The organism is Taishania pollutisoli, assembly GCF_014518315.1.
GTDB classification, from domain to species: Bacteria; Bacteroidota; Bacteroidia; order Flavobacteriales_D; family Crocinitomicaceae; genus Taishania; species Taishania pollutisoli.
Map to the genome: position 1 here is coordinate 115,343 of NZ_JACVEL010000005.1, position 57,671 is coordinate 173,013.

46 protein-coding genes, 1 tRNA gene and 1 other RNA gene (1 of these 48 cut by a window edge) are annotated in these 57,671 nt (G+C 42.1%); 18 read left to right on the forward strand and 30 right to left on the reverse strand.

Annotated features, from left to right (window positions below):
* Positions 1-103: 103 nt before the first annotated feature.
* Genes H9Y05_RS09240 through H9Y05_RS09255 form a run of 4 tightly spaced genes read right to left on the reverse strand, consistent with a single transcriptional unit; the run spans position 104 to position 4,753 of the window.
* Positions 104-922: a hypothetical protein gene (locus H9Y05_RS09240; RefSeq protein WP_163491424.1), complete on the reverse strand. Its 819-nt coding sequence runs from the start codon at positions 920-922 to the stop codon at positions 104-106.
* Between the two features lie 5 nt (positions 923-927).
* Positions 928-3,114 (reverse strand): M48 family metallopeptidase, encoded by a 2,187-nt coding sequence (locus H9Y05_RS09245; RefSeq protein WP_216714113.1) that lies wholly within the window; start codon positions 3,112-3,114, stop codon positions 928-930.
* A gap of 18 nt (positions 3,115-3,132) precedes the next feature.
* Positions 3,133-3,906 (reverse strand): NAD(+) synthase, encoded by a 774-nt coding sequence (gene nadE / locus H9Y05_RS09250; protein WP_216714114.1) that lies wholly within the window; start codon positions 3,904-3,906, stop codon positions 3,133-3,135.
* A 28-nt stretch (positions 3,907-3,934) separates the two neighbouring features.
* Complete coding sequence (locus tag H9Y05_RS09255; protein WP_163491427.1) at positions 3,935-4,753, reverse strand: outer membrane beta-barrel protein; 819 nt, start codon at positions 4,751-4,753, stop codon at positions 3,935-3,937.
* An 81-nt stretch (positions 4,754-4,834) separates the two neighbouring features.
* On the opposite strand from H9Y05_RS09255, the gene gldB reads away from it, so the two are divergent.
* From gldB to H9Y05_RS09270, 3 genes are read left to right on the forward strand one after another with little or no spacing between them, the layout of a single operon-like run.
* Positions 4,835-5,842: a gliding motility lipoprotein GldB gene (gldB, locus tag H9Y05_RS09260; protein WP_216714115.1), complete on the forward strand. Its 1,008-nt coding sequence runs from the start codon at positions 4,835-4,837 to the stop codon at positions 5,840-5,842.
* Positions 5,843-5,852: 10 nt separating this feature from the next.
* Positions 5,853-6,206 (forward strand): gliding motility protein GldC, encoded by a 354-nt coding sequence (gldC, locus tag H9Y05_RS09265; RefSeq protein ID WP_163491429.1) that lies wholly within the window; start codon positions 5,853-5,855, stop codon positions 6,204-6,206.
* A gap of 20 nt (positions 6,207-6,226) precedes the next feature.
* Positions 6,227-7,003: a DUF2797 domain-containing protein gene (locus tag H9Y05_RS09270; RefSeq protein ID WP_216714116.1), complete on the forward strand. Its 777-nt coding sequence runs from the start codon at positions 6,227-6,229 to the stop codon at positions 7,001-7,003.
* A 40-nt stretch (positions 7,004-7,043) separates the two neighbouring features.
* Here H9Y05_RS09270 and H9Y05_RS09275 read toward each other — a convergent pair whose 3' ends face one another.
* A complete protein-coding gene (locus H9Y05_RS09275) occupies positions 7,044-8,174 on the reverse strand; it encodes an NAD(P)/FAD-dependent oxidoreductase (RefSeq protein ID WP_216714117.1) in 1,131 nt (376 codons plus the stop codon).
* Between the two features lie 110 nt (positions 8,175-8,284).
* On the opposite strand from H9Y05_RS09275, the gene H9Y05_RS09280 reads away from it, so the two are divergent.
* The 3 genes from H9Y05_RS09280 to H9Y05_RS09290 all read left to right on the forward strand — a co-directional run bounded on the left by H9Y05_RS09280 (position 8,285) and on the right by H9Y05_RS09290 (position 16,169).
* Positions 8,285-14,869: a tetratricopeptide repeat protein gene (locus H9Y05_RS09280; protein WP_216714118.1), complete on the forward strand. Its 6,585-nt coding sequence runs from the start codon at positions 8,285-8,287 to the stop codon at positions 14,867-14,869.
* Positions 14,844-15,875: an FAD:protein FMN transferase gene (locus tag H9Y05_RS09285; RefSeq protein ID WP_216714119.1), complete on the forward strand. Its 1,032-nt coding sequence runs from the start codon at positions 14,844-14,846 to the stop codon at positions 15,873-15,875. Before H9Y05_RS09280 ends, H9Y05_RS09285 begins: the two co-directional genes overlap by 26 nt.
* Before the next feature lie 75 nt (positions 15,876-15,950).
* Complete coding sequence (locus tag H9Y05_RS09290) at positions 15,951-16,169, forward strand: hypothetical protein (RefSeq protein ID WP_216714120.1); 219 nt, start codon at positions 15,951-15,953, stop codon at positions 16,167-16,169.
* On the opposite strand, the gene H9Y05_RS09295 is transcribed toward H9Y05_RS09290, so the two are convergent.
* From H9Y05_RS09295 to H9Y05_RS09340, 10 genes are all read right to left on the reverse strand, one after another.
* Positions 16,166-17,152, reverse strand: a complete 987-nt coding sequence (locus H9Y05_RS09295; RefSeq protein ID WP_216714121.1) for a chorismate-binding protein — start codon at positions 17,150-17,152, stop codon at positions 16,166-16,168. The two genes, H9Y05_RS09290 and H9Y05_RS09295, sit on opposite strands and share 4 nt — an antisense overlap.
* Entirely contained in the window at positions 17,113-17,532 is a 420-nt protein-coding gene (locus H9Y05_RS09300) for a PaaI family thioesterase (RefSeq protein ID WP_163491436.1), read from the reverse strand. The genes H9Y05_RS09295 and H9Y05_RS09300 overlap by 40 nt, the downstream gene beginning before the upstream one ends.
* Before the next feature lie 95 nt (positions 17,533-17,627).
* Entirely contained in the window at positions 17,628-18,215 is a 588-nt protein-coding gene (locus H9Y05_RS09305) for a WbqC family protein (protein ID WP_216714122.1), read from the reverse strand.
* Positions 18,215-20,080, reverse strand: coding sequence for a signal peptidase I (lepB, locus tag H9Y05_RS09310; RefSeq protein WP_216714123.1), 1,866 nt, complete (start codon positions 20,078-20,080; stop codon positions 18,215-18,217). Before lepB ends, H9Y05_RS09305 begins: the two co-directional genes overlap by 1 nt.
* A 72-nt stretch (positions 20,081-20,152) precedes the next feature.
* On the reverse strand, positions 20,153-20,884 hold the full coding sequence (gene dapB, locus H9Y05_RS09315; RefSeq protein WP_216714124.1) for a 4-hydroxy-tetrahydrodipicolinate reductase: 732 nt from the start codon (positions 20,882-20,884) through the stop codon (positions 20,153-20,155).
* Positions 20,885-20,892: 8 nt separating this feature from the next.
* Positions 20,893-21,483, reverse strand: coding sequence for a DUF5683 domain-containing protein (locus H9Y05_RS09320; protein WP_216714125.1), 591 nt, complete (start codon positions 21,481-21,483; stop codon positions 20,893-20,895).
* 30 nt (positions 21,484-21,513) lie between these two features.
* Positions 21,514-22,413, reverse strand: a complete 900-nt coding sequence (locus H9Y05_RS09325) for a ParB/RepB/Spo0J family partition protein (RefSeq protein WP_216714126.1) — start codon at positions 22,411-22,413, stop codon at positions 21,514-21,516.
* Complete coding sequence (locus tag H9Y05_RS09330) at positions 22,406-23,212, reverse strand: ParA family protein (protein WP_163491442.1); 807 nt, start codon at positions 23,210-23,212, stop codon at positions 22,406-22,408. Before H9Y05_RS09330 ends, H9Y05_RS09325 begins: the two co-directional genes overlap by 8 nt.
* A gap of 203 nt (positions 23,213-23,415) precedes the next feature.
* Positions 23,416-24,762 (reverse strand): signal recognition particle protein, encoded by a 1,347-nt coding sequence (ffh, locus tag H9Y05_RS09335; RefSeq protein WP_163491443.1) that lies wholly within the window; start codon positions 24,760-24,762, stop codon positions 23,416-23,418.
* 178 nt (positions 24,763-24,940) lie between these two features.
* Positions 24,941-25,852, reverse strand: a complete 912-nt coding sequence (locus H9Y05_RS09340; RefSeq protein ID WP_163491444.1) for a hypothetical protein — start codon at positions 25,850-25,852, stop codon at positions 24,941-24,943.
* Between the two features lie 64 nt (positions 25,853-25,916).
* Here H9Y05_RS09340 and H9Y05_RS09345 point away from each other — a divergent pair, with 64 nt between their 5' ends.
* The 3 genes from H9Y05_RS09345 to H9Y05_RS09355 are packed head-to-tail and all read left to right on the forward strand — an operon-like array spanning position 25,917 to position 28,216.
* Positions 25,917-26,345: a hypothetical protein gene (locus H9Y05_RS09345; RefSeq protein WP_163491445.1), complete on the forward strand. Its 429-nt coding sequence runs from the start codon at positions 25,917-25,919 to the stop codon at positions 26,343-26,345.
* 10 nt (positions 26,346-26,355) lie between these two features.
* Complete coding sequence (locus H9Y05_RS09350; RefSeq protein WP_216714127.1) at positions 26,356-27,288, forward strand: ABC transporter ATP-binding protein; 933 nt, start codon at positions 26,356-26,358, stop codon at positions 27,286-27,288.
* On the forward strand, positions 27,251-28,216 hold the full coding sequence (locus tag H9Y05_RS09355) for a YihY/virulence factor BrkB family protein (RefSeq protein WP_163491447.1): 966 nt from the start codon (positions 27,251-27,253) through the stop codon (positions 28,214-28,216). The genes H9Y05_RS09350 and H9Y05_RS09355 overlap by 38 nt, the downstream gene beginning before the upstream one ends.
* A gap of 177 nt (positions 28,217-28,393) precedes the next feature.
* Here H9Y05_RS09355 and H9Y05_RS09360 read toward each other — a convergent pair whose 3' ends face one another.
* Genes H9Y05_RS09360 through H9Y05_RS09370 form a run of 3 tightly spaced genes read right to left on the reverse strand, consistent with a single transcriptional unit; the run spans position 28,394 to position 31,451 of the window.
* Complete coding sequence (locus H9Y05_RS09360) at positions 28,394-29,614, reverse strand: 3-deoxy-D-manno-octulosonic acid transferase (RefSeq protein ID WP_216714128.1); 1,221 nt, start codon at positions 29,612-29,614, stop codon at positions 28,394-28,396.
* Positions 29,614-30,378: a hypothetical protein gene (locus tag H9Y05_RS09365; RefSeq protein ID WP_216714129.1), complete on the reverse strand. Its 765-nt coding sequence runs from the start codon at positions 30,376-30,378 to the stop codon at positions 29,614-29,616. The genes H9Y05_RS09360 and H9Y05_RS09365 overlap by 1 nt, the downstream gene beginning before the upstream one ends.
* A gap of 59 nt (positions 30,379-30,437) precedes the next feature.
* On the reverse strand, positions 30,438-31,451 hold the full coding sequence (locus H9Y05_RS09370; protein ID WP_235992173.1) for a glycosyltransferase: 1,014 nt from the start codon (positions 31,449-31,451) through the stop codon (positions 30,438-30,440).
* Between the two features lie 145 nt (positions 31,452-31,596).
* Here H9Y05_RS09370 and H9Y05_RS09375 point away from each other — a divergent pair.
* Positions 31,597-31,670: transfer RNA gene (locus H9Y05_RS09375), tRNA-Met, on the forward strand.
* 220 nt (positions 31,671-31,890) lie between these two features.
* Here H9Y05_RS09375 and gcvP read toward each other — a convergent pair.
* The 3 genes from gcvP to fumC form a co-directional block, all read right to left on the reverse strand.
* Positions 31,891-34,749 (reverse strand): aminomethyl-transferring glycine dehydrogenase, encoded by a 2,859-nt coding sequence (gene gcvP, locus H9Y05_RS09380; protein ID WP_216714130.1) that lies wholly within the window; start codon positions 34,747-34,749, stop codon positions 31,891-31,893.
* A 170-nt stretch (positions 34,750-34,919) separates the two neighbouring features.
* A complete protein-coding gene (locus H9Y05_RS09385; RefSeq protein ID WP_163491452.1) occupies positions 34,920-35,612 on the reverse strand; it encodes a class I SAM-dependent methyltransferase in 693 nt (230 codons plus the stop codon).
* 393 nt (positions 35,613-36,005) lie between these two features.
* Positions 36,006-37,394: a class II fumarate hydratase gene (fumC, locus tag H9Y05_RS09390; protein ID WP_163491453.1), complete on the reverse strand. Its 1,389-nt coding sequence runs from the start codon at positions 37,392-37,394 to the stop codon at positions 36,006-36,008.
* Positions 37,395-37,594: 200 nt separating this feature from the next.
* On the opposite strand from fumC, the gene H9Y05_RS09395 reads away from it, so the two are divergent.
* A complete protein-coding gene (locus H9Y05_RS09395; RefSeq protein ID WP_163491454.1) occupies positions 37,595-37,939 on the forward strand; it encodes a tRNA-binding protein in 345 nt (114 codons plus the stop codon).
* A gap of 78 nt (positions 37,940-38,017) precedes the next feature.
* Positions 38,018-39,922: an asparagine synthase (glutamine-hydrolyzing) gene (gene asnB, locus H9Y05_RS09400; RefSeq protein WP_216714131.1), complete on the forward strand. Its 1,905-nt coding sequence runs from the start codon at positions 38,018-38,020 to the stop codon at positions 39,920-39,922.
* Positions 39,923-39,968: 46 nt separating this feature from the next.
* On the opposite strand, the gene H9Y05_RS09405 is transcribed toward asnB, so the two are convergent.
* On the reverse strand, positions 39,969-42,245 hold the full coding sequence (locus tag H9Y05_RS09405; RefSeq protein ID WP_216714132.1) for a T9SS type A sorting domain-containing protein: 2,277 nt from the start codon (positions 42,243-42,245) through the stop codon (positions 39,969-39,971).
* Between the two features lie 158 nt (positions 42,246-42,403).
* Here H9Y05_RS09405 and H9Y05_RS09410 point away from each other — a divergent pair, with 158 nt between their 5' ends.
* The 3 genes from H9Y05_RS09410 to H9Y05_RS09420 all read left to right on the forward strand — a co-directional run bounded on the left by H9Y05_RS09410 (position 42,404) and on the right by H9Y05_RS09420 (position 46,614).
* The gene (locus tag H9Y05_RS09410; protein ID WP_216714133.1) at positions 42,404-43,624 is read left to right on the forward strand and encodes a glycosyltransferase; all 1,221 of its coding nucleotides are present in this window, start codon (positions 42,404-42,406) and stop codon (positions 43,622-43,624) included.
* Positions 43,625-43,812: 188 nt separating this feature from the next.
* Positions 43,813-45,708, forward strand: coding sequence for a molecular chaperone DnaK (gene dnaK, locus H9Y05_RS09415; protein WP_216714134.1), 1,896 nt, complete (start codon positions 43,813-43,815; stop codon positions 45,706-45,708).
* A gap of 252 nt (positions 45,709-45,960) precedes the next feature.
* On the forward strand, positions 45,961-46,614 hold the full coding sequence (locus tag H9Y05_RS09420; protein WP_163491459.1) for a sterol desaturase family protein: 654 nt from the start codon (positions 45,961-45,963) through the stop codon (positions 46,612-46,614).
* Positions 46,615-46,821: 207 nt separating this feature from the next.
* Here H9Y05_RS09420 and H9Y05_RS09425 read toward each other — a convergent pair whose 3' ends face one another.
* From H9Y05_RS09425 to H9Y05_RS09460, 8 genes are all read right to left on the reverse strand, one after another.
* Entirely contained in the window at positions 46,822-48,441 is a 1,620-nt protein-coding gene (locus tag H9Y05_RS09425; protein ID WP_216714135.1) for a tetratricopeptide repeat protein, read from the reverse strand.
* Positions 48,442-48,541: 100 nt separating this feature from the next.
* Positions 48,542-49,477, reverse strand: a complete 936-nt coding sequence (locus H9Y05_RS09430) for a PstS family phosphate ABC transporter substrate-binding protein (RefSeq protein WP_163491461.1) — start codon at positions 49,475-49,477, stop codon at positions 48,542-48,544.
* 312 nt (positions 49,478-49,789) lie between these two features.
* An RNA gene (gene rnpB / locus H9Y05_RS09435) (RNase P RNA component class A) lies at positions 49,790-50,188 on the reverse strand.
* A gap of 17 nt (positions 50,189-50,205) precedes the next feature.
* On the reverse strand, positions 50,206-51,285 hold the full coding sequence (locus H9Y05_RS09440; RefSeq protein ID WP_216714136.1) for a T9SS type A sorting domain-containing protein: 1,080 nt from the start codon (positions 51,283-51,285) through the stop codon (positions 50,206-50,208).
* A 13-nt stretch (positions 51,286-51,298) separates the two neighbouring features.
* The gene (locus H9Y05_RS09445; protein WP_216714137.1) at positions 51,299-52,372 is read right to left on the reverse strand and encodes a hypothetical protein; all 1,074 of its coding nucleotides are present in this window, start codon (positions 52,370-52,372) and stop codon (positions 51,299-51,301) included.
* Positions 52,373-52,375: 3 nt separating this feature from the next.
* A complete protein-coding gene (locus H9Y05_RS09450; RefSeq protein WP_216714138.1) occupies positions 52,376-53,686 on the reverse strand; it encodes a hypothetical protein in 1,311 nt (436 codons plus the stop codon).
* A gap of 2 nt (positions 53,687-53,688) precedes the next feature.
* Positions 53,689-54,279, reverse strand: coding sequence for an RNA polymerase sigma factor (locus tag H9Y05_RS09455; RefSeq protein ID WP_163491465.1), 591 nt, complete (start codon positions 54,277-54,279; stop codon positions 53,689-53,691).
* 117 nt (positions 54,280-54,396) lie between these two features.
* Entirely contained in the window at positions 54,397-55,122 is a 726-nt protein-coding gene (locus tag H9Y05_RS09460) for a 3'-5' exonuclease (protein WP_216714139.1), read from the reverse strand.
* A 171-nt stretch (positions 55,123-55,293) separates the two neighbouring features.
* Here H9Y05_RS09460 and galE point away from each other — a divergent pair, with 171 nt between their 5' ends.
* The 3 genes in view from galE to H9Y05_RS09475 are tightly spaced (at most 59 nt apart) and all read left to right on the forward strand, a layout consistent with a single transcriptional unit that may run on beyond the window.
* Entirely contained in the window at positions 55,294-56,310 is a 1,017-nt protein-coding gene (gene galE, locus H9Y05_RS09465) for a UDP-glucose 4-epimerase GalE (protein ID WP_216714140.1), read from the forward strand.
* Between the two features lie 59 nt (positions 56,311-56,369).
* On the forward strand, positions 56,370-57,110 hold the full coding sequence (locus tag H9Y05_RS09470) for a hypothetical protein (RefSeq protein WP_163491468.1): 741 nt from the start codon (positions 56,370-56,372) through the stop codon (positions 57,108-57,110).
* A gap of 15 nt (positions 57,111-57,125) precedes the next feature.
* A protein-coding gene (locus H9Y05_RS09475; protein WP_216714141.1) for a TatD family hydrolase crosses the window boundary here: on the forward strand, positions 57,126-57,671 show its 5' portion. The gene runs 228 nt beyond the window's last position; 546 of the gene's 774 nt are visible here — the first part of the coding sequence; the start codon lies at positions 57,126-57,128; its stop codon lies off the right edge, out of view.

Genomic DNA, 57,671 nt, shown 5'->3' on the forward strand with positions numbered 1-57,671 from the left:
TTATGGGGCCATTGTTATTTATAAACCAGATCAATGATTCGTCAATCTCAAACAATGAGACAGAACACTCAGCAATGGAGTTTCCACCAACGTAATCCAACTGTTAAAACAGGATAAACGACAACCCGGCGCGGATGTCCATGATATTTGAACCACGACTGGTGCGCATAGACCTGCGGACATCTTCCTCCCAATCAATGTATTCACTATCTCCTCCCATCGTAAGGTTTTGAAGATGTGGCATGTGAAACCGCAGATTGGAAGCTACATTCACCGCCATAAATGAAGTGACCGGAAGACGTAATTTCACACCATATTCTAACACAACACCATGCAACGTGCGCTGTGTAGAGGTACTTTCCTTGTATTCCATACTCGGGATAAGGTTCCCGTTATTATCGTACAGGTTGCGTACCAGGATTCGGTAATTATCGTTTGTTAGTACAGAATTCGCATAACCGATTCCGATGCTATGACAAATTCCGATTGGTAAATTTCCACGCGATGCCCATTCAAATTTCGGGATGATATAATAGGTGCGCATGTTCATTTTTTCAATCGTAGCAGTTGAGTTATAATCGATATAATATCCCTGGTTATAATCAGGGAGATAAGACAGTTGTTTTGCATATGGCATTTTCAGTTGATTGAATGTCATACTGAAATCAATGCCAATTCCTACATTTTTTGTAAAATAATGCGATAAAGAAGCCGTAAAACCACCGGCAATAACCGGATTAGACGACTCACCTGTCAGTGTTCCCGTGTTGTACCTGTAATTGCTCAACATGCTCTGATAAATTAAGGTTGCACGAAGTGATCCATCAACAGAAACAACTGTTTTTTTTCCGAAATATCCTCCTTGAGACGACGCCGAAAAACTAAAAAGCAAACAAAAACTATAGCTGATAAATTGTTTCATTGCGCTTATTTTTTTGCGTTAAATAAGTTGTGAACTTCGCTCTTCAACACCAGGTTTCCTCCCGAAGTTTTCATTTTATTTGATTGAACATAACTTACATTTCCTTCTTCCATATCAAAAACGATAAACGCAATTTCACATAACTTATACTTTGAAACTCCTGTGAGCAACATCGCAGGAAAAAGAGGTGGAATAATCGCTCCTGTAATAACAGATGCAACTGCACCTCTCGCATTGGTATAATATTCCGTCCAGGAAAACAACACCCTGCTTGTTCCGCATTTTTGCTGGATGTGCTGAATCAATTCAAAATCTACCGGAACAAAGTGCGTCGCTTCAGGCAATGCCGCGTACTGAAGCAGGTAATTCATCATTGTATTTCGTTGATTGAAGACATCTGTCCCCCCCTGGTTGAGCGATTTGGTACTGTAATCAAACAATTTCACTCCTTCTTTTTCAGCCGTGTAATTAATGGCCTCTACTAATTTCGTTTGATAAGCATCTGTTTTTTCGAAATCATAATTTTGCCGGGTAATGTATACCGTGCTTGGCTCTACAACAATCAGACGTTCCCCGACAACAGAAGATGTCTTTGCTGTTTTGCCTCCCGCTTTCTTTTTAGCTGATCGCTCAGCGCTCAGTTTATCTGCTTCTTCCTGATAACCTTTAAACTCGTTCAAAAAAGACGGGTCGGAAATCAGGTCGGAAATTCCGAACAAATAGTACCTGGATGAATCACTGATAGCTGTTGCTGATGTACTTTTCCCTGCACCGGTACCTTTAATCCGATCGTATTTCGTCAAGGGTTCATTTGCCTGTGTACTCGTCGAATCTATTGTCCCTGAAACAAGTAAATCGTTCTCTTCTACCTTGGGCTCAAACGCTTTTTCAAACGGAATATCACTGTATTTCGTCCAGGACCAGCTTCCGGAAGCAGCGATGATCTTCATCATTGATGAACGGATCTTTTTTAATTCTTCACTATCGGGATAAACGGATAACGCGTCTGTTATCGTTCTAAGTGCATGGGAACTGACTGCGTATTTATCCAGTTTTTTAATGTATTGATACAAAACAGCACTTTCTCCTTCCAGTTTTTGTTTCGGTACCGTTACATCTGTCCAGTGTCCGTTTAATTTAGCATTCAATAGTCCTAACCAGGTATGTGCTTTCCACCTGGTTAATGCGTAATTGTCCGGAAATTCCTTTTCAAGCAGGAAAAGCTGGTACAACGCTTTGGATAATTCCAGGTCAATAATACTGGTGCGCACAGATTCAAAACGGGCATAATTCCGGATTGTTGTAAACTCATCCGTACTTCCGACAAACGCATTTCCCGTTCCGAATTGATTTTCCAGGTGCGGACGGATGGTTTCTTTTCGCTTTTCCACATTCGGGTGCGTACTGTTTGCATCATCGTAGGCTTCATCAATTTTGATCGGGAACACTTCCGTTGTGAATTCTTTTTCGGGAACAAAAAATAATGGCGTATTGTAATAATCTGACGGGAATTTTATCTCGTCAAACGGCAAATGACAAAACATCAGTACATCGAAAGAATTGTATATCTCCGTAGCAGAGTACCCTGCTTTCAGACACATATCGACGGCTTTGCTATCTGCTTCAAATTCTTTTTCTTTCGAATAATTATTAAACTGCCCGATATTTTCCCGGTTGTACTCATGCTGTAATTTCCATTCAAACGTCTGAACGACGTGTTCTTCCCGGTAGTGGACAATTTCATGTGCCAGAACATAGGCCAACTGCGTTTCATTGGCAAACTGAGAAATCAATCCTGTTGTAAAAACAATGATCCCCTGATGCGTTGAAAACGCGTTGCTGACATTGGATTTAAGGGTATAAAACCGAAGTTTTGAATACAGTTCTTTGTCGTCTTTCAATAACCGTTGCGCGATTTTATCCACATAAACAGAAATCGGATCACCGTATACACATTGTCCGGAGTGAATGATCTGATCGATCGAATAATGAATGTTTTGTTTAAATTCTTCATCCGACTTTTCCGTCAGGTTGGTATTCCGTTGGTTATCACCCGCGACTTTTTCATGGGTTAAGGCAGAGAAATCGGAAGGAATCTTCCCGGATGACTGTAGTGTAGTAAACTTATTCAGATCAATTTGCCCGGTAGTGATGAACACAGAAAAGGCAAACAAAAAGCATATTTTCTTCATCTAAAAACTCTTTGGACCCTAAAGATACGCTTTTGGAATGAAACAAACCGGAATCGGTTGCATTTTGTGCTGATTAATACGGTTTAAACGTCGATAGATAGCTAAAACTTCCTTTTCACGCTCTCTCAGACCGGATTCTTCTCCTGAAAAATCCATCGCCCACTCCAATTCGGGATAGGTAGCTCCGATCTGGTCTTCGTCACTCCTGCCATCTTCAAACAAACCATCTGTCGGTTTTGCCTCCAGGATAGCTGTAATCACTCCTGAATGGCGCGCCAACTCAAACACCTGTGTTTTATTCAAATCCGCAATCGGGGAAATATCCACTCCTCCGTCACCGTATTTTGTATAGAATCCCACACCAAAATCTTCTACTTTGTTCCCCGTTCCGACAACCAGACAGCCATTTGCCTGTGCAACAGCATACAAGGTAGTCATTCGCAAACGGGAACGGGAATTTGCCATTGCCAGGTGATTGACATTCAGATCAAACGGCATGGTACGTTCAAATGTCTCAAACGTATCTGTAAGGTTAACTTCCAAAGAAACAACGTTAGGGTAACGCTCTTTCAGTTGATCCATGTGTTGAACCGCCCTGTCATATTCGGCTTTTGTCTGACGGATCGGCATTGTCAACAGAATCGTCTGTGCTCCTGTCTGTGCGCAAAGTACAGAAACCAACGCGGAATCAATGCCTCCTGAAATTCCTACGACAAAACCGGACAACCTTGTCGACTGCAGGTAATCTGTCAACCATTCCCGAATGTGCCTGGAAACCTCTTCTGCCTTCAAAATATATGAAAAAAGTGTGGAAGTGTTCTTAGAACAAGATTGATATTTTCAATTGTAACTGTCCCTGTGTCGCTTTGTTGGAAACAGGTCGCTGTACCATCGCTCCGTTGTTATCCGCTTCGTATGTAAACATGTACGCGTTGTTTCTGTTATAATACAACGGGGTAATTCCATAATAATACCCGATTTCAGCCATCAGGCATGTACTTCCGGTAAAGTTCCATTCAGCACCTCCGGCTACACCAACCGATCCTTTGTAGAAGAGTACTTCGTTAGAAGCTTTCATGTTTTTTTGCTCCACAGTAGCTCCGAAATTCGCAGGTAAACTTCCCAAATCGGTAAATGCGAAAGAATTTCCGGTATCATTTGATTTTTGTCCTAACAAAAAGCTGTGACGCATCCCGAACTTACCGAAATAACGCACATAACCGATAAACTTTGTTCGGAACAATAACATCGTAGGAACTGTAAGATATGTTGATTTTTGCTTGCGTTCCTGTAAGAGGAATATACCATTTGCCTCTGCCGCATCTTCAATTCCGATGATTTTTGTATCGTTGAAATAATAGAACAAAGGATTGGGACCAGTTTTAAATTTCGTTGTAGAAAACTCAAATTCAATTCCGGTCGTCAAACCGATCGTTTCATTGAACATGATGTTCATATTTCCACCAATCAGCAGGTCATTTCCAACACCGTTTTTTTCGATGTTCTTTGTTCCCATGTTCTGGAAATTCAATCCAACTCCCGCTACTAATCCTCCCTGGAATTTTTTATCTGCAGCATCCTGCCCCATGGATAAGTATGTAACTGCAAGAACACTAACTGAAAGTAAAACCTTTTTCATCTTAATATTTTAGTTGTTCAACAAAAGTGGTCGATTATTCAACCCAAATTAACTAATTTTGATGCGAAATTAAACAAAATAATGACACTCAAAAAGTTTTTCTGTTTCATCCTGTTGTTTTTAGCCCTCGCAGCTTGTAAACACGATCCGTTGGATATTGATATCAGCACTACAAACGTTCAGATCGGTTTTACCAACCTGGATTCCCTGTTGTACAACACCCCTGCGGAACAATTACCGGAACTCAGAAAAGAGCTTTCCTCCTCCATTTCCGATATCTTTGACTATCAGATCGGTTATTGTATGCGGATCGGACGTGTTCACGACACAGCGTTTGTCAATAGTATTCTACAGTACCGCGCAGACACGAACATCATCCGGCTGGAAAAAGAAATCGCCGGTCAATTCCGCGATCTTAGCTCCTATAAAAAGAAGTTAATCCTCGCTTTCCGACATTTGAAGACACACCTGCCGGATGCAAAAATCCCGCAGCAGATTGTGTTTCAAAACTCGCTATTCAACAGTAGCGCGTTTTGTACGGAACATGAAATAGGAATCGGGCTGGATCAATACCTTGGCGCAGAATCACCAACCATCAAACAATTGCCTTCCGAACCTTTCTACGACTGGATGAAAAAAGGATTTGACCGCAGCTACATGGAAAGGGATGCCGTACTTTCATGGACGCTCACGCATATTCTTCCCGAAGTAAAGGGAAACCTGGCTGAAGAAATTATTTATCACGGGAAGGCTTTGTATCTTACAGAAGCAGCTATGCCTTCCGCAGCAAAACACATCATTACACGGTATTCCGAAAAGGACTTGAAATGGGCCAATGACAATGAGTATAGCTTCTGGAAATACCTTGTCGATGAGAACATGTTGTTCAAAACGGATGAAAGAAACGCGCGCAATATGTTACAGGAAGGACCTTTTACTTCCGGTCTTCCGGAGAAAGGGCCGGACAGACTGGGACAATTCCTGGGATGGAAAATCGTGAAGAATTACATGGAAACAAGCAAAATAACTGTTGAAGAATTAATCAATACACCTTACAACGAAATTTTACAGGCATACGAACCGGAATAATAGTAAGAATATGGAAGCAGAAGATAAAATTGTAAAAACATCTGAAATTAAATTATCCGTTGGATTAAACGAAAACAACCTGCCATTGGGAATCCAATGGAGCGCATCAGACGGTGGAGTAGACAATGCGCAGGCACGTGCGCTGATGCTTTCACTTTGGGATCCGAACGCCAGCAATACGATGAAGATTGACCTGTGGACAAAAGACATGTCCGTTGAGGAAATGAAACAATTTTTTCACCAGACGTTGCTAACAATGGCGGATACCTTTGAAAAAGCGACAGGAGAAAAAAACATCTGTGAAGACCTCCGCGACTATTGTTACCACTTTGCAGATAAAATGAATATTTTACCTGAACAATAGTGAAAGGAATACTGCATAAAATGAAAACTGTATTCAATGATCCCATTGAGTACAGTTTATTATTGGATGGTGAAAACCTGTCAGTCAATTCACTGATCGGGAAACAGATTCAACTCCAGCACACAGGAGCAATCTTCTGCTCATCCTGTGGTACTAAAATAAAAAAAACGTTCCAGGACGGTCTATGCTTCAAGTGCTTTCAATCAGCGCCAGAAGCTTCGGAGTGCATTTTACGTCCGGAATTGTGTCGTGCCCACTTAGGAGAAGGAAGGGATATTGAGTGGGAACAAGCTAATCACAATCAACCACACGTCGTGTACCTCGCGGCATCAGATACGGTGAAAGTCGGAGTAACCCGTGCAACGCAAGTACCGTTCCGATGGATGGATCAGGGAGCTGCATCAGCCATACGGCTGGCAGAAACTCCGAATCGTTATGAAGCAGGAAAACTGGAGGTTGCTCTGAAAAGTTTTTTCACAGACAAAACCAACTGGCAGCGAATGCTGAAAAATGAAATTGACGAAAGCATTGATCTGGAAGAAGAAAAATGGTCACTGCACGATCAATTACCATCTGATCTGACTGAATTTTTCTCAGAAAACGATGAAATTATTCAGTTACACTACCCGGTTGAACAATATCCTGAAAAAATAAAAAGCCTCTCGCTGGATAAAACACCATTGATTGAAGGAAAACTGAGTGGAATCAAAGGACAATACCTGTTATTTGAAGACGGATCGGTGATCAATATCCGAAAACATACGGGATACGAAGTTGTTATTTTAGTGGTGAATTGAAAGTTGGCATCATTCTCCACTTTCAACTTTCCACTCGCAACTAAATCAATTCAGCAAGTTTTTTACCGACATTCGTTCCCAACGCCACACCGATTCCCCCGAGTCTGGCTCCGACAGCAACATTATCGTTTACCCGTTTGATAATCGGATATTTCGATGCCCCCATCCCCATGATTCCACTCCATTGGTAATCGATCGTATACGACGCTCCGGGAGCAATCATTTCATGAAGCAACTGCTGCAAACGATCCTGAATCAGCGAAGTTGTAGTCATTTCGTAGGTTGTCTCACCTTCAATATCCAGGTTTCTTGCTCCTCCCAACAGAATGCGATTCTCAAAATTTCTGAAATAATAATACCCGAAATCGTAGTGAAATGTTCCTTTCAGGGAAAGATCGGGAATGGGAGACGTCACTAACACCTGAGCACGCGCAGGAATAACATCCTCATCTTTTAGCAATTGTTGTGTGAACCCGTTGACAGTAACTGCTATTTTTGACGCAGAAACAGCACCGATGGAAGTTTCAGCAATTCCCTGCTGTTCATCAATGGAGTGAACGGTAATTCCATACAGAATATGAATCCCGGCACCTACAATCAATTGATGGTATCGTTTCATCATTTTCCCTGTATCAATTTGCCCTTCCAACGCAATATTGAAACACGTCTCTATTCCTGACAACCCGAATCGACCGGCGGCTGTTTGATCCTCTGAAAACAGCACCTTGTTCCCCGTCATTCTGAAAAACTCCTGGTTCATTGCTGACAAGCCGTCACGCACTTCTTCCGATAATCCGGTTTGATCGGGAGTAATGAGGTCCCATCCTCCGTTTTGCTGAAAATCCATTGCTTTGTCACCAATCAACTCGCGCAAGTACACCAATCCTTCATACCTTGCCTGTATGGTATCCCAAACAAGTGATGCATCTTGTTTTTTCAGATCATCCAATAATTCTACAGGTCCGCCGAAGCTTGCAAACCCTGCATTTTTTGTACTTGCACCACACGGAAGAACTCCCCTCTCCAACACTAAAATCCGGGCAGACGGATATTTTTTACGCAGATGAAACGCTGTAGAACATCCGACGATACCGGCTCCGATAATCAGGAAATCGATTTGCTCAAAAAATTCTTTCCGTTCCCAAAAACTTAATTGTTCAATGTTTAGCATGATTTTTGAACTCTTTTCTCAGAGATTTTTACGATATTTGTATTATTTTTTGATCAAATTTAAACCAAATCTGTAACTGGTTGTACAGGTAGTACGTTTAAGTAATAACTATGAAGAATTTTTTCCTTATTCTGCTTCTTACCATTCCGTTTTTTGGAACCGGTCAATCCATGCTGGACGTAAAGTTCGAAGGGAGTGTATCCAACCTGGATCTTGCCAAAAAAGAAGCGGGAGTAACCATTGCCATCATGCAAGGATCACAGACCGTTGCTTCGGGAACATCCGGATCGAACGGAAGGTACTCTGTCAAAGGAAAAGTTGACTACAACAAACCATTTGATGTGGTCTTTACGAAAGGAGGCTTCGTCAGTAAACGAATTAATTTCAATTTCCAGGGATTGAACCTGGAAGACCTACCTCCCGGAGACTACAAGCCAATCGAGTCCCTGGATATGGAAGTGTTTTCGGAGAGACCCGGAGTAGACTTTTCATTCCTCAACACACAGCCCGTCGGTAAATTTACATGGAGTCAGCAAGGATACCCGGCAGTGGACGAGGCCGGAAAAAAGATAATGGCTGATAAAATTGATAAGCTGTTAAAAGATTCAGAACAAAAGGCGCAGCAGAACGAGGTCGCCTACAATGCAGCAATACAGGCAGCGGATAAAGCGTATGCAGCAAAAGATTATAAAACAGCACTGACAAAATACGAAGAAGCGACCAAATACAAACCGAAAGAACAGTATCCGATTACAAAAATCGATGAGATCGATGCACTCATTCAGAAACAAAAAGAAGACAATCTGAAATTTCAGCAGGAAAATGCCGCTTATGTTAACCTCATCACAGCAGCAGATAATTTATTCAAAGCCGGAGATTATGAAAAGGCAAAAGAAAAATACTACGAGGCTTCCGATATCAGCGATGAGCAATACCCCCTGGACCAAATAAAAGAGATCGGGCGAAGACTCAAAGCAAAGGAGGATGAAGCAAAGTACAAGCAATTAATTGAAGCAGCAGATATCATGGTCAAACAAAAAAGTTTCCGGTCTGCGCGCGATAATTATGCTGAAGCATTGAAATTAAAGCCGAATGAAGTATACCCGCAACAGAAACTAAAAGAACTGGATGCCAGCATTAAATCGGAAGAAGATGCCGCTGCGAAAAAAGCAGCCTATGAAAAATTGGTGGCTGAAGGGGAACAGTTGGTTAAAGAAGAAAAGTGGGAAGAGGCAAAAGCGAAATTTGAAGAAGCTCTTAAAATCGAAACGGCATCTACCTATGTAAAAGGGCAGTTGGATGTCATCAACAAAAAACTGGCAGACTTAAAAGCTGAAAAAGAAAAGGCAGAGAAAATCGCTAAGTTATTGCAAGAAGGAGAACAGGCATCTACGGCTAAAACATATGATATTGCGTTGGGTAAATTCAAGGAAGTGCTCACGCTTGATAGCAAGAATACCGTTGCTCCTGCTAAAATAGCCGAAATAGAAAAGATTATTGCCGATGAAGCGAAAAACAAAGAACTGAATGACAAGTTCAATGCATTGGTAAAACAAGGTGATGATGCTGTCACAACAAAAAAATATGCCGATGCCGTTACAAAATATACGGAAGCAATTACACTCAAGGATGATGCCGCGGTAAAGATCAAATTGCAGGACGCGCAGAAAGCAGTGGCAGATGCTGAACAGGCCGCTCAGAAAGAAGCTGAGTTTGCCAAACTGATCGCAGAAGGAAGTGCCGCCTATACCTCAAAAGACTATACCACATCGTTGGCAAAATATGAGGCAGCACTGCAAATCAAACCAACAGATGATCCGACACTTAAGAAAATCAGTGAAATCAAGAAACTGGTAGCAGATCAACAATCGGCCGCTGAGAAACAACAAAAGATTGAACAGTTGTTACAAGAGGGAATCTCCCTGATGGAAGGAGGTGTGATGGACGGCATTCAACTGGAACCGGCACGTGAAAAGTTCACAGAAGTACTGACACTGGATGCGAATAACGCAACGGCAAAAACAAAAATCGGTGAAATTGATAAGTTGCTGAAAGCACAAAAGGACCAAGCAGATAAAGAAGCCAAATTCAAAGAAAATGTTGCAAAAGGTGATGCCGAAATGGTCAACCAGGCATGGGAAAAGGCTATCGGATTCTACAATGTTGCTGTAGGAATTGTCGATGACCCGACAGTGCGTCAAAAAATTGCAGAAGCTCAAGGAAAGTTGGGTGAGTTAGCAGCCTCCAAACAATTGGAAGCGGATTATCAGAAGGCGATAACCGAAGCCAATACATTGAGAGATGGTAAGAAATATACGGAAGCAATTGTAAAATACGAACTGGCAAAATCGCTGAAACCGGCAGAAACATTCCCGCAGGAGGAAATCAACAAAATCAATCAAATTCTCGCTGAGCAGAAATCAGCAGCAGAAAAACAACAACAGATTACAGCTTTACTAGCGGAAGGAGAAACCGCTTTCGGGAAGAAAGAATATACAGATGCAAAATCGAAATTTGAGCAAGTACTGGTACTCGATCCTGCTAATGCAACCGCAAAAAAACGCATTGCAGATAGTGAGGCAGAATTAGCTAAATTGGCAGGAGAAGCAGAAAAGCAACAACAAATTGCCCAATTGATCCAGGAAGGAGAAACCTTATTCTCCGGAGCTCAATACCAAGCATCTGAGGAGAAATTCAAGCAAGTTCTGACGCTGGATGCCACAAATGCAACCGCAAAAAAGTACATCGCCGACATTGCGGCAAAACTTTCCGAACTGAAACAACAGGCGGACGCAGAACAAAAATTCAATACACTGGTGAGTAAGGGAGACGCTGCTGTTTCAGCTGAAAAATGGCAGGAAGCGATTACAGCATACACCGATGCGTTGAAAATTAAGGCAGATGCCGGAGTTGAACAAAAAAGAACTGCCGCACAGCAGAAGCTGGGAGAACTTTCGCAAGAGCAGGAAATCAATGCGAAATATACTGCTGCCATTACTGCTGCCAATACATTCCGGGATGGTGGAAAGTATCCGGAAGCGATTGCCAAATACCAGGAAGCAAAATCCATTAAACCTACAGAAACATATCCGCAGGCTGAAATTGATAAACTCAACCAGCTGATCGCGTCCAATTCAAGTAAAGAAAAAGTAACTGCTTTACTGGCAGAAGGACAAACGGCTCTGACAGCCAAAGACTATACAACAGCTCAAAGCAAATACCAGGAGGTACTCACCATTGATAATACAAACGAAACAGCCAAAACAAAACTGGCAGAAATTGCTGCTCAATTGAGCGCACTGGCTTCCGAACAAGCGAAAGAAGAAACCTTTAAGCAATTAAAAAATCAAGGATTCCAGGCGGCTTCAAACCAGGATTACAACAACGCGATGCTCAATTTTGAAAAGGCACTTGCGATCAAGGATGATGCTGAAATTAAAAATAAAATAAATGAGATTACAGCCATGAGGTCGGCTGAGAATCAAAAGAACGTGCAGATAGAAGCTTTACTTGGAAAAGGTAAGCTTGCATTTGATCAGAAAAACTGGGAAAGCGCAACTGCCGCGTATACGGATGTACTGGCACTTGATCCGGGAAATACAACCGCGAAATCACAGTTGGCACTCATAGAGTCAGAAATTGCCAAGACACAGAACGAAGCAAAAAACCTGGCTGAATTTAATCGTTTGAAATCACAGGGATTTGCAGAAGCGCAGGCAGGTGAATGGGCGAGCGCCAAACATTCCCTGGAAGAAGCACTTAAACTGAAGCAAGACGCGGAAGTGACCAAGAAATTAGAGGAAGTCAAACAACAGATTTCCGACAAGCTACAAGCAGAAAAACTGGAGCAGGAGTACAAATCGGCTATGAACAAGGCCGAAATTGCTGAGGCTGTGGCCGATTATGAAGGAGCATTGCAAAACTATAAAACAGCCAGCTCATTAAAACCGAATGAACAGCTCCCTAAAAGTAAAATAGATGCCTTGTCAAAACTATTGGCCGATCAAAAAGCATTGTCCTCGCTTGACAAGCAATACAACGACCTGATTACGAAAGGAGATGAACTCGTCGGAGTACAGGATTATTCAGGAGCAATTAAAAAGTATAATGAAGCACTGGCGTTGAAGCCGAACGAAGAATTGCCGGTAGTAAAAGCAAATCTCGCTGAAAAGTTAGCTGCGGAACAGCAAAAAGCAGAACAGGATGCCGCATTTGAAAAAATTATTACTGCCATCAATACTAAGATCACCGAAAATGATTTCAAAAAAGCACGTGAATATATTACATCTGCTGCTTCGCTGAAACCAACGGATCCAAGACCTTCCATGCTGTTGGCAAAAATTGAATCACTGGAAAAAGAAAATGCTGCATACACAGACTTTATGCAAAAAGCAGCGAAAGAAGAAACAGCGAAAAATTACGCAGAGGCTATCAATTTGTATGAAAAAGCAAAATCGGTGAAGCCAGGAAATCCTGAACCAATTGCAAAAATCGAGCAATTGCGCCAACTGCTTGCTGAAGCATCGAATGCCGCAGATAAAGAAAATATCTATCAACAATATTTTGATGCCGGTGTGGCAAAGCAAGCTGCGCAGGAGTATGAACTGGCCATCAACAATTACAAAAATGCACTCAACGCAAAACCTAACGATACAAAGGCTGTGAATAAAATTGCCGAAGTAGAAGCGTTGATCGCTAAACGGGATGCTGCCAATCAATTAAAACAGGAGTCGGAAGCAGCTTTCAATAAACTGGTTTCGGAAGCAGACGACTATTTCAACAGCAAGAATTATCAAAAAGCAGCGGAAACCTACCGGCAAGCACTGGCCGTGAGACCTGAACATCAATATACGAAAAAACAGCTGAATGAAGCCGAGCGACTCAACAAGCGGGAATCAGATGCATTGGCGAACCAGCAGTATCAAAAAATTCTGGATGTTGCTGACAATAATTTTAAGAACAGTAATTACGAAAAAGCATTGGAGTACTACAAACGGGCACTGAGTATCAAATCAAGTGACCCGTATCCGAAAAGAAGAATTGAAGAGATCAATGGTCTGCTCAATCCTGTCAGTGAGTCCAGTGCTGAATTGCAGGCATTGGGAGAACCATTCGACGGCTCTATCCTTGATGGCGAAGTTGCCTTGAAAAAAGCAGAAGAAACCCGTAAAGACGCAAAAAGAAACAAGGTTAAAAAAGTAGAAGAGCAAGCGTTGATTTCGCATTCGCAGATGACTGATAACAAAAAGGCAGAGCAAGCTCAAACAATCAGCACCATTTATAACTTATACCTTAAAGTAATTGGAGATGAACAAGACAGGGGAGTTGACAAAGTAGAAATCGCTTCGAAAGTGCATGTCGTGGAAGCCCGTAAAACACAAGTAGAATCAGAAAATCATCTGTATGAGCAACACTCGATTGCCCAAACAAAAGGAATTCTTGACGGACAGATTGCAAAAGTGAACCAGGACACCGAAATCAGCACAAAACTGCAACAGGAAAATCATGTTGACGTGGAACGGGTGCGTGTTGAAGAGCAAAATCTAACGAATTCAAAGTCGGTAAATAATCACAACGAAAGTATCCTGGTAGATGAAACCATTACCGGTATTGCAAACAAAATAGAAGCGGATAAAATAAAAAGTACAGAGGAACAAGTTGAAATTGCATTGCATGTAGATAAAAAACGTGTCGAATCGGAAGATATTATCACCCGTAAAGATGCAAGCAAATACAACGAGTCGATCGGTAATAAACAGCACGTAGACAACGTTTATACCAGTGTAAGTGAAAAGGCAACATCCAGTGAACGCGAATTAGCAGAACACAACAAAAAAATTGCGGTAATTGATCAGAAAATCACAGAAAGAAATGTAGCTGATTCTAAAAATAAACACCATGAATCCATCGGTGTAAAAGAAGGTGTTACCACAATTACAGAACAAGTATCTGAAGATGAAGCGAAACAGGAAATCAAACGCATTGAGAGCAATGAAAAGCTCAAAACAAGGGCGAACGAGTTAGTTCAGGCCGAGCAAATAAAGACCAGTGAGAATGCACTAAAAAACAATGAAACAAAGACACTGGTCGAAGCACAGGAAGTAAGAAGTCAGGCAACAACTGAGTTGGCAGGAATTGCACACCGGGATAAGGTAAATGATATGAATCGTGTGGAAGCGGCAACCAGCAATTCCAATGCATCTATGAGTTTATCGGATGATCAGCTTCGCCTCAACACACAACGGGATATAGACATCAAAAAAGATGAATCAAGACAGCGGGAAGTACTCGAAAGTGATCGACTGAAAGAAAAAGGGGAGCAAGTCAAAGAAACATCTAAAACATTGTCAACCGGTAGTACTTCTATCAGTAACGAGAAAAATCAGAGTATTTTGGACGCGAAGAAGGAAATTGACAAAATCAGCAATGTTCCTGTTGAAAAACCAATTATTCCAAACGCACTTGGGGAGAAGTACCCGGAAGGAGTATCTCAGGAAATGTTTCAGCGAAAAGATGATGCGGGAATCCTTTCTGCAATTATAACAAGAAGAATTGTCGTAATCGAAGGAAGAGGTTCCGAATACGTGCGGACACAAACCAATCATGCAACGACTTATACTAAAAACGGAAAACCGATTACGGAATATGTTTGGCAAAAAGAAACACAGGATGCGAAATTACAGCGTCATTATTAGTGGATTGCTTTTCCTCCTTTCGTGTGCTCCGCAAAACAGCAGTCCTGAGAAAGGATTCAAATTTTCAGGACATACACAGGGTACAACATATACCATTATCGTAGCAGAAGACAGCATTCATTTCCAACAAAGCGAAATTGATGAATTACTGGCAGCGTTTGACACCATTCTATCGACGTATATTCCCGAATCTGAAATCAGTAAATTGAATGCTTCTGAAGCCAATTATGCATTCAAAGATACCCACTCTTTTTTTAAAAATTGCTATACCATTTCACAGGAAGTTTACACCAATTCGAATGGCTTATTTGATCCGTCGGTCTATCCATTGGTAAAGGAATGGGGATTTTTTGACAAAAGTGAACACATTCCCGATCAACAGGTAATCGATTCGATTCTTTCGTTCACCGGGTTTGAACATACAAAACATCACAGTGTTTTGTTTGATGCGGACAGTGTCAAATTCACGAAGAAAGATCCTCGTTTTAAACTGGATTTTAACGGCATTGCACAAGGGTATTCTGTAGATGTTATTGCCGGTTTCATTGAAAACAGAGGGCATCACAATTACTACGTGGAAATAGGTGGTGAACTGCGGGTAAAAGGAGTAAACAGGGAAGGAAAAAAATGGTTTGTCGGGATTGATACGCCAAGTGAAGAGAACGAAGCACATAGCATCATCACAACTGTTTCAATTACTGACTGCGGGATGGCAACCAGTGGAAATTACCGTAATTTCTTTGAAAAGGACGGAAAAAAATACGGTCATACCTTACATCCTGCGACGGGAAAACCAATTGCAACGGATGTATTGTCAGCGACCGTAGTAGCCGAAAATGCAGCACTCGCCGATGCCTATGCTACCGTTTTCTTAATTCTCGGGAAAGAGCGGGGAATACAGTTCCTGGAGAACAATAAAAACCTGAAGGTATTGTTAATCTACGTAGACAGTGACGATCAACTGAAAATTTATACAACGATTGATCAGACAGAACAACCTGCTTGATCTTAAAAATGAATGGAATCAGCACATCCGTGATTTAATTTCACTACTTTTAGACTGTTCAACCAAACGATTAAAATGATGAAGAAGAAAATCAGTCTCCTGTTCGCATGTACATTATTGGTGTGCATTTCCTGTAAAAAAGACTGGACGTGCTCATGTACCTACACCCTCGACGGAACGGCTTCCGGAAGCTACGAAATCAATGATAAAAGTAAAGACGATGCCAGATCGATGTGTGAAGCGACAGCTATCTCAGAAACGGGAGATACCCTGGTGTGTAAAATAGCTGACTAATCAATTAGATTCAACAATGTCTTTGCTTTATTTTCGGTTTCGTCCCATTCAGCTATGGGATCTGATTGTTGTGTAAACCCTCCTCCCACATAAAGATACAATTGATCCTGTAGTAATTGAGCAGAGCGAAGATTGACAAACAAACGGGTTGAGTTTAACCCCGTCAGCCCGATAATCCCTGCATAGAACTTTCGGTCGTGCGCTTCAAATCCGGCAATACACTCCAATGCTTTTTCTCTTGGAAATCCACTGACTGCAGGAGTCGGGTGTAGTTTCCTGATAAGTTCCCACCGAACGGATGCAGTAATTTCAAATGTAAAATAATGAACCAGGTGTTTCACGGGACCTGCTATCAGCTCTTCCCGCTCCGATTCGTGAACATGTTTACAGGTTTCAATCAATTGTCTACGGATAAAATCCGTTACCAACTGTTGTTCATGCATTTCTTTCACTCCCCAGTCAGTTGTATCAGCAACCGGTTTTGTTCCAGCCAGAGACATCGTTGCTCCCCTTCCCGCTTCTATTTTTACGAGCGTTTCGGGTGTCGCACCTATCCAGGTCCCCAATGAAGGGCTCTCGAAATAATAACAAAAGGCATTGGGATATTTTTCAACTAACTTCGCAAAGAAAGTTGGCAGGTTGGAAGTAAAATCGACTTGTTTTACGCGTGATAAAATCGCTTTATCGATCGAATGATCCTGCAGGTAGTGAATAAATTCGTTTGCCATATCGCAATATTCCGATTTGGAAATAACAACGGGAGGCTCTATTGCTGCGAACTCTTCACCGGAAGCTCCTTCATAGAAACCATACAGATGATTTCCTTCAAAATCAGAAACAATGAATCCTTCAAACGCACCGGGATCATCCAGTCTGCTGAAACGTCCCTTTTTCTCCACAACAGGAGAACCAGGCAACCGGTATATCAGTGTTGACTGCACAACTAACGCGGCACAATCATTACTGTTAAACGACCTGTGCACACTAATTTACCGGTTTCTTCGTGGTGAATATCAACTTGCCAGACATGCGTTCGTTTTCCTGCGTGGACAATTTTACCTGTGGCAATGACAAATCCGTCTCTGACACCTGCAATGTGATTGGCATTGATCTCCAATCCGACAGGAACTTCTTTCTCGATGTCAATCAACAAAACGGAGCCCATTGAACCGATACTCTCAATTACTGCAGCACTGGCGCCTCCATGCAGCAATCCCGCAGGTTGATGCGTTGATGCTTTAACCGGCATACGGGATTTCAAGTAATCATCTCCCAGTTCGATGCATTCTATTTCCAACACTTCCATTAAGGTATTCTTATTGAAAGAGTTGATCATTTCAAGGGGAATTTGTTTTAATTTCATCCTACAAAAATAAGGAATTTGTACCCACGACATGCAAAAAGAACCCGGGTTTTCGCAGACAGGACGATTGTTCTGATTTTGCTTTCAGGTACTGGTCAAATGATCCATTTACGCGCCATCGGACCTTCGTTAAAAATCAGGTCCAGGACAGACAAATTCAACAAACACATCTCTTTCTGGCGAAACACCTGGTGATAGGGTGCATGCACATCACCTGATTCAGTATCGAAAGAAGTTATCCTGTCATCCGTTTCCGGTTGCAGATGATATGTTGTTGTATAAATGGTCGGAATTTCAATATCCAGCCACGACAAGACGCGTTGGTGAACAGCATCATTCAGATCAATTAAACGGATGTGGTCACTTTCCAGTAATTCCTTTACTTCCATTCCGTAATAATCAAAATAAGCGGACGAAGAATAAGCGGTTTCAATTGTTTTCCAATGGATTTTACGCCATCCGTCTTCTACAATTCTGAGGTCTTCAACAGTCGTTTTATTTCCATTGATCCGTTCAACCGGAACACTCAGTAATTGTTTACCATTCGGTCCCAGCAGTTCACACCGGGTACGGATCGTTTGTTTTACAAAATGCTCCTTCGCTTCAATAACCGGTTCTTTCGCATGTACATACGCATGATAATAGGCGATCGGAGCGAAATAAGCCGTCGGGAAAATATGCATTACTTAATCGCTTTGAACACACGATCCCAGCGAATTCCATATTCCGGGTTACTTGAGAACCATGTCATGGAAGCTTTTCCGACAATATGATCTTCCGGTACAAATCCCCATGTACGTGAATCTGCGGATTGATAACGGTTATCCCCCATCATCCAGTAGTAATTCATTTCCACTTTATAAGTTGTCGTCTTTTTCCCGTCAATGTAGATTCCATCAGTCTTTTCTTCCAGCTTATGTCCTTCATACGCAGTGATGATACGACGGTAATAAGCAATGTTTTCTTTTGTAAAATCGACTACTTTTCCTTTGAACGGAACCTGGAATCGTCCGAAATTGGACACATTGTTGGATACATTGATGTCTTTCGGGAAATACGATAAGTTATCTACTTGTTCAGATGCGCGGAATACGCCGTTTCCATCGGGAACGTATTGTGGTTTCACGTCAATGTTAAACTGGACGTTCGGATAGGTTTTCCGGACTTTTGCGATGGTTTCCAGGTTTGCGTGCACACCATAGACCACTCTTCCGTCCCAGTGTAAATCACTCTTTTCGATGCCAAACTTATTGTACAGTTCATCGGAAGTTGCAAAACCGGGTTCATTTGCCAGATACAACAAATTTTGGTGCTTTGCAACCTCAGCAGGTTTGTCATTTACGTATAAAATTGAATTTTTGATCTCCAGGTAATCGCCCGGCATCCCGACACAGCGTTTGATGTAGTTTTCACGTTTATCCACCGGACGGTAAATAATTCCGTGATGCTTGATCAATTGCCCCAATTGGTTGTCCATCGTTACTTTGTCATCCGCAATCATTTTGCGTGCTTTTTCTTTCCAGGAAGAAAGGTCTTTAATGTACTCGAAACTTGCACGCTCATTCACAAAGCGATCCAATAATTCATCTGTATAAATTCCGGCATTCTTTAACGAGTCTCTGTAATAATTTTCAATAACGCCAAATCGTGTCTGGGAAGCCTCTCTGTACAAACGAAATGCTTCGTTGTTGACAATTCCTTCGTATTCATGTCCCATCAAACCATACGGCATACGTGGATCATAAACAGCTGTATCACCTGCCGGGTAATTGAATACAACCACATCATACCGCTGGATTTTCCCAAATCCCGGAAGGCGTGTATACGTTCCTTTTTCCAGTGTGGTATATGATTTCATCGTGACCCATGGAACGGTATTGTGCACCAACGGATAAGACAATGGTGTTACCGGAACTTTCGGTCCGTATGCCAGTTTATTGACAAACAGGAAATCACCCACAAGTAATGTTCGCTCCATTGATCCTGTCGGGATTCTGAATGGTTCGAATACGTATGTGCGGATAATCAATGCTGCTACCAACGCGAAGATGATGGAATCTCCCCATTCTTTTACTTTGGTCTTCGCTCCCGGTCGTGCGCGGGTCACAGCACCGATTCCCAATGCAATAATGTGTCCGATCACCGGTAGTGAGAGGAACAATACTAAATGATCTCCCCATTCTCTTTGTGCGACTTCTTTGCTGTTTGCCCAGTTTGTTTCGGGGAGCATTTTATCCTGGTTTTTTGCTATTTTGAAAAACAGGATGTATGGAAATATGATTCCCTGGATGGTATCCAACAGGCTATAGTAACCGAAACGACGAATATAGCTCACATTTACAACTGACCACATCACCAAATGTACTCCCGGGATCACCAACAGTACGGCCCACCATCCTTTTTTACAGAAAACTTTAAATGCAACATAGTAGTTGTACACAGGAATCAATGCTTCCCATGATTTTCTGTCTGCCAATTCAAAACTTCTCCACCACATTGCCAAATAAGGGTGAATCAACAGCATCAAATAGAAATAGATAAAGCTCATTTTTTATAGTTTAATTTTCAAATGTACGGGAGCTTTCCGGCCTCCCCTCTTATTAAAATTGTTATTCAATTGTTATTTGTGTGTTATCTTCAACACATCCGACATCGTAAAGATACCCTTTTTTCCGTTTAAAAATTCAGCAGCAATAACTGCCCCCAACGCAAACCCCTTTCGGCTGTGTGCTTCATGCCGGATCTCAATTGTATCCACTTCAGAACGGTATGAAACGACATGTGTTCCCGGAACGTCCGGTTGACGAAAGGATGTAATGGCCAGTTCATCAGATTGAACTTCCGGAGCGGATTCTTCTCCCAGTTTCCATTGTTTCAGGCTGGAACTATTCCCCAGGATATCATTGGCAATGGAAACGGCTGTTCCACTCGGAGCATCCAGTTTTTGCAAGTGGTGAATTTCTTCAATATTTACAGTATATTCTGTATGCGGGTTCATTAATTGTGCCAATCGGCGGTTGATTTCAAAGAAAATATTCACTCCGACAGAAAAGTTACTTGCATACAGCATCGCCCCGTTTTTTGTTTCAACAGCAGCTTTTACCCTTGGAAATTCATGATTCCACGCCGTTGTTCCAACGACCACAGGAATTCCCTTCTCTATACAAAACAGGATATTTTGAACCGCAGCATCCGGACGTGTAAATTCAATGGCTACATCCACCTGTTGATCCGCCAGTGACTCCAGGGAACCGGTCGCATCAATCTTTGCAACGATTTCATGTCCGCGTTGTACGGCAATCTCCTCAATTGCCTTCCCCATTTTACCATATCCGATCAATGCTATTTTCATGTATACATTTATTTAAATGTGAATTGAAGTGACAGACCTACTGATGCAGGATTACCATAAGACAGGGGGATAAATGCCGGTCTGATTTTCATCGAAAGGTCGTCTGAAACATCAAATTTAACAAAATGGGCTTCTACCGCAGCATCTGCAACCTGAAGTAGATACACTAATCCCATTCCCAGGAACAACAGGTCTCTTCTATTGAGTTTTTGTTGATACAACTGAATGATTCCGCTGTCATCGTAATTCAGGTATTCATCACCATAGACATTGTGTTCCGTACGATTAATATACTCTTGCTTCAGTGCCTTTTGTTCCTGGTGATTTTTGATAGCGAAGTAACCTGTTGCCCCCAATCCGGCATAGATCAGCGGCACCTTCCAGTACGCTTTTTTCTTTCCCTTCGGCATGGCAATATGATTGTATACCTGACCGGCACCGGGAAGCGCTAACGATAGGATAGTGGCTGTTTTTACAGAATGTTGTTTGGTTGTATCCTGTTCGGCTGCTACGACTCCTGCCTTGATAATGGAATCATTATCCTGACTAAAGGTCGGAGTAATCGCTCCGAGTACAAACAAAAACACCCACTGTTTCATCAATTTTAATTGTGAAGAATAACGTCCTGATCAGTTGTTTAACAACTCTATGATTCTGTTCAAATCATTTTCGGAACTAAATTTCAATACAATGCTTCCGGAGCCGTTCGCTGCTTTTTTAATATCCACTTTTGTTGCCAGACGGTCACTCAGATGCTCTTTAAAAACGAACTGCGTATCAGAAATGGTATGTGATTGTGTATTTTTAACACTTGCTTTTTCTTCTGTTGCCACCTGAGGCGATAACTCCCCTTTTACCAAGGCTTCCGTATCACGTACAGATAATCCATGGGCAACAACCTGTTCATAAATGCTGATTTGCATCGCTTCGTCTCCTGCGGAAACTAACGCACGGGCATGCCCCATTGAAATCTGGTTATCCCTCACCCCTGCCTGCACTTCAGCCGGTAGTTTCAATAAACGAAGAAAGTTGGTAATGCTTGACCGTGACTTTGCAACTTTCTGGCTCAATTGATCCTGTGTGAGTGAACATTCGTCAATTAAACGCTGGTACGAAAGCGCCACTTCGATTGCATTCAAATCTTCCCGCTGAATGTTTTCAACCAGTGCCATTTCCAGCATGGTTTGATCATTTGCAACGCGAACATACGCCGGAACTTCTGTCAAACCGGCCAATTGAGAAGCCCGAAAACGGCGTTCTCCCGAAATCAACTGGTACTTATCCTGTCCGACTTTTCTTACTGTCAGCGGTTGAATAATCCCGTGAATTGAAATAGACTGGCTCAACTCTTCCAGTGCCTGTTTTTCGAAATGTGTACGGGGATTGAACGGATTCGCTTCAATCGCTGAAATCTGAATCATGGAGACAGATCCCGGTTCTCCCGTCATCTCCTTCCCTGCATCTGCTCCTTGTAATAATGCTCCTAAACCTTTTCCTAAAGCGGAACGTTTATTTGATGCGTTACTCATTTATTGAATAATTTTTTTCGTTATTTGAAATTTGTGTTGAATCGTTACGCTGCAATACTTCCCGTGCAAAGTTCAGGTAATTAATTGACCCTTTACTTGCGGCATCGTGCATAACAATTGTTTGTCCGAAACTTGGTGCCTCTCCCAGCTTGGTGTTCCGGTGAATGACCGTATCAAAAACCAAATCCTGAAAGTGCGCCTTTACCTCATCGACCACCTGGTTTGCAAGACGCAGACGCGTATCGTACATGGTCAATACAATTCCTTCGATTTCCAGGTTGGTATTCAATCGTCCCTGAACAATTTTAATAGTATTCAGGAGTTTACCCAACCCTTCCAGTGCAAAATACTCACATTGAACAGGTATAAGGACAGAATCAGCAGCTGTCAGCGCATTAACGGTGATCAATCCCAATGACGGAGAACAGTCAATGATAATAAAATCGTATTTATCCTTGACTTTTTCCAGTGCCAGTTTCAATTTGTGTTCACGGTTCGGGATATTGATCATTTCCAGTTCTGCCCCTACCAAATCGATGTGTGAAGGGAGAATATCCAGATTCGGGCTGTCGGCCGCGATGATCAATTCTTCGGGATTAACATCATTGACCAGGCAGTCGTAAATGTTGCGGGTATTTTTCGGGTCCAGACCGACTCCACTCGTCGCGTTGGCCTGCGGATCCGCATCTACGATCAGTGTCTTGTATTCCAACACTCCGAAACAAGCCGCCAGATTGATCGCCGTAGTAGTTTTTCCAACTCCTCCTTTTTGATTTGCTATTGCAATGATTTTTCCCATCCTTCAGTTTTTGAAAAGATAAAGATACTATGAAAAAAAAAATTAATGTCAGTTAACTCCGATTAGTTATCAACGATTTTTTTGAATGTTGAATGACGGATTTTGAATTTTGAATGAAAAGCAAACACTTTCAAGTCAGAGCAACTGATTACCCATCAATTACATTCTCCAGACAATCCGTCATTTAAAATTCAGTATTCCCTCTACATTCCGGGCATCCCCTTCATTCCTTTGAGTTGCTTCATCATCCCCATCATGTTTTTCGGGTTACTCATCATCTTCATCATCTTTTTCGTATCTCCGAATTGCTTCAGCAACTTATTTACATCCTGTATAGAAGTTCCGCTCCCCTTCGCAATTCTTGCCTTTCTGGGACCGTTGATGATTTCCGGATTGGTCCGCTCTTTTGGTGTCATGGAATAAATAATGGCTTCGATGTGCTTGAATGCGTCGTCTTCGATCTCCACATCCTTCATGGCTTTCCCCATTCCCGGGATCATCCCCATCAAATCTTTCACATTCCCCATTTTCTTTACCTGTTGCAACTGCCCCAGGAAGTCATTGAAATCAAACTGATCTTTGTGGATGCGTTTCTGGAGTTTACGCGCCTCTTCTTCGTCGAATTGCTCCTGTGCCCGTTCTACGAGGGAAACAACGTCTCCCATTCCCAGGATACGGTCAGCCATACGGGAAGGATAGAACACATCCAATGCGTCCATTTTCTCCCCCGTCCCGACAAATTTAATGGGTTTATTGACAACTGATTTGATTGACAATGCTGCTCCACCTCTGGTATCACCGTCTAATTTCGTCAGTACAACTCCATCAAAATCAATGCGGTCATTAAATGCTTTTGCCGTATTCACCGCATCTTGCCCTGTCATGGAATCCACAACGAACAATGTCTCTGTCGGATTGATCGCTTTTTTAACTGCCGCGATTTCATCCATCATGTGTTCATCTACCGCCAAACGTCCCGCGGTATCGATGATCACGACATTGAATCCTTTACTTTTCGCATGCTGAACAGCTGCTTGGGCGATCAGTACCGGATTTTTCTCTTCTTTATTTGAAAACACTTCTATTCCCAGTTGCTCTCCCAATACATGCAACTGATCAATCGCAGCCGGACGGTACACGTCACACGCAGCAAGCAATACATTCTTATGTTTTTTGGTCTTCAGGTAGTTTCCTAATTTCCCTGTAAACGTTGTCTTACCGGAACCTTGTAGCCCCGACATCAAAATAATTCCGGGATTTCCTTTGATGTTGATGTCCACCTCATTTCCACCCATCAATTCCACCAATTCTTCGTGGCAGATCTTCACCATCAACTGTCCCGGAGAAACAGCCGTCAATACGTCACGCCCAAGCGCTTTTTCTTTTACGGTATTTGTAAATTCTTTCGCCGTTTTAAAGTTCACATCGGCATCCAACAAGGCGCGACGCACTTCCTTCAACGTCTCTGCCACATTGATTTCCGTGATTTGCCCCTGTCCTTTTAATACCTTAAAGGCGCGTTCAAATTTGTCCGTAAGATTTTCAAACATTGTTTTTCAGAATTATTGAGGTGCAAAATTAGTAAAAAGATTTGAGATGTCCGACGTCCGTCGAAAGAATGAAAGCAGAAAGAAAAGGAGGTTCTATTCTATTTGAAATAATATACCTTTTTGACATTCAGAACTCTTTACCGACTTACTAATCAGTTGATCAGAGCCTATACCAGGATTACTTTAGCTTCATTTCCTGAATGAAGCGTTCAAGTTCAGCAATATCCTCTTGATTGAACGCCATCGACTGCAGAAACAATGAATAATCTTTGCCTAAATAGCCAAATACATTGAACCGAACTGTTTTTTCCTCCACACGACAATCAGCAATAAACTGGTAGACTTCCTTGCCATCAACCGTTGCGTTTCCTTCATAAATTACATCGAGTAGCTCCAGTTCATCCATTGTCAGAAAATCAGCCATCAACTCCATCACAATTTTCTGGTTGGTCGTTTCATCATCCCCGGGCAATTGCTTTACGATTACAGACGATTCACTCCACAAATTCCTTGTTTGCTTTCCATCTCTGGAAAATTGCAATTTCCCAAAATAACTGCCCTCTACAAACTTGAACGCATTCTGTACCGGAGGAATGATAACAAGGTGCTTGCCCCAATCTATTTCTTTCACACTTACTCTGTTCACCTTAATTGATTGTATGGCATTCATGAGTTTTTCTGGCAAATCGGGTTCTTTATGAGCTGTGTAAGAGACACTGATTTTTGCTAAAAAAGTCGTACTATCTCCATACAGGATTTTGAAAGCCCCCGTATGCCCTGCCTTTAGCCAGACTATTCTCATCTGAAAATCGTCTACTGTAATCCGGGATTGTTTCACAACATCGTAACCCGCCCGGGCATAAGCAGCAGAATCAACTTCTGCACGAATCATGTTATAGTCACCAATACCGAATTCCATTGCCGAAATCTCATACCGGTCTTCTTCCCTGATAATGGGAAAGTAGATCAAATTTATCGGAGGGTTGGATGGAGGAATCATCGTTATTCGTGTTCCCGAAAATTGGATTCTGTCTTGTGAAAAGACCAGCAGATTCATGAAAATAGCAGTCAAAAAAGTGAGTGTTTTCATGGAGACAAATATACTTAAATCAATGAATACATTATCTATTCATAATTCATATTACTTTTGCAGTATGAAATGTCACATCAATGTATTTATGCTCAACGAGCATTTTTCTCAGGAGCATGCAGATGCCAACTTTGGCGGCAAGCCGTCTGAAAATAATCGCCTGTATGATTGGGAAGACGACATGCGTATTACAACTCCGGTTACAAAGGTTGTTGAGCACCGGAATGTTTCGTTTCCGCTTCAGGGGCAACTTCCTTCCGGCGATCCGTTTCACCACGAAGTAACCAATATGTTTTTGTTTGAGATTCAATCCGAGGGAGCACCTTCGACCTTTATCGGTTGCTCGGAAAGTATTCTGGATTCTTTTGAGCAGACAATAGAAGACGACACTATTTTCCTGAAAGTATTCATTCGTGACTACGAAGCGTATGCCAACCCGATTCCCGGAATCTATATTGCATCCAGAGAATTTCCGAAAGCATTGATTTTCTAACGCTGGTCGAATGCTTTCCGTTAATAATATTTACCTGGTTTACAATCAACCCGTTTTAAACGGCATTTCTTTTTCTGTCGCTGAAAATGAAATCATTGGTATTGCCGGTAACAGCGGAGCGGGAAAAACAAGTTTATTAAAAATCATTGCCGGTCTGGCAGACGCAACGGAAGGTACCGTTTACCTGAACAATAAGCGGGTGGTTGGTCCGTCCATGAAACTCATACCGGGACATCCGGACATTCAACTGGTCAATCAGGATTTTGATCTGGACATTTACCAAACAACGGAGGAAAACATCAAAGGAAAGATTCTTCACCTTCCAAAAACCGTTCAGGAGCAATTCACAGCTGAATTACTGGAATTGATGGAACTGACACACGCATCATCACGACTGGCGCACACCTTATCCGGCGGAGAGCAACAGCGATTGGCGATTGCCCGTGCATTGGCCCTGGAGCCGACAATCCTACTACTGGACGAACCATTTGTGCACCTGGATGCTCAATTGCGTTACCGCTTGATCAGCTATCTTACAGAATTGAAGCGAGTACGGAACATGAGTATTATCATTGTTTCTCACAACAGCGAAGAGTTGCTCAGCCTATCCGACAAGATCATATACCTGAAAGATGGGATCATTAAACGTCTGGCCTCTCCTTTTGAGTTTTACTACAATTATACGACGGTCTCCGAGGCACGGATGTTTGGGCTGATCAACCAGTTAACCGTCGCCGGGAAGTCGGTTCATTTCCGACCGGATGAATACGAAATCGATGATTCGGAACACCCGGAAATTCCACTGAATTATTCGCGTTCTGTCTTTATGGGGAGCTACTTTTTAAATGAATTTAACGCCGGTAAAAAGAAAAAAATTGTATTATTACACAAAGCGCAATTAAACAATGTCAAAGGGATTACAATCAATAAAAGGAAAAAGTAAACGAAAACGTTTAGGTTGGCTGGAAACGTGGCAACTGACCAAAACCACTTTTGTTGAATATTTTTCAGAATCTACTTTCAGACACGCTGCAGCATTGGCATATTACGCCATCTTTTCACTCATCCCGATGCTCTATCTCGGGGTCTATTTTTTCGGACGCATACTCGGAAATGAAACTGTTCAATCGCTGGTATTTAATTTTTTATCCGGGCATGTCGGTATGCAGGATGTTTCCGGAATCATGGAAATACTGCAATCCTACGACGTGGAAAAACGCAATCCGGTTATGGAGATTGTCGGAATTGTCACGTTGTTATTTTCCAGTTCGGCATTTGTTGTTTCCCTGCACAAAAGCATTAGTGATTTCCTCGATATCGAACCGGTGAAAGCCCCGGTAAAGAGAATGATTCTTCGCACTGTACTGAGCCGTTTACTGGCCATCGGATTCATTGGGATTCTTGGCTTTATCGTCATTTTAGTTTATATGACACAAACTGTTTTGATCTCCATGAGCCAGGATGTGATTTCCAACCCGACTCTTTCGTTTTTATTCAATAACGGGCTTGCACATGCAGCCAGTATTGCGACAAACTTCCTGATCTTTACCATGATGTTCAAGTACATTCACGATGGAAAAGTACGGTGGAGGGCAGCCATGTACGGGGCGATGATTACGGCGTTACTTGTTTACCTGGGGCAGGTATTGATCAAGTACTACCTTACCAACTTTTTCTTTGCGGCAGACGGAGGTGTTGTCGGTTCTATTTTTGTGATACTCGCCTGGATTTTCTATACCAGTCAGATTCTTTTCCTGGGGGCAAAATTCGTAAAAGTATATTCTGAAATGGCTGGAATCCCTGTGGTTCCGAGGTATAAATTGATTGTAAAAAACGGGGAAGAAGAAGTGGTTGAAAACAAAAAAGAGTAGTCTGAATACATGTTTTTACCTGCGGTTCTAATAACTATCAGAATGTGATGGATTTAATCGGTGCATCCGTGATTGCTTATAAAGCTCTCAAATTCAATAATGTACTCACATTATCTGATTTAACCACCGATGCACGGACAAGGAGCAACGGTAAGAAACAGTGGTTTTCACCACAAATCATTTGTTAAACACGAACTGCATAATCTTCTCAGCAGCTCCCCGATTTTTCTCTACGAAACGAATGCTTTTTTCAGCAATTTGATCCCTGTCAGCAATCAGTTGTTGGATCGTATGTGTTAATTCCTGTTCATTTGTAACAGAAAATCCGATTCCGTTATCAATGAACGCCTGCGCTTCTGGAAAACGACTGAATTTAGGTCCGAAAAGAACCGGAAGTCCGAAAACAGCAGGTTCTAAAATATTGTGCAAGCTCCCTGAAAACCCTCCTCCGACATACGCAATCGCAGCATAACTGTATGCAGAAGCAAGCTGTCCGATCGTATCAATAATCAAAACAGGTGTTTCTGTTTTTTTCTGCGTGTTCCATTCTGAATACTTCGCTGCAGGTGTTTTCAATCGTGCCATCAGGCTATTTACGTGATTGGAATCTACATTATGCGGAACAACAATGTATTTCTCAAAACGGTTACTGCCAATCAATTCTTTCAGCAATTCTTCATCCTGCGGCCAGGTACTCCCGGCAATAAAAACAGATTGACTTCCATTGACAAAAGCACTGATAATCGGGTTTTCAGCTACCGTTTTTTTATGTTCAATCACCCTGTCAAATCGTGTATCTCCGGAAAGCAGTACGTTGTCGACAGCAATGGAATGCAACAAATCTACGGTAGATTGGTTCTGGGCAAAGAAATAATTGAATTGTTTCAATGTGTTTCTGAAAAATCCTCCGTACCACTTGAAAAAATGCTGCCCGGAACGAAGAGAGGTGCTCACTGAATAGAGTTCACAATCGTTTTTCTTCAGTTCTCTGATATGGTTCGCCCAAAATTCATACTTGATAAAAAAAGCGGCCTTCGGGCGAAAATGAGTGACAAAACGACGGGCATTTCCGGCTGTATCGATGGGAATGTAACAGACAAAATCTGCAGGGTGCTGTCGCTTGTGATAATGATTAAATCCTGAAGGAGAAAAAAAGGAAACCAGGATAAACGCCTTCGGTTTTTGTTTACGCAGGAGGTTCATAACCGGTAGTCCCTGGTCAAATTCTCCCAAAGAAGCACAGTGAAACCAATATACTTCTTTGTCATCCGCTTCCGGTAGGCTCTTCCACAAATTTTTCCTTCCGGCTACCCAGTCCTTGGCTTTCGGAACGAACAATGCTGCAATCCGGACACTAAAAGCATACAACCTGACACCTATCGTATAGAACAACCTCATCAATCGAAGTAATACGCTTTGGGTGTTCGTTTATAAACAGGAATCAACCAACCGACTTTAAACCCGTACATCAGATCAAAACGTGTGTTTGTCGGCACAGGTACATCCGGCTGATCCCAGAAAATGGTTCTCCGGTTTTTGGTAAATCCTTCCTGAATGTAAAATCCAGCATAAAAATTAAGGAAACTGTTATCTCCCATGAACAAATAACCAATAAACTGAGTTGTATTGAACCCGGTTGTCAACCTGTCGTATCCTTTCCGGTATTCTTTTTCTACCTGCGGCACGACGTGGTCATTGGATTCGATGCGAATACGGTGATTCAAATAACCCGCCCCTATCTTTATGAACAATCCTGAATTCTTGTTGTGCCCCAGCTTGTTGATGACCTTTCCTCCTTCTACATTGACGTGAAATCCTCTTCCAAATGTCAGAACGGTTGCAATATCCCCGTTTTGGTCCGTGATATTGCCTTTACTGTCCATCAGGTGATGAAATAAATCATAATACGATAGTTGGATATTGTTTCCAAACATAAAATCTCCGGCCAATCCTACATACCAGTTTTTCCGGAATTTATATCCTCCCGCAATTCCTACATGGTTAAAATATCCATACCGTTCCTTCAGATCTCCCCCGCTCCAGGTTCCTCCGTACTGAACGCCAAACAACGGTGTAGGAATAATCGAATCGATCATATTCCGCTGAGCGGCAGCATTAAACAAAAGGATAAAAAAAGTTATTGATAGTATGAATTGTTTCATAATTCGTTATATACGTTCAAAAGTACAATCTATTGCATTAACCCAACCGATATCCGTCGTTATTTTTTCCTAAAAAACAAATTCGGAAATACATCCCGGGGATTCTTGTTGGTGATTTGAATGAGCCAAAACGACCGAATGAAACCTGTTCCGTAGCCATAAAACTGAATAGCAACCGCCCACACGGAAAGCAGGCCGATGTAGAAACTCCGGTTTTGAACCGAACTTGCCACCAGACAAACAATGAAATACACCAGGTACAGGTCAAGTAAATAGGGAATTCCCAGCAACAGAAAAAGAAAGGCTACCAGGAATCCGATCAGGAAAACTGCCGGAAAAAAGTAGGTAATCTTTGCATATTCGGGGTACCACTTGTTGAGTATTGGTCGGACTTTTCCGAATTTACTGACTTGCAGTTTAAATTTCCCCCAATCAATTCTTCGTTTATGATAAACGGATACATTTTGAAACAAGCGGGTTTCAAATCCCAGTTTCCACAAGCGGATCGACAAGTCCGGGTCTTCTCCCGGGTGGATTTCTGAAAATCCCCCGGATGCTTCAAATGCCTTTTTAGAGATTCCCATATTGAAACTTCTCGGTTGAAATTTACCCAGCTTCTCAGATGCACCACGCACTCCACCCGTTGTCAGTACGGAAGTCATCGCAAAATTGATTGCTTTTTGCACATCGGAGAAGGAATCCAACGCCGCATCGATTCCTCCGAAGCAATCTACGTATTCATTTTCCAACGCTTGTTGCACCTGCGCCATGTAGTCTGCAGGTAAAATGCAATCTGAATCCAGGATGAGAAAATAATTACCTTTCGCCTGCATCATTCCATAATTCCTGGAATCACCTGGTCCTGAATTGGGTTTGAAGTAGTAACTGATGTTCAACTGGTCCGAAAATGTTTCAACCACCCGATCGCTTTTTTCAACGGAACCATCTTCTACAATAACAACTTCAAATGTTTTACGTGTCTGCACAGCCAAACTTTCCAGTAATTCCTGTATTTCATTTGGCCTGTTGTACACAGGAACAATAATTGAATAACTGATTGGTTCGTCTTGCATTGCTCTTACTTTGAATCGTCCAAAACTACTTTTAATTTAACAAAGGACAAAGCGTTTTTTTACGTTGAAAAATAAAGTTCGAAAAAATAGAAGCATTTATTTTGCAAAACAGAAAAGATTAGCTAATTTTGCACCCGCAATGTTCGGCGAGATAGCTCAGTTGGTTAGAGCGCAGGATTCATAACCCTGAGGTCCCGAGTTCAACTCTCGGTCTCGCTACTGGAAAAAAGGTCAATCTTGGATTGACCTTTTTTATTTTTACCATATCCTAAAAACTGAAAAGAGTTTTTTAACGTAAACACCAATAATTATTGGGGTAAATTAATCGATTTGATCGTTTAATACTGAGTCCTCCCCCTTCCACCTCCAAAAGGGAACTATTCATCCACAAAAAAAGGCTGCCCATTTCTGAACAGCCTTCTCTTCTTAAGAAATAGGTTTATTCCGCGATCGCGTATGATTCAACGCTCGGGCATGAACAGATCAGGTTTCTGTCCCCCAACGCATTGTCAACACGGCGAACGGGAACCCAGTATTTGAACTCTTTCAGGTATGCAACCGGGTAAGCTGCCTCTTGCGGAGTGTATGGGTAATTCCAATCCAGGTTGATCATACAATCCGCTGTATGCGGTGCATTTTTCAACAGGTTGTTTGCTTTGTCTGCATGTCCGTTTTCAATCTCACGGATTTCCTCACGGATTTTAATCATTGCAGTAATGAAACGATCCATTTCACCTTTGTCTTCCGATTCAGTCGGCTCAATCATCAATGTTCCGGCAACCGGGAAAGAAACTGTTGGTGCGTGGAATCCGAAATCGATCAAACGTTTTGCGATGTCTGCTACTTCTACATCTGCCGTTTTCTTGATCTCACGGCAATCCAGGATCAACTCGTGCGCAACTGTTCCGTTTTTACCTGTGTACAGGATCGGATAGTGTTCTTTCAATGAAGCTGCAATGTAATTTGCGTTCAAAATCGCTGTTTCCGTTGCATTTCTCAATCCCTGAGCACCCAACATTTTAATGTATCCGTAAGAAATCAATAAAATCAATGCACTTCCGAAAGGAGCCGCAGAAACACCATGAATTGCTTTTTCTCCTCCTGTAGTTACCACTGCATTTGTAGGCAAGAAAGGTACCAGGTGAACAGCTACTCCGATCGGACCTACTCCGGGACCTCCTCCTCCATGAGGAATTGCAAATGTTTTATGCAGGTTCAGGTGACACACGTCTGCACCGATATTCCCCGGATTTGTCAATCCAACCTGTGCGTTCATATTGGCACCGTCCATGTATACCTGTCCACCGTTTTCGTGGATGATGGATGTAATTTCTTTGATTCCTTCTTCGTATACACCGTGTGTTGAAGGATATGTTACCATGATTCCTCCCAATACATCTTTCAATTCGACAGCTTTTGCTCTCAATTCTTCGATGTCGATGTTTCCGTTTTCATCACACCCTGTTACTACCACTTCAAATCCGGCCATTACTGCTGATGCAGGGTTTGTACCATGCGCTGATGAAGGAATGATAATTTTTGTCCGGTTGAAATCTCCTCTGGATTCATGGTATGCTTTCATCACCATCAACCCGGCATATTCACCTTGTGCTCCGGAATTTGGTTGTAATGAAACGCCTGCAAAACCTGTACATGCGCACAAATCTTTTTCCAACTGGTGGATCATTTCCAACATTCCTTCTACCTGGTTAGCAGGAGCAAACGGATGCAGGTTGGCAAACTGCGGATTGGTAATCGGAATCAACTCAGAAGCTGCATTTAATTTCATCGTACACGATCCCAGGGGAATCATGGAGTGAACCAATGATAAATCTTTATTCTCCAAACGTTTCATGTACCGCATCATCAATGATTCTGAATGATACGAATTGAATGTCGGATGTGTTAAAATTGCATCTGCACGCAACAGTTCTGCCGTCAGGGGAGATACAGGTTCCGGCGCTGCCATTCCTGCATTTTTACCTGTTACTTCTGCAAAAACAGCTAAAATTGCCGTTACATCTTCATCTGTATGTGTTTCACCGAAACTGATGGTTACATCTGATCCGGAAACAATGTTGAAGTTCATTTCATATTTCTCTGCAACTGCTTTTACCGTTACAGCATCTGTTCCTTTTACCCAGATTGTGTCAAAGAATGGTGTTTCACTAACAGTAATTCCCATTCCTTTCAATCCGTTCGCTGTTTTAGCCGCCAGGTTGTGGGCATGTTGCGCAATCGCACGCAATCCTTGTGGTCCGTGGTAAACAGCGTACATACTTGCCATTACAGCCAACAATGCCTGTGCTGTACAGATATTGGATGTTGCTTTATCGCGCTTGATGTGTTGCTCACGTGTCTGCAACGCCATTCTCAATGCTGTATTTCCGTCCGCGTCTTTGGAAACCCCGATGATACGCCCCGGAATGTTTCGCTTGTACTCATCTTTCGTAGCAAAGAATGCTGCGTGAGGACCTCCGTAACCCATTGGAACACCAAAACGTTGTGAAGTACCACACACCACATCCGCTCCGAATTTCCCCGGAGCTTCCAACAACACCAATGAAAGAATATCTGCGGCAACAGCAACACGGATTCCGTTTGCTTTCACCCGGTTTGTGAATCCTTTAATATCTCTGATTTCTCCGTTTTTATTCGGGTATTGTACCAGTGCTCCAAAAAACGTATGGTCTCCTTCAAATGTCGCAAGGTCTCCTTCGACCAATTCGATCCCCAGGTTTTTTGCTCTTCCCACTACCACATCTTTTGTCTGCGGGAATACATCATCGGCAATAAAAAATTTGTTCACCCCGTTTTTCACTTCATCGCGTGACCGGGAGTTGAAGAACATGATCATTGCTTCAGAAGCAGCCGTTGCCTCATCCAACAGAGAAGCATTTGCCAACTCCAAACCGGTTAAATCCAGGATCATTGTCTGGAAGTTCAACAATGCCTCCAAACGTCCTTGTGAAATTTCAGCCTGGTAAGGTGTATATGCCGTGTACCATCCCGGATTTTCCAATACATTTCTGAGGATCACTGACGGAGTGATTGTTTCATTGTATCCCAATCCTATAAACGACTTGAATACTTTGTTTTTAGCTGCCAGTCGGGCGATGTGCTGTAAATACTCTTGTTCAGTAAGCGCGTTGTCAACTGCCAGTTCACCGTTCAGACGAATGTGAGAAGGAATCGTTTTATCAATTAACTCAGCAATGGAAGCTGCACCAATTTTGTTCAACATAGCGGCCTTTTCTTGCTCATTCGGTCCTATGTGTCTGCGGGAAAAAGTACTCATTTCAGACGATTGTTTTTAATTAATTTTCAGGGTGCAAATATACGAAATTAATTGCAGATTACAGCCTGAAAAATTCCGGATTGGAATAAGATATTATTAACTAAAAAAAGAAGTTATCAACTCCCTGAAAAACCAGGAAGACAAACCGGAGTTTCAAACCCGTCAATTTACTATTTGATTGCAACGCCATAGACAATATAGCGCATCTTTCCGGGAATAAAAGGTCGTAAGAACGCGTCTACCTTCCCGAGAAAACTGCGTTGTTTTTCCGATCTGCCAAATGCCGCAAAAAAGCCAATCGTTTGATAGCGATGAAATGTCCATTCTGAAAACAAATCCGACACAGTATCGATTTTTAAATAATTCCAGTTACTTCCCCACTTTACAAATTTTCTTCTTGCAAATCGATGCAACCGGGAAGATTCCAGGTTTTCGGCAAACATTAATCTTCCTCCCGGTTTTAAAGCATGGTAGCATTCATCTATCAGCCGCTGTTTCAACTCATCCTGACCGGAATGGCTTACTCCTCCGATAATTGATTTGATAACAATGATGTCAAATTCATTGGTATATGGAATGTCAATCGCATTAATAGACTCATAGCGGATCGATCCCGGCAATTGATATTTTGTGTGCAGCTGTTTTGCAATGACCTCCGGATTCTCCAGATCCGAACAGGTAACATCATGCCCCTTACTTGCCAGCCACAGGGTCCCACCTCCTCTTCGCCCCCCTAACTCAAGGCATTTTAATGTCGCTTTCGTATCGGGCAACTGGGTTTCCCAAAATAAAAGGGCATGTTTCCAGTTTTCAACATCCCACTCGACAACATCATCAATAAAATTTTTATTCAGAACCATCATATGTTAATCAAAACCAGCCAAATGATCAAATATAAACAAATATTTGTAACAAATCGAAATGCTTACGTTTATATGTATGGTTTCATAAGTGAAATATTCTTTCATTTTAAGGAGACTGCGTTAGTGCCGCAGTCTCCTTTGTTTTTGATCAGATTTTTAGCCTTCAGATGACACATGTCGTTATCGCCATATTGCGATGTGTCAATATTTCAATTCAACAAGAACCCCTGTTATAAAAAAAGGCTCACCACATCCCAGCTGAGTTTGCCGGTTTAATTTACTAATTGGATTAGCAAGGATGCCCGGCTCATCACATCACCCTTAAAACATAAAAAAAACTCCCCGGAGCAATCCGAAGAGCTTTTAGAATTATATCAGATACCAGATCAAGAATCAGATCATCTTGCGCGGATCTACCAGTTCGTCGTATTCTTCAGAAGTTACATACCCCAACGTAAGTGCCGCTGCTTTCAACGTTGTTCCTTCCTCGTGTGCTTTGTTTGCAATCTCTGCTGCTTTGTAGTACCCGATTTTCGTATTCAAAGCGGTAACCAGCATCAGTGAATTGTTTACCAATTCGTCAATTCTTCGTTGATTCGGTTCAATCCCCAACGCGCAGTGCTCATCGAATGAACGGCACGCATCTCCCAACAAACGTGCGGACTGCAGGAAGTTAGCAGCCATCATCGGTTTGAATACGTTCAGTTCGTAGTGTCCTTGCGTTCCTCCGATTGTAATTGCAACGTCATTCCCCATTACCTGCGCACATACCATTGTCATGGCTTCACATTGTGTCGGGTTTACTTTCCCCGGCATGATGGAAGATCCCGGTTCATTTGCAGGAATAATAATTTCTCCGATTCCGGAACGAGGTCCGGAAGCCATCATACGGATGTCATTCGCAATTTTGTTCAGAGAAACTGCCAGTTGTTTCAATGCTCCGTGTGATTCCACAACAGCATCATGAGCAGCCAGTGCTTCAAATTTATTCGGTGCAGTTACGAACGGCAACTGTGTAAATTCAGCGATTTTTTTCGCAACCAGTACATCATAGCCTTTCGGTGTGTTCAGTCCTGTACCTACAGCCGTACCACCCAACGCCAGTTCTGATAAATGTGCCAGGGTATTTTTTAATGCTTTCACTCCGTAATCCAACTGAGCGACATAACCGGAAAATTCCTGTCCCAATGTCAACGGTGTGGCATCCATCAAGTGGGTACGTCCGATTTTCACGATATCCGCAAATGCTTTCGCTTTTTTATCCAATGTATCGCGTAACCGGATCACAGAAGGAATCGTGTTTTCAATCAAAATCTTGTAACATGCAATGTGCATTGCTGTCGGATACGTGTCATTTGAAGACTGAGATTTATTCACATCATCGTTCGGCTGCAATGTTTTTTCGCCTTCTCCGATTACCTTTCCGGCCAAAACATGTGCACGGTGCGCGATCACTTCGTTCACGTTCATATTACTTTGCGTACCGGAACCTGTTTGCCAGATTACCAATGGAAATTCATTCGCTAATTTTCCTTCCAGAATTTCGTCACACACCTGTGAAATTGCGTCTCGTTTTTCAACTGCCAACACTCCTAATTCATGATTCGCATGAGCTGCTGCTTTTTTCAGGTATGCAAATGCCTCAATAATTTCTTTCGGCATGGAACCTTCTTCTCCGATTTTAAAATTGTTTCTTGAACGTTCTGTTTGTGCTCCCCAGTATTTATCTGCCGGCACCTGAACTTCCCCGATCGTGTCCTTCTCTGTTCTGTAAGTACTCATATTCTCTATTTTTTGGTGTTTTTGTCGTGTGCGAATATAGGTATTTTTTGAAAATGGTCTTTCGATTATTTTTCACAATCAATGCGCAACTGCATCTCCTTGTCAATTAAAAGTGGGCGAAGGACATCCTTTAATTAAAGTGACTTTTGTATTTTTGAGCAACTGTCCGGAATCAGCGGATCAGTCGTAAACAATCAGAAATGGAACAAGACAAGGAATACATCACCTGGAGCGATTTTGAAAAAGTAGAAATCCGGGTAGGAACAATTATTAGTGCGGAAGTGTTTGCAGAAGCACGAAACCCCGCCTATAAAATTGTCATTGATTTCGGGGAGTTCGGAACCCGGAAAACATCTGCACAGGTCACCCGGCTATATGAACCGGAAGCATTAATCGGAAAGCAGGTAACAGCTGTCATCAATTTTCCACCCAAACAAATTGCCAACATACAAAGTGAATGCTTATTACTCGGCGCTGTTGACGGAAAAGATGTAACACTGCTAACAACAGACAAACCGGTGAAAAACGGCTTAAGAATCGGATGATCGCCGGGAAAAAGAATTTATCAATGATTTAACAGATCAAACAATGGAAACTGTTGTTCGATTATTATCTTTGCTCCTATGTGTGGAATAGCTGGATTTATTGATTTTCAACGACGTTCGTCTTCAGAAGTACTGCAAGCGATGACCGACACCCTCTACCACAGAGGTCCGGACGGAGCAGGGTATGAATACGTTGAAACGCAACAGGCGCAGATTGGATTGGGACATCGACGGTTGGCCATTATTGACCTTACTGATCACGGAAAACAACCGATGCCATTTCAGGAGTTGTGGATTACATTCAACGGTGAAATATACAATTTCAAAGAAATCCGAAATGATTTGGCTGCTCTGGGACATTCGTTTACCAGCGAATCGGATACGGAAGTCATTTTGCATGCCTTTCACCAATGGGGACAGGACTGTTTGCACCGTTTTATCGGGATGTTTGCATTTGTGATTTACAATCCGGTAACTAATCAGGTGTTTATCGCACGGGACCGGACGGGAATAAAACCGTTGCATTATTATTTCGCAGACGGACTGTTTCTCTTCGCTTCGGAACTAAAAGCTTTTCACCGGCATCCACGGTTTCAGAAAAAGATCAACCTGAACGCTGTTGCCGCTTTTATGCAATATGGTAATGTTCCCGGAGATGAAAGTATTTTTGAAAGCTGTACCAAACTACTTCCCGGACATTTTGCTCTATTGGACTTAACGCACCAAACACTTACTGTTTCCCGTTACTGGAATGTCTACGATGCTTACAATAAACCGAAACTGACACTTTCATTTGAGGAAGCGAAAAAAGAAACGGAACAACTCATCCAATCGGCATGTAACTACCGGATGATTGCCGATGTACCGGTAGGGATTTTTCTGAGCGGAGGATATGACAGTACAACCGTTACAGCTTTACTCCAAAAAGAGCGTTCGCAACAGTTAAAAACCTATACAATCGGTGTACCGGATATCGGGTTGAACGAAGCTCCTTACGCGGAGGACATCGCCAAACACCTGGGAACGGAACACACTACTTATACCTGCACCGAAAAAGAAGCGCTGGAAGTCATTTCCCAACTTCCATTCTTCTATGATGAACCTTTTGCGGACAGCAGTGCCATTCCGACACATTTGGTAAGTAAAATTGCCCGAAAAGATGTGACTGTCGCACTCAGCGCAGATGGCGGGGATGAAGTATTCGCCGGGTACAACCGTTACGATTACCTGATGCGGTACGGAAAAAAAATCAATGCAATCCCGTCTTTTGTCCGAAAGGCAGCAGCGGGAATGATGCATGTGATTCCTTCGGAGTCCATTCCGGTACTGAAAAACAAATATAATTTTCACAACCGTTATGAGAAGTTGAAAGGGATTCTCAAAAATCCTTCTCCGGAACGAATCATGTTGAGTCTGAGTCAGCAATTTACAGACAACCAGATCAATCAATTATTTGCCCGGCAACTACATGTGTCTTCCAATGCATACCAAAGCAAAGAGTTGCGAGCGGACAACCATTCTCCACTCGCCTATGTGATGGCAATTGACTATCAGACATATCTTCCGGACGACATTCTTCAGAAAGTAGACCGGGCTACGATGTCTGTTAGCCTGGAAGGAAGGGAACCGTTGCTGGATCACCGGGTAATTGAATGGGCGGCACAGCTTCCGGATGATTACAAGTACCACAACGGAATTAAAAAATACATCTTGCGTGAAATCGCGCATCAATACATCCCTGAACGGTTGCTAAACCGTCCGAAAATGGGGTTTGCCATTCCAATTGCCAATTGGTTGACAAATGAGTTGCGGCCTGTCGTAGAAGAATACCTGGAAGAAAAACGCATTCGCGAACAGGGGATTTTTAACTGGGATTACGTCCACAAGTTAACATCCGGTTTCCTCGGGGGTAAAAAGGAATTTGATGTCAAAATCTGGTATTTACTCATGTTCCAGATGTGGCATGAAAAATGGATGGAATAGAACGGAGCGTTTTTAAATCGACAACAACTCCTTCTCACCTTTCACATTAACGTGCGATCTGTAATTTTGTAACCCGTCCGTCAATGGTTATGAAATAAACACCGTTTGTCAGTTTTTCTGTATTGATTACTGTTTCAGCAGCCACAATCCGTGTTTCAAACAGCCTTTTCCCTGTCAAATCCATGACAGCAACCACTGCATCCAGCGGTGCTCCGGAGATGGTAACGTAATTCTTTGCGGGATTGGGAAACAATGTAACTACTTGCTTCTCGTTCTCTTTGATCCCCACATTGCTTACCGTTACATTTTGGACGGATGACGTTCCTGTACAACCGTTTGAATTCGTCACCGTTACAGTGTAATTACCCGATTGTGTCGGCGTATATGTTTGTGAAGTTGCACCAGGAACAGGGTTTCCGTTTCGCTTCCACTGATAACTTGAAAATAGTTGGGTGGAAAGTGTGATTCCGCTTTGGGAAATAGTAGGTGTTGGCAAAGGATGAATTGTAAGCGACAAATGAACAATACTATCACAACCATTTGAACTGGTTAATGCGAATGTTGCAGTAGTGTTACTTTGTGTATAGGTCTGTCCGTTTATCCAAGTAAACGATCCGCAAGCTGTTCGAACATCTGTTCCTGTCGCATTGGGTAAAACAGTGAGATTTAATGTAACAACACTATCACAACCCGCGGGAGTTGTCAATGTGTGCGTAGCGGAATTATTTTCAGCAGTATATGTATTTCCGTCAATCCATTGCAAGCTACTTCCTTCACAAATTGTCCGAACATCCGTAGCTGTGGCCGGATGTCCGATGGTCAAATTCAAGGTTACAACAGAATCACAGCCAAGTGCGCTTTGAAGTGTGAACGTAGCCGTATTGTTATTTTCCGTGTAGGTAATATCATCAATCCAGGTATATGTCTCACAGGCAGTGATTTGATCTGTTGCAGTGAATGTGTGCGCTTTATCCGTTTCATAACAACCGAGATCAACAACACAACCTTGCAATCTTGCCTGTTTGTTTAAGTCCAGATTATACGACGAATAAACAAAACTGTTATTGCCGGCATTGATACATGGTGAGGTTTCCGACAATGAATAATCATACGAACCCGCATTAAAATTTGAAGTCGCCGACAAATTAGGATTGACGAATTGCGGATCCTGGTTCATGATGTTAACCCCGTTCGTATACCCGTTTTCAATCAAACAATCGGCAACATTATTTCCCAACTTCATCTGCCTGCCTGCATAAGGTGTATTTCCATAAATGATGCAATTCCTTACTTTATGGTGTGCTTTGTGCAGTTTGATCATCTCGCTCTGAATGGTGTTTACATACACATTGTAATTATGTGCAATCGTACAATTGACCATTTCAAACGTTTTTGCGGTGCTGGAACCGTTGAGTTGCCCTATGGATATAAACGTCGGGCTGAATGTATTTACTTTATTTCCGATTAAATATGAGTTTAAAATTTTGGCATTATTAAATTCATCAATATGTAAAATACCGTTATCGCTCGAATTATTAGTAAATATACACCTGTCGATGAGTATTGATTGATACGGGGCAGAATTGTCGTGAACAGCACCACTATAGGCTACATTCCCAACAAACTTACTGTCCCTGATAACGAGATTAGAATACCCGTCATTGTTATTGAAAGTATAGATTGCGCCACCGTTACCGCTACTTTGATTGCTAATAAATTCGCATTTTTCAATGGTGACATTAGAACTACTGATATAAAGAGCTCCACCATAACTAGATGCTCTGTTGGAATAAAAATAGCAGTTCTTAATGAATAAATGACCGCTCAGGGAAGTCAGGTAGCGCAGTCCTCCTCCTGTCTGACTGGAACCATTGCAATTTCCATTCATTATCCGAAATCCGTCTAACTCAATTGTTGAGGTGATATTACTTCCCCTGATTACATTATAAGAATTGTCAGAAGTTTCTCCTGCCTGACCAATATCACCATTTAGTACTGTCGGATTACCGGCAATGTTTCGCTCGGCAATACTTGTTTCATTTCCCGCAAAACCGCCGTACATATTCACACCGTCCCTTAGAACAAAGGCTGTTGTTCTTGTCGTTGATGTTGTAGGTTTATACTGCCCTGCAGCTACCCATATTTCATCACCGTAAACAACACTGCTTAAAGCAGTTTGCAGGCTGGTAAACGCATTCTCCCAGCTCAATCCGTTCTGAGTTCCTGAAGCAGCAGCATTGACATAATAAGTTGTTGCATATGATTTTAAAAGAGAACCTAAAGAAAATAGCGTTATCAGTAAAATGTTTCTTGTGGTTGTCATATCCTTTTCGTTAACAAATTTTTGGTGAAAATACAAACATTTTCATTTACAGGTAACTATTCCCATTCAAATTCAATGTAAAACAAATTTTCTATTTTGTCCCGTTATACAATAAAAACAACGACATTTACCTTCTGAATCTTTTTTATTAAACACAGATGAAAACCGTTTTGTACATATCCTATGACGGAATGACTGATCCCCTGGGGCAATCACAGGTGCTCCCCTATCTTCGCGGGCTCTGTAAAAACGGGTATCGAATCAGTTTGATCAGTTGTGAAAAGAAAGAACGGTTTGAACAACATCGGGAACAAATTGAACGCATTTGCAACGAGGCAGGTATCAACTGGCATCCGCTCAGTTATACAAAAAAGCCTCCGCTACTTTCCACAATTTGGGATTTGAAAAAAATCAATCGAAAAGCAGAGCAGCTTTATAAAACGGAACGTTTTCAACTTACACATTGCCGGAGTTACATCGCCGCGCTGGCAGGTATTCGCATGAAAAAGCGCTATGGAACAAAAATGCTCTTTGATATGCGTGGTTTCTGGGCAAACGAGCGTGTCGACGGAAATATCTGGAATTTATCCAATCCGTTATTCAAACAGGTGTATGCATTCTTTAAACGAAAAGAACGCATTTTCTTATCGCAATCCGACCACATTATTTCACTAACTGAAAACGGCAAGAACGAGCTACTTTCATGGAATGTACCGGCTGTTCATGACTCAAAAATTACGGTCATTCCATGCTGTGTTGACCTAAATTTGTTTGATCCCGAAACCATTTCACCGGATGAGCAGAACAATAAACGTGCGTCGCTTGGCATCGGGAAAACCGATTACATTGTCGGTTATGTCGGTTCAATCGGCACCTGGTACATGTTGCCGGAAATGCTGGATTATTTTGCTGTATTCAAAAAACACCATCCCGCTGCCCGTTTTTTATTTGTTACCGGCGAACATCCTGCGACTATTTTAGCTGTCGCACATGAAAAAGGAATTGATTCTTCAGCGATTCTTGTCACTTCCTGCCTGCATAAAGAGGTTCCTCTACACATCTCGCTGTTTAATGAATCGGTTTTTTTCATTCGTCCGTCGTATTCCAAAAAGGCTTCGTCTCCTACCAAACAGGGAGAAATCATGGCCATGGGGATTCCGTTGGTCTGCAACGCGGGAGTCGGAGATACGGATCGGATTGTGAGGCAGTATCATTCGGGAACAGTCATTGAAACATTGAACGATGTGTCGTATGAACAAGCTGTCGGAAAAGGAATTTCCTATGACCGGAACAAAACACTAACCGGGGCGACCGAATACTTTTCCCTGGAATCCGGCGTGGCGCGTTATGCTAAGATTTACGAAACATTGATCGGATAGGCTGTCATCCCGAAACCGACAAGTTGTTTTCTTTTTTATTCTTTCTGTCATACTTCCTGCCAATTCGTCACATTCCTGCTTTCTTTTATTGCCTGTTTTCGCAAAAATGACATAAAAACTGCTTTTTTTTCTGTTGGCACAATGATTGACTACTGACTACCAAATCAAAAATTGAAAATAATAATACAATGGGAAAAATAATAGGAATCGATTTAGGGACAACCAACTCATGTGTAGCCGTAATGGAAGGAAATGAGCCGGTGGTTATCGCTAACTCAGAAGGAAAAAGAACAACTCCATCTGTTGTAGGCTTTGTCGAAGGTGGAGAACGTAAAGTAGGAGATCCGGCAAAACGACAAGCCATCACGAATCCTACAAAAACGATCTATTCGATCAAGCGGTTCATGGGAAGCTCTTTTGATGATGCAACATCTGAAGTAAGCCGTGTACCTTATAAAGTGGTAAAAGGAGACAACAACACACCACGTGTTCAAATTGACGACCGCACGTATACTGCACAGGAAATTTCGGCAATGATTCTTCAAAAAATGAAGAAAACAGCTGAAGATTACCTGGGACAGGAAGTAACGGAAGCTGTTATTACTGTTCCTGCTTATTTCAATGACTCTCAACGTCAGGCGACAAAAGAAGCAGGTGAAATTGCAGGTTTAACAGTTAAACGTATCATTAACGAGCCGACAGCTGCTGCATTGGCTTATGGTTTGGATAAAAAAGGAGTTGACCAGAAAATTGTGGTATTTGACTTCGGTGGTGGTACACATGACGTTTCGATCCTTGAATTGGGTGACGGCGTATTTGAAGTATTGGCAACTGACGGTGATACGCACTTAGGAGGTGACGATGTGGATGAAGCAATCATCAACTGGCTGGCAAGTGAATTTAAAGCGGATGAAGGTGTAGATTTACGTCAGGATCCGATGGCTTTGCAACGGCTGAAAGAAGCTGCTGAAAAGGCAAAAATCGAATTGTCTTCAACAACATCAACAGAGATCAACCTGCCATACATCATGCCGGTGAACGGAATTCCAAAGCACCTGGTGAGAACATTGCAACGTTCTAAATTTGAGCAATTGATTTCTGACATCGTTGAACGCACCATCGCTCCTTGTCGTTCTGCACTGAAAAACGCAGGATTGTCAACAAGTGATATCGACGAAGTAATTCTTGTGGGTGGTTCTACACGTATTCCGATCATTCAGGACGCAGTAGAGCGTTTCTTCGGAAAAGCACCATCGAAAGGAGTAAACCCGGATGAAGTAGTTGCTTTGGGAGCTGCAATTCAGGGAGGTGTCCTGACAGGAGAAGTAAAAGATGTATTATTGTTAGACGTTATTCCACTGTCATTGGGAATCGAAACAATGGGGGGTGTTTTCACGAAATTGATCGATGCGAACACAACGATTCCGACAAAAAAATCGGAAACATTCTCAACGGCATCTGACAACCAACCTTCCGTAGATATTCACGTGTTACAGGGAGAACGTACAATGGCGTCCGACAACAAGACACTGGGAAGATTCCAATTGTCTGACATTCCACCTGCGCCGAGAGGAGTTCCTCAAATTGAAGTAACATTTGACATCGATGCGAACGGAATCATGAACATTTCTGCGAAAGATAAAGGAACAGGAAAACAACAGTCTATCAAGATTGAATCTTCTTCCGGTTTATCAGACGAAGAAATCGCACGTATGAAGGCGGATGCCGAAGCACATGCGGAAGCAGACAAAGCACGTGCGAAAGAAGCTGAAACGATTAACAAGGCAGACTCGTTGATCTTCCAGACAGAACGTCAGTTGAAAGAATACGGAGATAAAATTCCGGCAGATAAAAAACAACCGATCGAAGATGCCCTGGCAGAATTAAAGAAAGAATTCGAAGCGAAAAATGTAGCGAATCTGGAGCCGGCAATGGAAAAACTGAACAACGTATTCCAGGCTGCTTCACAGGAAATGTACAACGCGGCAAATGCACAAGGAGAAAATCCGGGGCAGGATGCCGGAACAAACCCTACAGATGAAGTAACAGATGTCGACTTTGAAGAAGTAGAAGACAAAAAATAAATTATCAGGCCTTTACTCCTAATTTATATATAAGCCGCCTCACAAGGGCGGTTTATTTTTTACTCCAAATTTGTTTTTAAATCACATGAAATAATAGTACATTTGGGTAATACCAAAATGACAAATTTATGTATGCCGGGATTCTTGACTGAGGATTAAAATTCAATCGGGATTCTGTCCGTTTTAACAATAATTTAATTGACTATCGTTGAAATCAAGCATACATTTGAACCGTTTTTAAATTAAACCAATATGGGAAAGATAGAAGTAAATGTTTATCCGGACTCTGACTCGCCTAAACTTTTTAAGAATAAGTTCTTAGAATTCCTCACCAAAACACACCCACTCGTTATCGATGCAATGTACCTCACCATTGCTTATTTCCTCATCTCACATTTTTATGTCAACCATTCTCAATCGGTTCTTTTCATTGTGGGATTATTTTTTGCCGGTTTTTTTTCCTGGTCCTTCGCGGAATACCTGATGCACCGTTTCCTGTATCATAAGATTGAGGATGCCACGTACAACACCGGGATTCAATACCTGTTTCACGGAATTCATCACGAATATCCGAATGATAAAACCCGGCTGGTATTGCCGATTATCCCTTCATTCGTAATTGCTTCCGTGTTCTTCGCTATTTTTTACCTGATTATGGGCAAGTATGCATTTGTGTTCGGCCCCGGGTTTATGATCGGTTATTGTGCTTATATGACTGTTCACTATACCGTTCATAAAGTTGCGCCTCCGAAACGTTTTAATTTCTGGTGGACGTTTCACAACATCCATCATTATCAGCAACACGATCGTGCATTCGGTGTTACATCCCCGTTATGGGATATTGTCTTCGGTACAATGCCTGAAAAAAACAGAAAAACGGTAGATGTAAAACTGAAAAAAGAATGAATCACTTTCTTTCGTAGAAAAATAGATTGAAAAGCTAAGCGGTGTCTTAGCTTTTCTTTTTTGCGTAAATCCACCTGGTAATCTCCTTCCGGCAAACGCGAATAGATAAGCCCTGTCCAAACTGTTTCACCGGATCAGACAGCAAGAAAAAAGCGACTCTGTTGAAACAGGTCGCTTTTCATCTTCTACTTTATATACGGAAGTGTATTATTTTACTGTACTAAAGAATGCTTTCGCTTGCGGATCATCCGGAATCAGTGTTTGCACCTGTTTCCATACCTCTTTTGCTTTTTCAATGTCTTTCTCAGGAGAGTTGACATAAAAATCACCCAGGTACTTCAATGCTTCAACAGCCATGCTTTTGTACTGTCCTGCTTTCTCTTCGTCTTTCAACAGGTTCAGGAATTGCTCGTAATGCGGTTTTGCCGACCAGGTAACTTTATCCAAATCCAACTGTACATTTGAACGCGCTCTCCACAAATGGCTCATCGCATAATCCGGTGATTGAGCCAGTACTCTTGCGTGTGCCTGATCCGATTTTACAAAGTCTTTCGGCCCGAAATAATATGCACGTCCCAATTCATAATACTCCGCAAGTGTCAGGTTACTTGAATCCCCCGCCATCTTTTTGTTGAAGATCGCAATGGCACTTTCGTAATTCTTGTCCTTCATGTACGTTTTCGCAAGGTCTGCATATACTTCGCTCGCGATTGTCTTATCAACTTCCGCTGCTTTTTCCATTCCCTTCAAATACAATTCCGGCTGATTCATTTTTTGGTAATACAACGCCTGGTACTTGTAATCCGCTCCCAGAATTTTATCTTGCGGTACGATTTTAAAGAAATCGTTCATTGCTTCAAAACCTTTTACGTAGGCAGCTGAATCTGCATTGTTTGCCGTGTTATTTTCGTAGATGGAATACGCCAGGATACGTGCCGTAAAGTGATTTTTGAATCCTTTATCATGTAGGATATGAATCTCCTTAATTGTCTCAGGATATTTTTTCCCCATGAATAATGAAGTTGCATAACGGTAACGCGCATGGTCACTATCATTCAATTGCAGGTATTTTTCCCAGTTGACAATTGATTGGCTTGCCTGGTCATATTTCATGTTTAACTCAGCGCGTTCGCGGTAAGAAGGGGCGTAATTCGGCTCCATATCCTGCGCAACTTTATACAAACTGTCTGCCAGTTTCGGGTTTTGTGCCCGTTGATAAATTTTTGCTTTTCGAACGAATACACGTGCATTGTTATTGATATCACCGGCCTGGTTATAGCTTTTCATTGCCTCTGTACTGTTGCGCGGGTTAATCTCCACCTGTGCATCTCCCAATAAGAGGTAACCGTTTTGGTTTTTCGGCTCCAGTTTGATCGCTTCATTCAACAAATTCACAGCCTGGTTCAAGCTTTTTTGCGGAGAATTGATAAACACCGAAGCAATCTGACGAATCACTTCTGCATTTCTGCGTTTTGTAGTTTTCAACACTGTCTGGAAAATAACACTTGCTGCGGTTGTGTCACCACTCAACCACAACGCTTTTCCTTTTCCAACTTGTGAAAGCGGGTTTTCAGGATCTAATTCAGCTCCTTTGTTCCAAACAATTTTAGCTGAATCGATATCATCCGACTGGAAGAAATTTTCTCCGTAGAAAAAATAATTGTCCCCAACCGAAGGTGTTCCCTGTGCTATCAAAGTACGAAAATCTTTCGCCGCTTCTTCATATCTTTCGTTATCTGTCTTCTTAATTGCATCCGGAAGTGTTTGTCCGAAACCAAAGCTTCCTGCAAACATTAAAGAAAATACTGCTACTGTATATCGTTTCATTTCTAATTATTTACTTATTTCAATCATAGCAAGGTACCAATATCCTTGCCAAACATTCAATGTGCGTTTTTTAAAAAACCGCTAATGTACTGTTTTTTTATTATTTCGTAGTAATATTTACCATTCTGGCAACCATATTCGCAGGTATCAGCGATGCTTTTTGGATGATCAGCTGCCCTTTCTCTCCGGTCATGAAATTTATAAAACCGGCATTTAAAGTTGTTCTTCCTGCCTTGTTCAGCAACCATACTTCACGCACCAACGGATATCCTTTATTTTGATGGTACCCTTCATAAATGTACGCCTGATAAGGTTTAAAATATTCTTCCCCCTCTGTTTTTGCCAGGGCAACGATGTTGATTCCGTCTCTGAAATCCAGTGTCGTCGGATCGTCTTCATCACTGATCCAGTTGACACCGATAACTCCAAGCGCATTTCGATTTTCTTTCACAAAATTGATAACTTCTTCATTTGAATTCACTGCAAATACATTTGCAGGGAGCGTACTGATTTCAGATAAGTTTTTCAGGTAGATGAAATTTGCCGAATTCGGATTGTCGAATACGACATTGATTTTTCGGTTGGATCCCTGCCACAGGGAGTCTTTCCCGCTGATAATGTTTTTCAATCGCTCAACAGTCATCAAGGTATCCGTATTCTCAGGGTGTACAATCAGTGCCAGCGCATCAATCGCCAGCTTCGTACTCCTTACTTCTACATTGTTTTTCGCCAGTAATGATTTTTTTTCTTCTTCCGTGAAATCCCTTGTAATGCAGATGGTGGAAGTTTTCCCGGTGATAAATGCATCAATTGCCTCCACTTCATTTACATAATCTGCATTAATTGTTGCAAGCGGAAATTGTCCTTCAAAGGTATAAATACTCGTTTCAAACAGCGGTTTGAATGATTCTTCGAGGTAGATATTAATTTCTCCCGAGCTGTTGGTGTTTTTCCCTTTCATACTATTGTTATTAGTATTACACGCTGTAAATGCTGCTACAAGCACAGACAATGGGATTACAAGATGTCTCTTCATACGACTAAGAATTAATGTTGATTGGATTTATTTTTTTTATACAGTTGGTACAACCGGTAGCTTCTGAACACGGCGTATACCAATAACAATCCTGCGAAAACATTCCGTTGCGTGTTGGATAAATTAGGTAAAAAATCATTGGAAAAAATGAGGAAATAGCTCCAGATCAAGCTAATTACAATGACAAAACCCGAAAAAATGTAGTTAATAAAATTGGTATTCACGCCTCTTAATTTGTTCAAAGGTAAGGATAATGAGACGTTAATAAAAATAAATAGACGTTAAGAAAATTTAATTTATCCGGAAAAAAAAAGAAAAGGCAAATCTATAAGCCGGGTTCTGTTCCGGTGTTTCCACCAGATGTTTATCATTTATCTAGCCCCGACTTCGCAATCGGGATCCATCAGCCTACCCTCCGGGATCGGGCGAGCAACCCTTTTACACATCCACACAAGGTGAACGTGAATCCCCGGTATACATGGCCTTTCAACGCGTAAGGTTTGCCTAGCTACAGTACATCACTGCCTGCACGGTGAGCTCTTACCTCACCTTTTCACTATGACCCGAAGGCTACTTATTTTCTGCTGCACTTTCTGTTACCACTCCGACAGAATCGGAGCAATACCTTCCCGTTAGGAAGTACGCCGCTCTACGTTGCCCGGACTTTCCTCTCTTCGTCATCTGACGAACAGCGATAAACCGATTTGCCTTGCAGCAAAGGTACGGATTTATTTTTTCACAAATGATGTTGTTACTGTTTCCCCGTCTTTTTGTGCGGACAGCAGATACATTCCGGAATTGAGATTTGATGTATTGATTGCCTGTACCGCATGTTCGAATGACAACTGCTGTACCAGGGTTCCGTCGAGGTGGTAAATGCTGATGTGTTTCATTCCGCTTGCCCATGATAGGATCAATTCATCCGTTACCGGATTCGGATATACTTTCAGTGCACCTGATTCACCGATTGTTTCAATTCCCAGGTAATTATTGTCTTTGTACTCCGCTGATACAACCGTTTCATTTCCCATCAATTCTGTCGTAACAACTTTTAAAATCGGGGTTTTCTCTCCGTTAGCAATCCATTCATATTCATAGGTCACCGGAATATCCAGTCCAAATGCCGTACCGTTGTACTTAACGGAATCGGTTTCTTCTATTTTATGTTGCACTCTGAGCACATCAAATGTTCCGAAAGGTGTTGTAATCTGTCCCCATCCGTCAACAACAGTAGTTCTTTTTCGCTGTTGAATCCATTCAGCAGGAATAAACATACTCATATCCAGATGCGTGTATCTTCTTGAAATGTACTCATCTTCATATTCCAACGGGTAAATGTATTTCGTTTCAATCGTATCTGATTTAATCGGAATGGCCTGACCGTTAATTGATGCCGAATAGCCAACCAGCGTCATTTTTTGTGCATTCTTTTTTGTATACTGGAACACATTTTCTATCTGTACAGGAAGTAAATTGCCAAACTGGTTCAGAGGCAAATCCGTAAAGGGCATGTAATAACTTGAACGATATGCCGTCACCGCCGTAGGTCCATAACTTAAATTAATAAGAAACGGAACTCCTGAAAGCGAGTTGTGTTCCCTTGTCACCTGGTCCAAAAGCGTCAGGTTGGAAAAATCCCATTGGTGATTCGGTCCGGTAGATGAATAGTCAAGTGTCAGATCTGCTGTTCTGCTTACGGTAAGAGCATCTCCTGCAACCGGAAAATCCGCGTCTGTGATTGTAATCTGGCTGTTTCCCATATACGGAAACACAGGTATGAGCAATAGTGATAATAAAGTTAGTTTCATATACTTATTGTTTTCAATAGGGTGACTCAATAGCGAAAATCACTTCCAGTTGCGAATGTACTAAATTTCCTGATAGTAAACTCTTTGCATTTCCTTTAATTGCACCTGTAACTTTGTATATTTTATTCCCGTTCGGCAATTCTTTGAATAACGAGATTGAATTCACAGACAAACTTCCCGGTATGTCCGTAGAGGCATGACTGGCATACACGTCTGCATCATTTTGAAAGGACATCTGCACTCTAAAGTCATTGAAGTAAACCTGTTCAACTGCCGTTTTATACGTTTCCATATCCAGCATATACCTTCCCTGACCGTCTGTATCGACCAATACTTCATGTGTTCTGACAATTCCGTTTGTAAATGTTGTTACAGCTTTTACAGCAATCACTCCGGCACCCGGACTCAGAGACATTTGTTGCTCTTCCGATGCCAATTCGCCATTCACATACCACTTAACTCCCGCAATCGGGGTACTGCTTGATTCCAGCCATAAATTGGTTGCTCCGGTACCTTGTTGAGGGTTGAACTTAATTTTGTATCCCGCCAGATCTTTGTATCCCAACAATACTTTATTGCAAACGGTTCTGGTCGTTCCGTCATTGAACTCCACATCAGCACATATGGTATGAAATCCGGAACTTAAGATGCTCAGATTACTCCCGATTTCCATTCCGTCAAGTGAATAGACAATTGATTCTATCTGCTGACTATTCGGCAGGTTTTGATGATTTACCGTGTACCAATTCTGTTCGTCATATGCGAATGATAAATTGGGGGTCATTATTTCTGAAAAAGTAGGGGGTATCCCTATTTCGCCACTAGAAACTGCTAAGGAAAAAACCGATGATCCTTTGATCATCTTCCCGGATAAAAATTCGATTCCGTTAATTGTTATCACAGTAGTTTCCTGGTACGCCCCGTCAACTCCCGCAGTCATGTCTATTGCATGTTCCCCAATTGTTCCTTTCACCCTAAAAACAGGCGTTTCACTGGCTGCCTCTTCGGGTTTTTGAAACTCTTCTTTTTTACACGCAGAAAATAAGAAGGTGCCGGAAATTAAAATAAAAAATATGTTTTTTTTCATGCGTTAAAATCGTTTTACGAATCCCAACTCTAACCTCAACGGGAGTTGATTGTGCTCGCCGTTAAAATTCGTGTTCATCAATAGTTTATTGACTCTTGCTCCGATCCCCAGCTCCAACAACATCTGGTGTTTAAACTGATATTGAAAGGAGAGTCCCGCATCTAATCCGAATGTATTGAAGTTATCTGATCGTACATATTGTTTTTCGGTTGTCTGTGTCATGGAGCCTTCGACTACTTTTCCATTCTCCTCCTGAGTCTGGCTCATCTTCGCACGCGCACTGATCAGATAAGAAGGTGAGATCTCCAATCCCACGGCAAATTTACGGAACACATAATGGGCATGGATATTTAAATCTACGAACTGCAATCGATCATAGGCAATCGACTGATTGACACTGATCAGCCCCAGGGAGTAATATTCGCGGCTTCGACTTACAGTAAGATCATTCAGCATTTGTTGTCTGAATCCGAGACCTCCTCCCAGTCGGAAGTGGTTTCTGATGGTGTAATCAACTCCTGCCTTAACCCCCCATTGGATGTACAGGTTGGTCGGCTGACGAAGGTATGAGGTTCCTGCTCCTGCATCTGCAGCAACATAAAAACCTGTTTTTTTCTTCAATAGGAGTTCATCAACATCCACCGCACGCGTAGTAGTTTCTTCAACTGAAGGTGTTATTTCCGGATTCTCCTCTTTCATTTCCGCTACGTTTCCGGATGATACTGCTTCTTCGATTTGTCCTGTCGGCTCACCGGTCATCAATTGTTTTTCCTGAACGAATGTTGCGGATTCATTGACATGATGGTTAGTTGTTGCCGGAAGAATACCTGTCGTACTGTTTGTCGTGTTTTCCTCTCTTACAGTCGTTTCGTATTGTTTCTCAACAAACGCGTGTGTTTTCCCGGAAACAGCCATTGGTATTGTTTCGGTCGTTTTCATCTGGTATTGTTCACCTGAAGGAATGAACGTTCCGGATACAACCGGGTTGTTCTCGCTGATCGGATTACCGGACACATTCTGAGCCTCTCCTGTTGTTGTTTCAGATGTACCTGCAGACACGTTATTCGTTTGTGCAACACGTGTTTTTGCAGGTGAAGTCATTGTTCCATTTGTAGTGGTGTAGTAATAACTCAGGGCGATCATCACCATCAGCAGAGCAGATCCGAAGAACCACCAGGCAAATCGCTTTCTGGCGGGCTTCTCTGCATTCAGCATTGCCTCCATTTCTTTCCAATATGCATCATTGTAACCAACGGTCTGTTGATCGGATGCTTTCTTGTAAAGGTTATCTATTTCTTCATCTGTCCATCCCATATTTATAAGGCCACTTTAAGTCGATTTGTTTTCATTTTTTCAATTGTTTCCAGTTTTTCCCTCAATATTTTTCTGCCTGTCGAAAGGTGCCATTTAGAAGTTCCCTCTGACATTTCAAGCATTTCAGCGATTTCTTTGTGTGAATATCCTTCTACCACAAACAGGTTAAATACCCTGGCAGTCAGTTCAGGCAGTTCGGCTACCAACTTCAGAATCAGTTCATACCCGATCTCCTGTTCACCATCATTTTCAAAGTGACTTCCCTGTACTTCCAGCTCTCGTTCTGTTTCCTTTCCCGTCACTTTAGAAGAATAGTTTCGTTGTTTCCGGTATTCATCAATGAGTGTGTTTATTGTAATGCGTTTAGCCCATGGTACAAAATTCAATTGTTCAGGTGTATCTTTCAGGCTTTTCAGAATTTTCATAAAGGCTAAATGAAATGATGAACGGGCATCCTCTTCATTGGTATGGTAGCGGACACAAACAGGCATAAGAATCCCGAAACACATCTCGTACAAGACCTGTATGGCTTTCCGATCTTCCTTCACACACTTTGCGAGTAGTTCAGGTGTAATATTATCCGGTTTCTTCAAAATCCTTATAAAATTGTCCGACTGCAAGTTACATCTTTATTAACAATTATCAAAAATTCTTCTTTCTTAACGAAGTCTGAAAATAAAAGGTTGGGTGCAGCCGGAAAAAACAGGTATTTATGTCGAATGGTACACCTCTGCCTGGTCGACCAAAGGTTCTCCCTGCATTCTCAAAAAGAGTTGAATCAATGCGACCACATCTTTTTCACAATATACTTTGATGCGCTCCAGGTTCTTTTCTTCGTAGTAGACACGAGCCACATCTGCCCCTGAAATATCATCTTTCGGAGTTGGAATTTTAAACACATGGCACAACAATGCGAGTGAAGTGTATGCTTTATAATCTCCGAATTTCCACAATTCCATTGTGTCCAGGTGTGCAATTTCCCATGGTTTTTTACCTGCCATATTGAGAATATTGGGAAGTTCTATACCGTGGATCAGCATTCTGCGACAGATGTAGGGGAAATCAAATTCTTTGGCATTGTGACCGCACAACAAATGATAGGGAGTATTGTAGTGTTCATCCAGCAATCGCTTGAATTGCAATAACAGGGTCTCTTCATCATCGTGGTAAAATGACTTCAGACGGAGCTGCCTTCCTGTACCCGTATCGTGCAGAAAACCGACAGAAATACAGATGATTTTCCCAAATTCCGCAAGAATTCCCGCTCTTCGGAAATATGCTTCTTCAAAATTTCCGATTTCATCCGGAGATACATTCAGCTTGGTCCCAAACAATTTTCGTGTTTCCTCATCCAAATCCTGTGGCAGGTATACCTGGGGAACTGTTTCAATGTCCAGAAAAAGTACCTTCTCCAGGTTCAGTGTATTTAAAAGCATGTTCGTGTAAATTTTTAATTATCATTTTAAATATAGGTAAAATAATCGAAAGCCAAACTGTTTTACCGGCAGTTCCTCCCAATTGATTTGAGAATACCGGCCAACGGGAGAATCAACGGTCACAGTAAAAGACTGAAATATTTCTTATATTCGCTCCTCAATCGAACGAACATGAAAAACATTCTGGTTACAGGTGGTGCAGGTTACATCGGCTCTCATACCGTTGTTCAACTCATTGAAAAAGGATACGCACCGATTATCCTGGATGATTTCCGGAATTCACACGAAACTGTTATCAGGGAACTGGAAACAATCACAGGGAAAAAAGTGCCCGTAATTGCTGTCGATGTGTGTGATAAAAAAGAAGTTGCCGCGGCACTGGAAGGAATGCAGATTGAGGGTGTGATCCATTTTGCAGCCTATAAAGCTGTTGGGGAATCCGTCACAAATCCTTTACAATATTACCGCAATAATATTGAAAGCCTGGTCACAATACTTGATTGGTCCGTGCGAAATAAGGTAACCAATTTTATTTTTTCTTCTTCCTGTACCATATACGGAGAACCGGAAGGCGTAAAAGAAGTAACGGAGGGCACACAACCAGGCATCGTCAGGTCTCCCTACGGACAAACAAAAGTAATCGGTGAGCAGATTTTAACCGACGTTAAAAAAAGCGGGGCTCCGCTCAACATGCTTGCCTTGCGCTATTTCAACCCGATCGGTGCGCACCCTTCGGGATTAATCGGTGAATTACCGATAGGAAAACCCAACAATTTGTTGCCGTTTATTACCCAAACAGCTGTCGGCATTCAACCGGAGTTAACTGTTTTCGGAAGCGATTACCCTACTCCTGACGGAACATGCATCCGCGACTACATTCATGTGATGGATATTGCGGACGCACATGTTCAGGGACTTCATTTCCTTGAAACAACTCCTCTGCAGGATGTCGAATTCATTAACATCGGGACGGGAAAAGGAACTTCTGTACTTGAACTGATCCGTACCTTTGAAAACGTATCCGGACAAGCGGTTCCCTGGAAGTTCGGAGAAAAAAGACATGGGGATGTGGCTGAAATATATGCCAATCCTGCCAAATCAAAAAAACTGCTGAACTGGAGTACAAAATACACAACGGAAGATGCTGTGAGGGATGCCTGGAGATGGGAACTAAACATTCGCAGGTGAAATCGCGTTTTGAACAAAAGAATGATTAAATTTGTTTCCCGTTGTTACACACGATGATTTTGAAATTCAACATAGCCATTGTTTTTGTCTGGATATCCCTGACCGGATTCGGGCAGTATAATTCCAGGGGAGAAAACAAATCGCGGTTTCGACCGGGAGTTATGTGGTACAATACAGGGTGGAAACCTGCACGGCCGGAAATGCTGCGCAAATACGATCGCCTGATGTTTGACATTACATACAATGACTGGATTGGAGACCGGAAGACTTTTAAAATGAAGGGACCTTCCATGGGAATGAACGTAAGCTGGCTGTTTGAAATTCCATTGGCCAGTCAAAACGTGGTCTCTCTTGCAATCGGGCCAAGCTATGGTTTTCATAAACTTCGCCACGACATGCCCGTTGTATACGACCAGGAAAATCGGACAACTACTTTCGGTGACCTTCAGGATGTGGGGCTGTTCGGAAAGCGAAAATTAATCGGGCATCAGCTTTCGGTACCTCTCGAACTGCGTTTTCGGACAAAGGGATGGAGACATTTCAAAGTACACATCGGCGGAAAAATCGGTTATCAGCTGAGTCTTTTTGAGAAAGCAAAATTTGAACAGGACGGTGTGCAGCATGTAGAAAAAATAAAAAACGCTCCGGATATCCAGCGACTCATTTATTCTGCCCATGTACGCATAGGCGTCCGGGATTTTGCTGTGTTTGGTTCGTACAACTTTAACCCGATGTATTCCGGAGACGGCAGTACTCAATTGCATTTACTGCAATTAGGATTGACCATCTCTTTGTTTTAATTTCCCGGCTCCCACATGTTCATCGATACGCACACCCATTTATTTTCCGAGGCATTTAATGAAGACCGCAACGAAGTTGTAAAACGTGCCGTTGACAATGGTATTACGCAGCTGTTGCTCCCCAATATCGATGTCGCATCCATTCAACCCATGTTTGACCTGGCTGCGCAATTTCCAGACAACTGCCTGCCGATGGTCGGATTACACCCCGGTTCTGTGGGTGCAGATGTGGAAAAAGACCTTTCGATTATCAAAGAGGCACTTTACACGCATCGGGAACAATGTATTGCTGTTGGCGAAATCGGTATGGACCTCTACTGGGATAAAACATTTGTCGCGGAACAGGAATATGCGTTCCGGGAGCAAATTCAGTGGGCGAAAGACCTCCAGCTACCTATTGCCATTCATGCAAGGGATGCATTTGATGAAATTTTTTCCGTATTAGATGCACTCAATGACGATCGGCTCACAGGAGTTTTCCATTGCTTTACAGGGACCTATGAACAAGCTCAGCACGCATTGTCATATAGTGGTTTCAAACTCGGAATCGGAGGAGTTGTT

Excerpts from the sequence above, each read along its gene's own strand:
- H9Y05_RS09240 (WP_163491424.1), bottom strand. The coding sequence starts at position 922 with ATGAAACAATTTATCAGCTATAGTTTTTGTTTGCTTTTTAGTTTTTCG.
- H9Y05_RS09245 (WP_216714113.1), bottom strand. The coding sequence starts at position 3,114 with ATGAAGAAAATATGCTTTTTGTTTGCCTTTTCTGTGTTCATCACTACC.
- H9Y05_RS09255 (WP_163491427.1), bottom strand. The coding sequence starts at position 4,753 with ATGAAAAAGGTTTTACTTTCAGTTAGTGTTCTTGCAGTTACATACTTA.
- gldB (WP_216714115.1), top strand. The coding sequence starts at position 4,835 with ATGACACTCAAAAAGTTTTTCTGTTTCATCCTGTTGTTTTTAGCCCTC.
- gldC (WP_163491429.1), top strand. The coding sequence starts at position 5,853 with ATGGAAGCAGAAGATAAAATTGTAAAAACATCTGAAATTAAATTATCC.
- H9Y05_RS09270 (WP_216714116.1), top strand. The coding sequence starts at position 6,227 with ATGAAAACTGTATTCAATGATCCCATTGAGTACAGTTTATTATTGGAT.
- H9Y05_RS09275 (WP_216714117.1), bottom strand. The coding sequence starts at position 8,174 with ATGCTAAACATTGAACAATTAAGTTTTTGGGAACGGAAAGAATTTTTT.
- H9Y05_RS09280 (WP_216714118.1), top strand. The coding sequence starts at position 8,285 with ATGAAGAATTTTTTCCTTATTCTGCTTCTTACCATTCCGTTTTTTGGA.
- H9Y05_RS09285 (WP_216714119.1), top strand. The coding sequence starts at position 14,844 with ATGCGAAATTACAGCGTCATTATTAGTGGATTGCTTTTCCTCCTTTCG.
- H9Y05_RS09290 (WP_216714120.1), top strand. The coding sequence starts at position 15,951 with ATGATGAAGAAGAAAATCAGTCTCCTGTTCGCATGTACATTATTGGTG.
- H9Y05_RS09300 (WP_163491436.1), bottom strand. The coding sequence starts at position 17,532 with ATGAAATTAAAACAAATTCCCCTTGAAATGATCAACTCTTTCAATAAG.
- H9Y05_RS09305 (WP_216714122.1), bottom strand. The coding sequence starts at position 18,215 with ATGCATATTTTCCCGACGGCTTATTTCGCTCCGATCGCCTATTATCAT.
- lepB (WP_216714123.1), bottom strand. The coding sequence starts at position 20,080 with ATGAGCTTTATCTATTTCTATTTGATGCTGTTGATTCACCCTTATTTG.
- dapB (WP_216714124.1), bottom strand. The coding sequence starts at position 20,884 with ATGAAAATAGCATTGATCGGATATGGTAAAATGGGGAAGGCAATTGAG.
- H9Y05_RS09320 (WP_216714125.1), bottom strand. The coding sequence starts at position 21,483 with ATGAAACAGTGGGTGTTTTTGTTTGTACTCGGAGCGATTACTCCGACC.
- H9Y05_RS09325 (WP_216714126.1), bottom strand. The coding sequence starts at position 22,413 with ATGAGTAACGCATCAAATAAACGTTCCGCTTTAGGAAAAGGTTTAGGA.
- H9Y05_RS09330 (WP_163491442.1), bottom strand. The coding sequence starts at position 23,212 with ATGGGAAAAATCATTGCAATAGCAAATCAAAAAGGAGGAGTTGGAAAA.
- ffh (WP_163491443.1), bottom strand. The coding sequence starts at position 24,762 with ATGTTTGAAAATCTTACGGACAAATTTGAACGCGCCTTTAAGGTATTA.
- H9Y05_RS09340 (WP_163491444.1), bottom strand. The coding sequence starts at position 25,852 with ATGAAAACACTCACTTTTTTGACTGCTATTTTCATGAATCTGCTGGTC.
- H9Y05_RS09345 (WP_163491445.1), top strand. The coding sequence starts at position 25,917 with ATGAAATGTCACATCAATGTATTTATGCTCAACGAGCATTTTTCTCAG.
- H9Y05_RS09350 (WP_216714127.1), top strand. The coding sequence starts at position 26,356 with ATGCTTTCCGTTAATAATATTTACCTGGTTTACAATCAACCCGTTTTA.
- H9Y05_RS09355 (WP_163491447.1), top strand. The coding sequence starts at position 27,251 with ATGTCAAAGGGATTACAATCAATAAAAGGAAAAAGTAAACGAAAACGT.
- H9Y05_RS09360 (WP_216714128.1), bottom strand. The coding sequence starts at position 29,614 with ATGAGGTTGTTCTATACGATAGGTGTCAGGTTGTATGCTTTTAGTGTC.
- H9Y05_RS09365 (WP_216714129.1), bottom strand. The coding sequence starts at position 30,378 with ATGAAACAATTCATACTATCAATAACTTTTTTTATCCTTTTGTTTAAT.
- H9Y05_RS09370 (WP_235992173.1), bottom strand. The coding sequence starts at position 31,451 with ATGCAAGACGAACCAATCAGTTATTCAATTATTGTTCCTGTGTACAAC.
- gcvP (WP_216714130.1), bottom strand. The coding sequence starts at position 34,749 with ATGAGTACTTTTTCCCGCAGACACATAGGACCGAATGAGCAAGAAAAG.
- H9Y05_RS09385 (WP_163491452.1), bottom strand. The coding sequence starts at position 35,612 with ATGATGGTTCTGAATAAAAATTTTATTGATGATGTTGTCGAGTGGGAT.
- fumC (WP_163491453.1), bottom strand. The coding sequence starts at position 37,394 with ATGAGTACTTACAGAACAGAGAAGGACACGATCGGGGAAGTTCAGGTG.
- H9Y05_RS09395 (WP_163491454.1), top strand. The coding sequence starts at position 37,595 with ATGGAACAAGACAAGGAATACATCACCTGGAGCGATTTTGAAAAAGTA.
- asnB (WP_216714131.1), top strand. The coding sequence starts at position 38,018 with ATGTGTGGAATAGCTGGATTTATTGATTTTCAACGACGTTCGTCTTCA.
- H9Y05_RS09405 (WP_216714132.1), bottom strand. The coding sequence starts at position 42,245 with ATGACAACCACAAGAAACATTTTACTGATAACGCTATTTTCTTTAGGT.
- H9Y05_RS09410 (WP_216714133.1), top strand. The coding sequence starts at position 42,404 with ATGAAAACCGTTTTGTACATATCCTATGACGGAATGACTGATCCCCTG.
- dnaK (WP_216714134.1), top strand. The coding sequence starts at position 43,813 with ATGGGAAAAATAATAGGAATCGATTTAGGGACAACCAACTCATGTGTA.
- H9Y05_RS09420 (WP_163491459.1), top strand. The coding sequence starts at position 45,961 with ATGGGAAAGATAGAAGTAAATGTTTATCCGGACTCTGACTCGCCTAAA.
- H9Y05_RS09425 (WP_216714135.1), bottom strand. The coding sequence starts at position 48,441 with ATGAAACGATATACAGTAGCAGTATTTTCTTTAATGTTTGCAGGAAGC.
- H9Y05_RS09430 (WP_163491461.1), bottom strand. The coding sequence starts at position 49,477 with ATGAAGAGACATCTTGTAATCCCATTGTCTGTGCTTGTAGCAGCATTT.
- H9Y05_RS09440 (WP_216714136.1), bottom strand. The coding sequence starts at position 51,285 with ATGAAACTAACTTTATTATCACTATTGCTCATACCTGTGTTTCCGTAT.
- H9Y05_RS09445 (WP_216714137.1), bottom strand. The coding sequence starts at position 52,372 with ATGAAAAAAAACATATTTTTTATTTTAATTTCCGGCACCTTCTTATTT.
- H9Y05_RS09450 (WP_216714138.1), bottom strand. The coding sequence starts at position 53,686 with ATGGGATGGACAGATGAAGAAATAGATAACCTTTACAAGAAAGCATCC.
- H9Y05_RS09460 (WP_216714139.1), bottom strand. The coding sequence starts at position 55,122 with ATGCTTTTAAATACACTGAACCTGGAGAAGGTACTTTTTCTGGACATT.
- galE (WP_216714140.1), top strand. The coding sequence starts at position 55,294 with ATGAAAAACATTCTGGTTACAGGTGGTGCAGGTTACATCGGCTCTCAT.